At 45.4% G+C, this 49,389-nt stretch carries 45 protein-coding genes (1 of these 45 cut by a window edge); 42 read left to right on the top strand and 3 right to left on the bottom strand.

Translation table 11 applies throughout. From position 1 onward, the window contains the following. Window positions 1-174 precede the first annotated feature (174 nt). From GPK81_RS11555 to GPK81_RS11485, 15 genes are all read left to right on the top strand, one after another. Window positions 175-642, top strand: a complete 468-nt coding sequence (locus GPK81_RS11555) for a DUF3990 domain-containing protein (protein ID WP_215707058.1) — start codon at window positions 175-177, stop codon at window positions 640-642. After that, a complete protein-coding gene (locus GPK81_RS11550; RefSeq protein ID WP_215707057.1) occupies window positions 626-1,066 on the top strand; it encodes a hypothetical protein in 441 nt (146 codons plus the stop codon). Before GPK81_RS11555 ends, GPK81_RS11550 begins: the two co-directional genes overlap by 17 nt. Window positions 1,067-1,237: 171 nt before the next feature. Continuing rightward, on the top strand, window positions 1,238-1,702 hold the full coding sequence (gene rimP / locus GPK81_RS11545; RefSeq protein WP_118062602.1) for a ribosome maturation factor RimP: 465 nt from the start codon (window positions 1,238-1,240) through the stop codon (window positions 1,700-1,702). Between the two features lie 43 nt (window positions 1,703-1,745). After that, window positions 1,746-2,939: a transcription termination factor NusA gene (gene nusA / locus GPK81_RS11540; RefSeq protein ID WP_118062601.1), complete on the top strand. Its 1,194-nt coding sequence runs from the start codon at window positions 1,746-1,748 to the stop codon at window positions 2,937-2,939. Continuing rightward, window positions 2,939-3,217: an RNase P modulator RnpM gene (gene rnpM, locus GPK81_RS11535; RefSeq protein ID WP_021977122.1), complete on the top strand. Its 279-nt coding sequence runs from the start codon at window positions 2,939-2,941 to the stop codon at window positions 3,215-3,217. Before nusA ends, rnpM begins: the two co-directional genes overlap by 1 nt. Then, window positions 3,204-3,521, top strand: coding sequence for a L7Ae/L30e/S12e/Gadd45 family ribosomal protein (locus tag GPK81_RS11530; RefSeq protein WP_021977121.1), 318 nt, complete (start codon window positions 3,204-3,206; stop codon window positions 3,519-3,521). Before rnpM ends, GPK81_RS11530 begins: the two co-directional genes overlap by 14 nt. A gap of 42 nt (window positions 3,522-3,563) precedes the next feature. Further along, window positions 3,564-6,248 (top strand): translation initiation factor IF-2, encoded by a 2,685-nt coding sequence (infB, locus tag GPK81_RS11525; protein WP_174087989.1) that lies wholly within the window; start codon window positions 3,564-3,566, stop codon window positions 6,246-6,248. A 12-nt stretch (window positions 6,249-6,260) separates the two neighbouring features. Then, the gene (gene rbfA, locus GPK81_RS11520; protein WP_021977119.1) at window positions 6,261-6,629 is read left to right on the top strand and encodes a 30S ribosome-binding factor RbfA; all 369 of its coding nucleotides are present in this window, start codon (window positions 6,261-6,263) and stop codon (window positions 6,627-6,629) included. Between the two features lie 9 nt (window positions 6,630-6,638). Beyond that, window positions 6,639-7,595, top strand: coding sequence for a DHH family phosphoesterase (locus tag GPK81_RS11515; RefSeq protein ID WP_161208999.1), 957 nt, complete (start codon window positions 6,639-6,641; stop codon window positions 7,593-7,595). A gap of 6 nt (window positions 7,596-7,601) precedes the next feature. Then, window positions 7,602-8,492 carry a tRNA pseudouridine(55) synthase TruB gene (truB, locus tag GPK81_RS11510; protein ID WP_417028713.1) on the top strand — a complete coding sequence of 297 codons (891 nt, stop codon included), beginning with the start codon at window positions 7,602-7,604 and terminating at the stop codon, window positions 8,490-8,492. A 29-nt stretch (window positions 8,493-8,521) separates the two neighbouring features. Then, window positions 8,522-9,421 (top strand): bifunctional riboflavin kinase/FAD synthetase, encoded by a 900-nt coding sequence (locus tag GPK81_RS11505; protein WP_118062596.1) that lies wholly within the window; start codon window positions 8,522-8,524, stop codon window positions 9,419-9,421. Between the two features lie 155 nt (window positions 9,422-9,576). Then, window positions 9,577-9,843, top strand: coding sequence for a 30S ribosomal protein S15 (rpsO, locus tag GPK81_RS11500; RefSeq protein ID WP_015525801.1), 267 nt, complete (start codon window positions 9,577-9,579; stop codon window positions 9,841-9,843). A 197-nt stretch (window positions 9,844-10,040) separates the two neighbouring features. Continuing rightward, the gene (locus tag GPK81_RS11495; RefSeq protein ID WP_114001447.1) at window positions 10,041-12,134 is read left to right on the top strand and encodes a polyribonucleotide nucleotidyltransferase; all 2,094 of its coding nucleotides are present in this window, start codon (window positions 10,041-10,043) and stop codon (window positions 12,132-12,134) included. Window positions 12,135-12,137: 3 nt separating this feature from the next. Further along, window positions 12,138-12,629 carry an anaerobic ribonucleoside-triphosphate reductase activating protein gene (nrdG, locus tag GPK81_RS11490; protein WP_044961222.1) on the top strand — a complete coding sequence of 164 codons (492 nt, stop codon included), beginning with the start codon at window positions 12,138-12,140 and terminating at the stop codon, window positions 12,627-12,629. Window positions 12,630-12,672: 43 nt separating this feature from the next. Continuing rightward, window positions 12,673-13,185 (top strand): deoxyuridine 5'-triphosphate nucleotidohydrolase, encoded by a 513-nt coding sequence (locus tag GPK81_RS11485; protein ID WP_215707056.1) that lies wholly within the window; start codon window positions 12,673-12,675, stop codon window positions 13,183-13,185. A 94-nt stretch (window positions 13,186-13,279) separates the two neighbouring features. On the opposite strand, the gene GPK81_RS11480 is transcribed toward GPK81_RS11485, so the two are convergent. Then, a complete protein-coding gene (locus tag GPK81_RS11480) occupies window positions 13,280-13,654 on the bottom strand; it encodes a DUF1292 domain-containing protein (RefSeq protein WP_015525805.1) in 375 nt (124 codons plus the stop codon). A 200-nt stretch (window positions 13,655-13,854) separates the two neighbouring features. Here GPK81_RS11480 and GPK81_RS11475 point away from each other — a divergent pair, with 200 nt between their 5' ends. The 8 genes from GPK81_RS11475 to GPK81_RS11440 all read left to right on the top strand — a co-directional run bounded on the left by GPK81_RS11475 (window position 13,855) and on the right by GPK81_RS11440 (window position 24,167). Further along, window positions 13,855-14,610, top strand: coding sequence for an exodeoxyribonuclease III (locus tag GPK81_RS11475; RefSeq protein ID WP_021977111.1), 756 nt, complete (start codon window positions 13,855-13,857; stop codon window positions 14,608-14,610). A 62-nt stretch (window positions 14,611-14,672) separates the two neighbouring features. Further along, entirely contained in the window at window positions 14,673-16,598 is a 1,926-nt protein-coding gene (locus GPK81_RS11470; RefSeq protein ID WP_252196645.1) for a Type II secretory pathway, pullulanase PulA and related glycosidase, read from the top strand. Beyond that, window positions 16,549-17,142, top strand: a complete 594-nt coding sequence (locus GPK81_RS11465) for a DUF5662 family protein (protein WP_021977109.1) — start codon at window positions 16,549-16,551, stop codon at window positions 17,140-17,142. Before GPK81_RS11470 ends, GPK81_RS11465 begins: the two co-directional genes overlap by 50 nt. Before the next feature lie 57 nt (window positions 17,143-17,199). After that, a complete protein-coding gene (locus tag GPK81_RS11460) occupies window positions 17,200-17,778 on the top strand; it encodes a DUF6553 family protein (RefSeq protein WP_215707055.1) in 579 nt (192 codons plus the stop codon). 141 nt (window positions 17,779-17,919) lie between these two features. Next, complete coding sequence (locus GPK81_RS11455) at window positions 17,920-20,841, top strand: insulinase family protein (RefSeq protein WP_215707054.1); 2,922 nt, start codon at window positions 17,920-17,922, stop codon at window positions 20,839-20,841. A gap of 68 nt (window positions 20,842-20,909) precedes the next feature. Continuing rightward, window positions 20,910-21,818, top strand: coding sequence for a GTPase Era (gene era / locus GPK81_RS11450; protein ID WP_015525809.1), 909 nt, complete (start codon window positions 20,910-20,912; stop codon window positions 21,816-21,818). Between the two features lie 2 nt (window positions 21,819-21,820). Next, window positions 21,821-22,579, top strand: coding sequence for a DNA repair protein RecO (gene recO, locus GPK81_RS11445; protein ID WP_118071146.1), 759 nt, complete (start codon window positions 21,821-21,823; stop codon window positions 22,577-22,579). Window positions 22,580-22,772: 193 nt separating this feature from the next. Beyond that, window positions 22,773-24,167 (top strand): glycine--tRNA ligase, encoded by a 1,395-nt coding sequence (locus tag GPK81_RS11440; RefSeq protein WP_092069375.1) that lies wholly within the window; start codon window positions 22,773-22,775, stop codon window positions 24,165-24,167. Window positions 24,168-24,198: 31 nt separating this feature from the next. Here the strand turns inward: GPK81_RS11440 and GPK81_RS11435 are convergent, their stop codons facing one another. Next, window positions 24,199-25,071 carry an AraC family transcriptional regulator gene (locus tag GPK81_RS11435; RefSeq protein WP_022426301.1) on the bottom strand — a complete coding sequence of 291 codons (873 nt, stop codon included), beginning with the start codon at window positions 25,069-25,071 and terminating at the stop codon, window positions 24,199-24,201. Window positions 25,072-25,534: 463 nt separating this feature from the next. Between GPK81_RS11435 and GPK81_RS11430 the strand changes: the two genes are divergently transcribed. The 4 genes from GPK81_RS11430 to GPK81_RS11415 are packed head-to-tail and all read left to right on the top strand — an operon-like array spanning window position 25,535 to window position 30,761. Next, entirely contained in the window at window positions 25,535-26,830 is a 1,296-nt protein-coding gene (locus GPK81_RS11430; RefSeq protein ID WP_174087985.1) for an ABC transporter substrate-binding protein, read from the top strand. Window positions 26,831-26,832: 2 nt separating this feature from the next. After that, window positions 26,833-27,711 carry a carbohydrate ABC transporter permease gene (locus GPK81_RS11425; protein WP_092069381.1) on the top strand — a complete coding sequence of 293 codons (879 nt, stop codon included), beginning with the start codon at window positions 26,833-26,835 and terminating at the stop codon, window positions 27,709-27,711. Continuing rightward, window positions 27,711-28,553, top strand: coding sequence for a carbohydrate ABC transporter permease (locus GPK81_RS11420; protein WP_021977263.1), 843 nt, complete (start codon window positions 27,711-27,713; stop codon window positions 28,551-28,553). Before GPK81_RS11425 ends, GPK81_RS11420 begins: the two co-directional genes overlap by 1 nt. A gap of 27 nt (window positions 28,554-28,580) precedes the next feature. After that, complete coding sequence (locus tag GPK81_RS11415; RefSeq protein ID WP_021977262.1) at window positions 28,581-30,761, top strand: alpha-galactosidase; 2,181 nt, start codon at window positions 28,581-28,583, stop codon at window positions 30,759-30,761. Window positions 30,762-30,850: 89 nt separating this feature from the next. On the opposite strand, the gene GPK81_RS11410 is transcribed toward GPK81_RS11415, so the two are convergent. Beyond that, window positions 30,851-31,729 (bottom strand): aldose 1-epimerase family protein, encoded by an 879-nt coding sequence (locus GPK81_RS11410; protein ID WP_015525818.1) that lies wholly within the window; start codon window positions 31,727-31,729, stop codon window positions 30,851-30,853. A gap of 271 nt (window positions 31,730-32,000) precedes the next feature. Here GPK81_RS11410 and ppdK point away from each other — a divergent pair, with 271 nt between their 5' ends. From ppdK to GPK81_RS11335, 15 genes are all read left to right on the top strand, one after another. Next, window positions 32,001-34,631, top strand: a complete 2,631-nt coding sequence (gene ppdK / locus GPK81_RS11405) for a pyruvate, phosphate dikinase (RefSeq protein ID WP_110101998.1) — start codon at window positions 32,001-32,003, stop codon at window positions 34,629-34,631. Between the two features lie 116 nt (window positions 34,632-34,747). Next, window positions 34,748-35,938 carry a hypothetical protein gene (locus GPK81_RS11400; RefSeq protein WP_215707053.1) on the top strand — a complete coding sequence of 397 codons (1,191 nt, stop codon included), beginning with the start codon at window positions 34,748-34,750 and terminating at the stop codon, window positions 35,936-35,938. A 105-nt stretch (window positions 35,939-36,043) separates the two neighbouring features. Next, window positions 36,044-37,096, top strand: a complete 1,053-nt coding sequence (gene rsmH / locus GPK81_RS11395; RefSeq protein WP_215707052.1) for a 16S rRNA (cytosine(1402)-N(4))-methyltransferase RsmH — start codon at window positions 36,044-36,046, stop codon at window positions 37,094-37,096. A 203-nt stretch (window positions 37,097-37,299) separates the two neighbouring features. Beyond that, window positions 37,300-38,331, top strand: coding sequence for a hypothetical protein (locus tag GPK81_RS11390; RefSeq protein ID WP_021977541.1), 1,032 nt, complete (start codon window positions 37,300-37,302; stop codon window positions 38,329-38,331). A 5-nt stretch (window positions 38,332-38,336) separates the two neighbouring features. Beyond that, the gene (locus tag GPK81_RS11385) at window positions 38,337-39,494 is read left to right on the top strand and encodes a PucR family transcriptional regulator (protein ID WP_021977542.1); all 1,158 of its coding nucleotides are present in this window, start codon (window positions 38,337-38,339) and stop codon (window positions 39,492-39,494) included. Between the two features lie 2 nt (window positions 39,495-39,496). Beyond that, window positions 39,497-40,762, top strand: a complete 1,266-nt coding sequence (locus tag GPK81_RS11380; protein ID WP_059085206.1) for a cytosine permease — start codon at window positions 39,497-39,499, stop codon at window positions 40,760-40,762. Next, window positions 40,763-42,154 (top strand): dipeptidase PepV, encoded by a 1,392-nt coding sequence (gene pepV / locus GPK81_RS11375; protein WP_021977544.1) that lies wholly within the window; start codon window positions 40,763-40,765, stop codon window positions 42,152-42,154. Window positions 42,155-42,263: 109 nt separating this feature from the next. Continuing rightward, window positions 42,264-42,722, top strand: a complete 459-nt coding sequence (locus tag GPK81_RS11370; RefSeq protein ID WP_021977545.1) for a GtrA family protein — start codon at window positions 42,264-42,266, stop codon at window positions 42,720-42,722. A gap of 39 nt (window positions 42,723-42,761) precedes the next feature. Further along, window positions 42,762-44,123, top strand: a complete 1,362-nt coding sequence (locus tag GPK81_RS11365; protein WP_021977546.1) for an MATE family efflux transporter — start codon at window positions 42,762-42,764, stop codon at window positions 44,121-44,123. 152 nt (window positions 44,124-44,275) lie between these two features. Further along, complete coding sequence (locus GPK81_RS11360; RefSeq protein WP_021977547.1) at window positions 44,276-44,485, top strand: DUF1858 domain-containing protein; 210 nt, start codon at window positions 44,276-44,278, stop codon at window positions 44,483-44,485. Between the two features lie 123 nt (window positions 44,486-44,608). Next, window positions 44,609-45,226: an anthranilate synthase component II gene (locus GPK81_RS11355; RefSeq protein ID WP_215707051.1), complete on the top strand. Its 618-nt coding sequence runs from the start codon at window positions 44,609-44,611 to the stop codon at window positions 45,224-45,226. Between the two features lie 116 nt (window positions 45,227-45,342). Beyond that, entirely contained in the window at window positions 45,343-46,746 is a 1,404-nt protein-coding gene (gene pabB, locus GPK81_RS11350; protein WP_215707050.1) for an aminodeoxychorismate synthase component I, read from the top strand. A 78-nt stretch (window positions 46,747-46,824) separates the two neighbouring features. After that, complete coding sequence (locus tag GPK81_RS11345) at window positions 46,825-47,616, top strand: aminotransferase class IV (RefSeq protein ID WP_118064368.1); 792 nt, start codon at window positions 46,825-46,827, stop codon at window positions 47,614-47,616. A 267-nt stretch (window positions 47,617-47,883) separates the two neighbouring features. Further along, window positions 47,884-48,795 (top strand): 1-phosphofructokinase, encoded by a 912-nt coding sequence (gene pfkB / locus GPK81_RS11340; RefSeq protein WP_118071153.1) that lies wholly within the window; start codon window positions 47,884-47,886, stop codon window positions 48,793-48,795. A 20-nt stretch (window positions 48,796-48,815) separates the two neighbouring features. Next, window positions 48,816-49,389: the start of a PTS fructose transporter subunit IIABC gene (locus tag GPK81_RS11335; protein ID WP_215707049.1), read on the top strand. The gene runs 1,340 nt beyond the window's last position; only the first 574 of its 1,914 coding nucleotides appear in the window; its start codon is at window positions 48,816-48,818; the stop codon falls past the right edge of the window.

Below are 49,389 nucleotides of genomic sequence, written 5' to 3'. Positions count from 1 at the left end.
ATTTAGAAGAGCTTTTAGAAGCTTAAAAAGTAGAAAAAAATAGAATTTGCAGTTGCTAACCATTCATGCGTTTGTCGTGTTGTGAGAGTAAAATATATTGCGATTTTCGATACACATTTGTTATAATAGCTCCAGGAAACTATTGTGTTAAGTCCAATCTGAAAAGGAGTGCATATGACTTTATATCATGGAAGTAAAGATATAGTAGAGTATCCGGAAATCAGAAAAGCCCGATTTAACAAAGATTTCTACTTTGGCTTCTATTGTACGAACATCGAAAAACAGGCAGAACGGTGGGCGACAAGGTATGGAGAAAAGGGATACATTAACAGGTACGAGTATACAGAAAATACAGAATTAAAAATTCTTAGATTTGAGAAAATGACAGAAGAATGGCTGGACTTTATTATTTCCTGTCGAAGTGGACAAGCACATCAGTATGATATTGTGGAAGGACCGATGGCGGATGATACGATCTACAATTACCTGCAAAACTATCTGGATGGTAAGATCTCAAGATCTGCTTTCTGGGAACTGGTAAAATTAAAGTACCCCACACATCAGATCAGTTTTCATACAGTTTCGGCATTGGATACCTTGGAATTTGCAGGAAGTGAGGTCGTATATGGCGAAAAAAAATAATAACAATTTATTTTTTACCTGTAGCCTGATTGAGTATATAGGACGAAACAGAAAACAACATCGGCGGGAAATCACAGATTATCTTGGCAGAGAAAATATAAAGAGAATATACGATTATGCGGATGTATTTCACTGTGAGCCAATACAAAAAGTTGCAGCAGAGTTTATGGAGCAATGCAATATTCCAGAAGGAAAATTTGACAATGTATCCATGTGCAGATATACGGTTCCGGATTACTGGGATATTGGAGAAGTATATGAGCGATTAATAGAAGACATATATGATGATACGGAAATCGAAAAAGGAATATGGGATATTTATCATTCCTGGATTGATGCACATATTTCGGACTATAATACAGATTTTTATTATCAGCCGAGAGATTATATAGCAGCATGCTATAAAGCGGGAGAAATCCTGTAAAAGATAAACAGAAATTCAAATCGCAATTAATACTTGCATTTAAAAGACATTGGTGTTACAATGAACGAAACTAAGAACTTGTTGGCATAGGAGTGGGCGAGAGCCCGCTCCTATTTGCTGAGAAGGAATTTGTTCAGAAACAGGCAGAAATAAGAAAGGCAGGTGGGAAGCATGAGCAGACGGGAAGAATATGAACAGAAAGCAGAGGCGATCCTTACACCGATCGTAGAGTCCAAGGGCTTTGAACTGGTAGATGTGGAGTATGTCAAGGAAGCTGGAACCTGGTATCTCAGAGGTTATATCGACAAGCCGGGCGGAATCACAGTCAATGACTGCGAGGACGTAAGCCGTGCATTCAGCGATATCCTGGATGAGCAGGATTTCATCGAAGACAGCTACATTATGGAGATCAGTTCTCCGGGACTTGACCGGCCTCTTAAGAAAGAGAAAGACTTTAAGAGAAGCCTTGGCAAGCTGGTGGAGATCCGTACCTACCGGCCGATCGAGAAGCAGAAAGAATTCTGCGGTATTTTAAATGCATATGATAGTAACAGTGTGACAATCGATGAAGACGGCACAGAACGCACTTTTGATAAAAAAGATATCGCCCTGATTCGTCTTGCGATCGAATTCTAAAAGAGAATCGAATCTGTAAAAATTCAGGAGGAAAAAAAGGAAAATGAGCAGAGATTTAAGAGACGCGCTGGACGTTCTCGAAAAAGAGAAAAACATCAGTAAGGATACACTGCTGGAGGCAATTGAGCAGTCACTGATCCAGGCATGTAAGAATCATTTCGGAAAGGCAGATAACGTTCACGTTATGATCGATCCGGAGACCTGTGATTTCAGTGTTTACGCTGACAGAACTGTTGTAGAGCATGTGGAGGACCCGGCCCTTGAGATTTCTCTGGTGGATGCACAGAAAACAAACACCAACGCAGAGATCGGTGATGTTATGAAAGTTGAGATCCAGTCCAAGGAATTCGGACGTATCGCAACCCAGAACGCAAAGAACGTCATTCTTCAGAAAATCCGTGAGGAAGAGCGTAAAGTTCTCTACGATCAGTACTACGGAATCGAAAAAGAAGTGGTAACCGGTATTGTTCAGAGAGTAATGGGCAAGAATGTCAGCATCAACCTCGGTAAGGCAGACGCAGTCCTTACAGAGAACGAGCAGGTAAAAGGCGAGACATTCCAGCCAACTGAGCGAGTAAAGGTTTACATCCTTGAGGTAAAGGATACACCGAAGGGACCACGTATCCTTGTTTCCAGAACACATCCTGGCCTTGTAAAGAGACTTTTCGAGTCCGAGGTTGCAGAGGTAAGAGATGGTACCGTTGAGATCAAGAGCATTGCCCGTGAGGCAGGTTCCCGTACCAAGATCGCTGTATGGAGTAACGATCCGGATGTAGATGCTGTGGGAGCATGTGTCGGTATGAACGGCGCACGTGTAGGTGCGGTTGTCAACGAACTTCACGGTGAGAAGATCGATATCATCAACTGGGATGAGAACCCGGCAATCCTTATCGAGAACGCATTAAGCCCTGCAAAAGTTATCGCAGTTATGGCAGATCCGGATGAGAAGACTGCACTGGTTGTAGTTCCGGATTATCAGCTTTCCCTTGCCATCGGTAAAGAGGGACAGAACGCACGTCTTGCTGCAAGACTTACAGGATTCAAGATCGACATCAAGAGCGAGACACAGGCAAGAGAGTCCGGTGACTTCTACGATGATTACGATGAGGAACACGAAGAAGCAGAGGACGAAATGACAGAAGAGGCTGTTTCCGAAGAAATTCCGGAAACAGAGGAAGATACAGAAGAGACAGAAACAGAAGCTGAAGAAACAGCAGATGGAGATGCCGAAGAATAATGAAAACGAGAACCAAGATTCCCATGCGTCAGTGTACCGGCTGCAGGGAAATGAAAAGCAAAAAGGAAATGATACGAGTTCTCAAAACATCAGAGAATGAGATCATCCTGGACGCTACAGGTAAGAAAAACGGACGCGGCGCATACCTTTGTTTCTCAGAGGAATGCCTGGAAAAGGCCATCAAAAACCACGGCCTGGAGCGTTCCTTGAAAATGGCAGTTCCGGATGAAGTGTATCAGAACCTCAAGAAGGAGTTTGAGTCAATTGAAAAACAGTAAGGTTTTATCACTCATCGGACTTGCGACAAAAGCAGGAAAAACAGTGAGCGGAGAATTTTCCACAGAGAAATCCGTAAAAACAGGAAAAGGTTTCCTGGCACTGGTGGCAGATGATGCCTCCGAAAACACAAAAAAGAAATTTCGGAATATGTGTACCTATTACGAAGTTCCGTTATATTTCCTTTCAGACAAAGAGAGCCTGGGCAGAGCAATGGGCAAAGAATTCCGTGCCAGCCTTGCCGTGCAGGACGAAAATTTTGCAAAGGCGATCATGAAGGAGCTGGAAAAAGAATCCGGCAGATAACCTGCATGATACAGGCGTCTGTAAGGAGGTTTGACGATAATAATGATAAAAGATAAATTCAGCAGATCGGGAAAGGAGCAATATAGACAATTGGATACTCCAAAAACAGAAGAAAAGACAACAACGGTGAACGCAGAGGGTAACAAGTCTGAGGCACCGAAAAAGAAAAAAAATATCATCCGTGTATTCCATGCACAGAATGCCAGCGACGGCGGTAAAGGAAGAAGAAAACCGGCAGCAGGCGAGAAAAAAGGCCCGGCACGTTCCCAGAACGGCGGACAGCGTCCGGCAGGCCAGGGTACAAGAAATAACGAATCCGGCGAGCAGAGAAACTCTCAGGGCGGAGCAAACCGTACTCAGGGCGGAAGACCGCAGGGTAATCGTCCGGAAGGAAGAAGAGACGGCAACCGTGACGGAAGAAGCTTCGAGGGAAGAAGAGACGGTGGAAACCGTTTTGGTGGAAACCGTTCCCAGAATGGTGAGGGACGTCCGGCAAGACAGGGTGAAGGAAACAGAGGACCACGTCAGAATGACGGAAGAGGCGGAAACCGTTTCGGCGGTGGAGCAAACCGTGGCCAGGGCGGTCAGGGCGGACGCTTCGAAGGCAGAGATGGCGGAAACCGTTTCGGCGGCGGAGCAAACCGTGGCCAGGGCGGCCAGGGTGGACGTTCTGAAGGCGGAAGAGGCGGAGATAACCGTTTCGGCGGTCAGAACCGCGGCGGCCAGGGCGGAGCACGTCCGGGACAGAAAAGAAGCAGTTCTTCCGATTCCGTATTTACTCCGGAGCTGACCAAGACATCCAAGGACAGCAAGCGTGAGCGTGACAGAGAGAACAAGAACAAGAAGAAAGATTTCGAGAAAGGCGGCCAGGGCGGACGCAGACCAAATCAGGGTGGACGCAGACCGAATTCCAGAATCCCGAAAGCGCTTCAGAAACCGAATCCACAGCCGAAGCAGGAAGAGAAGAAACCTGAGATCAAGGAGATCACCATTCCTGAGAAGCTTACCATCCGTGAGCTTGCGGACGCTATGAAGATGCAGCCATCTGTGATCGTTAAGAAACTTTTCATGGAAGGTGTCATGGTAACCGTAAACCAGGAGATCGACTTTGACAAGGCAGAGGAGATCGCACTTGGCTTTGATATCATTGCCGAGAAAGAAGAAAAAGTAGACGTGATCGCAGAACTCCTCAAAGAGGATGAAGAGGATGAGGACGATATGGTTCCAAGACCTCCGGTAGTCTGCGTCATGGGTCACGTTGACCATGGTAAAACATCTCTTCTGGATGCCATCCGTAATACAAACGTAACCAGAGGCGAGGCCGGCGGAATCACACAGCACATCGGTGCTTACGTGGTAAACATCAAAGGCCAGAAGATCACATTCCTGGATACACCGGGACATGAGGCGTTCACAGCTATGCGTATGCGTGGTGCCAACGCTACGGATATCGCAGTTCTGGTCGTTGCCGCAGACGATGGCGTCATGCCGCAGACTGTAGAGGCCATCAGCCATGCAAAAGCAGCAGGCGTTGAGATCATCGTTGCCATCAACAAAATCGATAAACCAAGCGCAAATGTAGAGCGTGTAAAACAGGAACTTTCCGAGTATGAACTGATCCCTGAGGACTGGGGCGGAAGCACCATCTTTGTTCCGGTATCCGCACATACAGGAGAGGGAATCGAGAACCTTCTTGAGATGATCCTTCTTACTGCTGAGGTTTCCGAGCTGAAAGCAAACCCGAACCGTGAGGCAAGAGGTCTTGTTATCGAGGCTCAGCTTGATAAAGGTAAAGGACCGGTTGCTACCATCCTTGTTCAGAAGGGTACTCTCCATGTAGGAGATTTCATTGCAGCAGGTGCATGCAACGGTAAAGTCCGTGCAATGATGGATGACAAGGGACGCCGTGTTAAAGAAGCAGGCCCGTCCACTCCGGTTGAGATCCTTGGACTTGGAGATGTTCCAAATGCAGGTGAGATCCTGATGTCCTTCGAGAGCGACAAAGAAGCCAAGAACTTTGCAGGCGCATTCGTTACAGAGAACAAGAGCCGTCTTCTTGAGGAGACCAAGGGCAAACTTTCTCTGGATAACCTGTTTGATCAGATCCAGGCAAGCGACCTTAAAGAGCTTCCGATCATTGTCAAAGCCGATGTACAGGGATCTGTTGAGGCTGTAAAACAGAGCCTTACCAAACTTTCCAACGAGGAAGTTATCGTTAAGGTGATCCATGGAGGTGTAGGTGCCATCAATGAGTCTGATGTCAGCCTTGCCGCAACATCCAATGCCATCATCATCGGATTTAACGTACGTCCGGATACCACAGCAAAACAGCTTGCTGAGCAGGAGGGCGTTGACCTTCGACTTTACAAGGTTATCTACCAGGCAATCGAGGATGTGGAGGCAGCCATGAAAGGTATGCTGGATCCGGTATTCGAGGAGAAAGTTATCGGCCACGCAGAAGTACGTCAGCTGTTCAAGGCATCCGGTGTGGGAACCATCGCAGGAAGCTATGTACTGGATGGTACATTCCAGCGTAACTGCAAGGTTCGTATCACAAGAGGTGAGGACCAGATCTTTGAGGGTGAGCTTGCATCCCTGAAGAGATTTAAAGATGACGTTAAGGAAGTCCGTGCAGGATATGAGTGTGGTCTTGTATTCAACGACTTCAACGATGTTAAAGAAGAAGATAAAGTCGAAGCATATATCATGGTAGAGGTACCAAGATAGGAGTGACTTGTAATGAGAAAAAACAGCATTAAAAATACACGTGTGAATGGTGCAGTTCTTAAAGAACTCAGCACCATCATACACAGCGAAATCAAGGACCCCAGAATTCATCCGATGACTTCTGTGACAGCCGTGGAGGTGGCACCGGATCTTAAAACCTGCAAAGCCTACATCAGTGTACTTGGCGAAAAGCAGGCCAAAGATTCCACCATCCGTGGATTAAAGAACGCAGAGGGTTATATCCGGAGAGAGCTGGCCAGAAGACTGAACCTCCGCAATACGCCGGAGATCCGTTTCGTTCTGGATGAGTCCATCGAATATGGCGTAAATATGTCAAAGAAGATCAATGACGTAATGAGTGGGATGGAAACAGAGGAATAGGTGGAAAAAATGAAAAACATTTCAGAAATACTGGAAAATGTAAAAACCGTAGGCATTGGCGGCCACATCCGTCCGGATGGAGACTGTATCGGTTCCTGTATGGCTCTGTACCTTTATATCCGGGAATATTTTCCGGATATTGAGGCAGATGTCTATCTGGAACAGCCGAAGCCTATATTTGATTACATCGACAGAATGGATGAGGTTAAGACAGAAGCAGAAGAAGAGAAAGAGTATGATCTTTTTATCACCTGTGATGTCAGCGCACTGGATCGCCTTGCTGTTGCCGGAAAGTATTTTGACACAGCAAAAAAGACCGCATGCATTGACCATCATGTAAGCAATAAGGGGTTTGCGGATGTCAATCATGTAAGGGGCGACGTCGGTTCCGCATGTGAGGTTCTTTACGGGCTTCTGGATGCAGATAAGATTGACCGTTCCATTGCGGTTCCAATTTATACGGGAATGGCACATGACACCGGCGTATTCCAGTATTCTTCCACAACACCGGAAACCATGAGGATTGCCGGTGAGCTGATGAAAACAGGATTTGATTTCAGCAGGATCATCGATGAGTCCTTTTACCAGAAAACATATCTTCAGAATCAGGTTATGGGCCGTGTGCTGGCAGAGAGCATTCTGCTTCAGGATGGCAAATGCGTAGTCGGATATCTGAAAAGACGAGAGATGGATTTCTACGGTGTGGAAGGAAAGGATCTGGAGGGAATCGTAAGCCAGCTCCGTCTGACCGCAGGCGTGGAGGTTGCGATCTTTATCTATGAGATGGAGACGCAGCTCTTTAAAGTATCTCTCCGTTCCAACGGAAAGGTGGATGTGAGCAAAATTGCCGTATTCTTCGGAGGCGGCGGACATATGCGTGCAGCCGGCTGCGACATGCAGGGTTCCATGTACGATGTGATCAACAACCTTACCGCTGAGATCGAAAAACAGCTTGCAGAGGAGTAGAAACAGATCATGGACGGAATACTTGTGATCCGAAAGGAAAAAGGTTATACCTCTCATGATGTAGTTGCAAAGCTGCGTGGAATTCTCCACATGAAAAAGATTGGCCATACGGGAACGCTGGATCCGGCAGCAGAGGGAGTGCTCCCTGTTGCTCTTGGAAGAGGAACCCGTCTGGTAGAGCTTCTTACAGAGAAAGAAAAAACATACGAGGCAGTTTTAAGGCTGGGCGTTTCCACAGACACCCAGGACATGACAGGAACCATTCTTTCCGAGAAACCGGTAACGGTTACAGAAGAGGAAGTCCGGGAAACGGTTGCTTCTTTTGTGGGAGAACAAATGCAGGTTCCGCCGATGTATTCCGCTCTGAAAGTGGGCGGAAAGAAGCTTTACGAGCTGGCCAGAGAAGGAAAAACCATAGAGCGCAAACCGCGCCCTGTGGTTTTTTATGAGATAAGGATACTGGATATGGACCTCCCGCTGGTACGTATCAGCGTTACCTGCAGCAAGGGAACTTATATCCGTACACTTTGCAATGATATCGGAGAAAAATTAGGCTGTGGCGGTGCCATGGAAGAGCTTCTTCGGACCCAGTCCGGGAATTTCACACTGGAAGAGAGCATGACACTTTCCCAGGTGGAAGAAGCGGTTGCCAACGGAACCATCGGCGAAAAAATCGTTTCTATTGAAGATGTACTTTCCATGTATCCGGCGCTTATCTGTACACCGGAAGGAGACAGGCTTCTTGGTAATGGAAATCCAGTTCCGGAAGAACTGGTACAGGGCGGCAGCAGGGAAGAAAAAGTCCGGATGTATAAAAGCAGCGGAAACTTCACAGGAATATACGGCTGGGATGAAAGAAAACAGAAATATGTTCCCGTCCGCATGTTCTTTGTATAAATTTTTTACAAAAACTTGCAGGAGCAGATATGGAATACTTGAAGATTGACGGAGAATTTCCGCGCCTGTCAGGGAGTGCGGTAACACTTGGAAAATTTGACGGCATACACCGTGGACACCGGAAACTGGTGGAAAGAATTCTGGAGCAAAAAGAAAAGGGACTTCAGACAGTTCTCTTTTCCCTGGGAATCGGAAGCCAGATGATCTTTACAAAAGAAGAACGATGCAGGATTCTTGAGGATGCAGGTGTGGATGTTCTGATCGAATGCCCGCTGGATGCCAGGATCCGCCACATGAAAGCAGACACTTTTATTAAAGAGATTCTGGTGGGGGATCTTCAGGCAGAACACGTTGCCGTAGGAGAAGATTTCCGGTTTGGATATGAACGCAAGGGAAATCCGGAACTTCTCCGGGAGATGGGAAAGAAGCTTGGCTTTTCGGTGGATGTGATTCCAAAAGAAATGGAAGGAAAACGAAAGATCAGCAGTACCTTTATCCGTGAGGAACTGAAAAGAGGTAATATGGAAAAGGTCAATGATCTTCTGGGCTTTCCGTTTTTTGTGGATGGAGTGATCGAACATGGAAGAGGAATGGGACATAAATTTCTTCTTCCGACAACCAATATTATTCCGGCGAAAGAAAAGCTGATGCCTCCAAACGGGGTCTACGATACAGTGTCCCATTTTAAGGACAGAAGCCTTAAAGGAATCACCAATGTAGGATACAAGCCTACGGTGGGGGAGAAATTCCTGGGTGTTGAGACTTATCTCTTTGATTGTGAGGAAGACCTGTACGGAGAGTCCTGCAGAGTGGAATTTTTTCATTATTCCAGACCGGAGAAACGTTTTTCTTCCATAGAAGCTCTGAAAGAACAGCTTATGAAAGACGCGGAAAAAGGCAAGGCTTATTTTCAAAGCTTCGAAAAGTAAAAATTTCCGGTAAAAACTTTTCAAAAAAACAGTTTACAGGTCAGGAACCGTGTGCTATACTGTTCGAGGTGAAAAAAGCCAGTATTCAGAAGCCGGAGACTCCGACCACTTCTTAATACCCGGCGTTTAATTAAAATTTCAAGGAGGAAACAACAATGATTTCTAAAGAGAAGAAAACAGCGATCATGAAAGAGTATGCAAGAACAGAGGGTGACACAGGTTCACCGGAGGTTCAGGTTGCAGTTCTTACAGCAAGAATCCAGGAGCTCACAGAGCACCTTAAAACACACCACAAAGATCATCATTCCAGAAGAGGTCTTCTGAAAATGGTAGGTCAGAGACGTGGCCTTCTTGCTTATCTTAAGAAAACAGACATCGAAAGATACCGTGCACTGATTGAGAAATTAGGTTTAAGAAAATAATTGCTACGGGAGGGGCGGATGATTCCATCCGCCCCATTTTAACATGTGTGATAAACACAGACGGAATTACCGCAGGAGTGATTTCCGAGACTACTGAAAAGCCCATTTCCGGTCGAGATCTTTTTCAAAGGAAGTGGTCTTTTCAGTTGTTTCGGGCTCCTGTCAGATATTAATATAATAAGAAAAGGAGAACGAATATGTACAAAAGTTATTCCATGGAACTTGCAGGAAGAACACTGACTGTAGATATCGGACGTGTAGCGAAACAGGCCAATGGTGCTGCTCTTATGCACTACGGTGATACTACGGTCCTTGCTACTGCTACCGCATCCAAAGAGCCAAGAGAAGGGATCGATTTCTTCCCGTTAAGCGTTGAGTATGAGGAGAAAATGTACGCAGTAGGAAAGATCCCGGGAGGATTCAACAAGAGAGAGGGTAAGGCAAGCGAACATGCGATCCTTACATCCCGTGTTATCGACCGCCCAATGCGTCCACTGTTCCCGAAGGATTACAGAAATGACGTAACACTGGTAGACATGGTTATGTCTGTTGATCCGGAGTGCAATCCGGAGATCCCGGCTATGCTTGGTTCTTCCATTGCAACCTGTATTTCTGATATCCCATTTGACGGCCCATGTGCAACCACACAGGTTGGCATGATCGACGGCGAGTTCATCATCAACCCGACACTTGCACAGAAGGCAGTTTCTGACCTTCAGCTTACCGTAGCTTCCACAAGAGAGAAAGTTATCATGATCGAGGCCGGAGCCAACGAGATTCCGGAAGACAAGATGATCGAAGCCATCTACAAGGCTCACGAAGTAAACCAGGAGATCATTAAATTCATCGACCAGATCGTAGCTGAGTGCGGAAAAGAGAAACATTCCTACGAGTCCTGTGCAGTACCGCAGGAACTCTTTGATGAGATCAAGAAGATCGTTCCTCCGGAAGAGATGGAGGTTGCCGTATTCTCCGATGACAAACAGACACGTGAGAATAATATCAGCGAGATCACAGACAAGCTGAAAGAAGCTTTTGCAGATAACGAAGAGTGGCTTGCCGTTCTCGGTGAGGCTGTATATCAGTACCAGAAGAAGACTGTCCGCAAGATGATCCTCAAAGATCACAAACGTCCGGACGGCCGTGAGATCAGACAGATCCGTCCGCTGGCTGCGGAGACAGACATCATCCCGAGAGTTCACGGTTCTGCCATGTTCACAAGAGGACAGACTCAGATCTGTACCGTTACCACACTGGCTCCTCTTACAGAGGCACAGCGTCTTGACGGACTGGATGAGTTTGAGACATCCAAGAGATATATGCATCACTACAACTTCCCGTCCTACTCCGTAGGTGAGACAAAACCTTCCAGAGGACCGGGACGCCGTGAGATCGGCCACGGAGCACTTGCTGAGAGAGCACTGGTACCGGTACTTCCTACAGAAGAGGAGTTCCCGTATGCAATCCGTACCGTATCTGAGACATTTGAGTCCAACGGTTCCACATCCCAGGCAAGTATCTGTGCATCTACCATGTCACTGATGGCTGCCGGTGTACCGATCAAGAAACCGGTTGCAGGTATTTCCTGTGGACTTGTTACAGGTGAAACAGACGATGATTACATCGTTCTTACAGATATCCAGGGCCTTGAGGACTTCTTCGGAGATATGGATTTCAAGGTAGCCGGAACACATGACGGAATCACAGCGATCCAGATGGATATCAAGATCCATGGTCTTACAAGACCGATCGTTGAGGAGGCGATCCGCAGGACAAAAGAGGCAAGAGAATATATCCTGACAGAAGTTATGGAGAAATGTATCGACAAGCCTCGTACAAGCGTTGGTGAGTTTGCTCCGAAGATCATTCAGATCCAGATCGACCCGCAGAAGATCGGTGATGTAGTCGGACAGAGAGGAAAGACCATCAACACGATCATCGAGCGTACAGGTGTGAAGATCGACATCACAGATGACGGCGCAGTTTCCATTTGCGGAACAGACCAGAAGGGTATGGATGAAGCAAAACGTATGATCGAGATCATCACTACCGAGTTTGAGGCAGGACAGATCTTTACAGGACGCGTAGTCAGCATCAAAGAGTTTGGCGCATTCCTTGAGTTTGCACCAGGCAAGGAGGGAATGGTACACATTTCCAAGATCTCCAAACAGAGGATCAACCGTGTTGAGGATGTTCTCACACTTGGCGACAAAGTTAAGGTTATCTGCCTTGGCAAGGACAAGATGGGAAGAATCAGCTTCAGCATGAAGGATGTACCGGAAGAAGCATAAATGATGAGATATCACAATATTACCAAGGACGATATGTTAAACGGAGACGGACTTCGTGTAGTACTCTGGGTGGCCGGCTGTTCACACGGCTGCCGGGAGTGCCAGAATCCAATTACCTGGGATCCAAACGGAGGTCTCCCATTTACGGACAGCGAGCGAGCTGAGATATTTGCAGAGCTGGACAAGGATTATATCAGCGGGATCACATTCTCAGGAGGAGATCCTCTGCATCCTTCCAATATCGCTGAGGTAACAGCTCTTGCACGAGAGATCAGAGAGAAGTATCCGGATAAGACGATCTGGCTGTATACGGGTTCTCTCTGGGAAGAAATCCAGCAGTACGAGATCATCCATTATCTGGATGTATGCGTGGACGGGGAATTTCAGGTGGACAAGAAAGAGGTTCGTCTGAAATGGAAAGGCTCCTCAAATCAGAGGGTGATCGATGTACAGGCGTCACTTCGTGAGAACCGTGTGGTTCTGTACACGGAGTGATCAGAGGTTTTTTTGAAATTACCTATTGGGAGTGGAACGAAAAATGAAAAGAATTGCGAAATTTCACAAGGTAAGTTTTGAACAGTTTGCAAAGGACTGGAAGGATACCTTTGAACAGTATTCAGAAGAGGAGATCCGGAATATCTATGACAGTCTGAAGCTTCCGAAGAGAGCTACGACCGGAAGTGCAGGATATGATTTTTATGCACCGGTGGATGTGACCATGAAACCGGGTGAGATCGTAAAGATACCAACCGGTATCCGCGTAGAGATGAAAGAGGGCTGGGTCCTGAAATGTTATCCGAGAAGCGGACTGGGATTTAAATTCCGGTTGCAGCTCAATAACACAGTGGGAATCATTGACAGCGATTATTTCTTTTCCGACAACGAAGGTCATATCTTTGCCAAGCTGACTAACGATACAAGAGAAGATAAAACGATCCAGATCCCGGCAGGAACCGGTTTTATGCAGGGGATCTTTGTGGAATACGGAATCACCGTGGATGACGATGCAGATGCAGTAAGAAACGGCGGCTTCGGAAGTACCACAAAATAAAACAAAAGCCCGGAAGGCGGAGGTGTGAAGACCACATACATCCGATTTTCCGGGCTTGTTTTGTGTAGTTACTGCTTTCCGATAAATGCACTGTTTAGCTGAGAGGTGCGTCTGCCTCCTCGTCTGCACGTGCTTTTTCCACGACTGCGTTAAAGGCATTTGCGGCAGCGTCGTACTCTTCATCATCTTCAATGTTTGCCAGCATCGGATCGCCGTCTGCTGTGCGGGAGAAGCTGTAGAGATAAACCTCACCGGTCTCATTCTGGCCGTTCTCATCCAGTGGGAGAAGTGCGATATATTCTTTGTTTTCTACAGGGAAAATAGTAAGGATGGCACATTCTACCTCAGTATCATCATCCATAGTCAGGGTGATGGTATGATGTGCTTCATCTACCTTGCTTTCACAGTTAGCTGTGCAGGAAGCGCAGTCGCTTGGTGCACATCCGCTTTTGTTAAATTCATCACTCATAAAAAAATCCTCCGTTCTGCTGCTGCCTGTAAATAAGAGGGCAGCTCTGCATGATATAGAGAACATTTTAACAGATATGACGTAGAACAGCAACAAAATATTTGAGAGCCTGAGAAAACTTTCAAAATATTTTTTGCTTAATCCGACAATGTGAGATATAATAAAAATATGACGAAAAAATGAGGAGAAAATATAAAAATATGAAATTTATTTCCTGGAATGTAAATGGGATCCGGGCCTGTATCACCAAGGGCTTTGAGGAACGCTTTCATGAGCTGGATGCGGATATTTTCTGTCTGCAGGAGACGAAATGCCAGCAGGGACAGGTGAAGCTGGAACTTCCCGGATATCATCAGTACTGGAACTACGCAAACCGCAGAGGCTATTCAGGTACAGCCATTTTTACAAAGAGGGAGCCATTGTCTGCAGTTTACGGGATTGGGATAGAGGAGCATGATAAAGAAGGACGTGTCATCACACTGGAATTCGAAGAGTATTATTTTGTGACTGTATATACTCCCAACTCCCAGAGCGAGCTCCGCCGTTTGGAATACCGTATGAAATGGGAAGAGGATTTTTTAGCTTATCTTCTGAAACTGCAGGAGAAGAAACCGGTGATCTGTTGTGGCGACCTTAATGTGGCACATCAGGAGATCGATCTTAAGAATCCGAAGACCAACCGCAAAAATGCAGGCTTTACTGATGAAGAGAGAGCCTGCTTTACCAGAGCCCTTGAGAGTGGCTTTATTGATACATTCCGCTATTTTTATCCGGATAAAGAGGGCGTTTACTCCTGGTGGTCCTACCGTTTCCGTGCACGAGAGAAGAACGCCGGCTGGCGTATCGACTATTTCCTTGTTTCCCCTTCCCTGAAAGAAAAGCTTCAGGATGCGAAGATCCACGGAGAGATCATGGGATCCGATCATTGCCCGGTTGAGCTGGATATTGATCTGTGACGGATCCGGCGAAAAGGATTTCTATGGATTTGAATAATAAAAAGAGAAAAGGAGGAGTTGCCTTGGCAAGCCGCAGATTAGGTCGAGTGGAGAAAGGTCAGCCGCTGATACTTGGAGCCAACAAAATGGAGGGCGGTTATAATTTTGCAGTGGAGGCATCGGAGGATTCTGAAGTATCCCTGTTTTTATATAAAAAAAGAGGAACTGCCGCACCGGTGGAGATCGTTTTTCCGAAGGATTTCCATACAGGACGTGTGTGGGCGCTGAAGCTGTGCAGTGCTTCTCTGAAGGAGTTTGAATATAATTATAAAATAGACGGTGAGATCGTGCAGGATCCGTATGCATACGGACTTCACGGGAGAGAGCATTTCGGAGTACCTTACGATCCGGAAAAGGAGGTCCGCTGTCGCTTCCTTAATGAGAATGTTTCCGGCTGGGAAAATGAAACTGCACCGGCAGTAGAATATGAAAATATGATCCTGTACAAGCTTCATGTCCGTGGTTATACGAAGCTTGCCAGAAAGATGGTTTCCCATAAGGGGACTTTTCTTGGCCTGACAGAGATGATCCCTTACTGGAAAGAACTGGGGATCAATGCCATTGAACTGATGCCTGCCTATGAATTCTGTGAGGTTCCGATCAATAAACCGAAGGAAGACAGTGAACACATCAAGACCCGTCGAAAGGAAAATGTAGTGAATTACTGGGGCTATGCATCCGGCTTTTATTTCAGCCCGAAGAGTGCTTACTGCAGCACCAGAGAACCGGAGCAGGAATTTCGGTATCTGATCCGGGAACTGCACAAGAACGGCATTGCCTGTATCATGGAATTCTATTTTCCGGAGGAAACAGACAGCCTGATGGCTCTTCGAGCTTTGCAGTTCTGGAGAGATTTTTACCATGTAGATGGATTTCATGTACTGGGAGAGGGCTTTAACCGGGAGATGCTTCTTCGGGACGGAATCCTTTCCGGAGCAAAACTGATCTTCCAGGGCTTTGATTTTGATCATTTTTACAGAGGAAAGCTTCCGGCCAGACGCTGCGGAGCGGAGAGCAATATGAATTTTCTCCAGGATATGCGCCGTTTCCTGAAAAGCGATGAAGGGATGGTGGAGGCTGCAGCATGGCATATCCGTCATAACAGCGAGAATCATGGAGTGATCAATTACATGGTGTGCCAGGACGGATTTACCATGAATGACCTGGTGAGCTACAATTATAAACATAACGAGGCCAATGGAGAGGGCAATCAGGACGGAAGCAGCTATAATTATTCCTGGAACTGCGGTGTGGAAGGCCCTACCCGTAAGGTTTCCGTCCGTCAGATGAGGGAACGCCAGATCAAAAATGCCTTTCTGATGATGCTGCTGAGTCAGGGTGTTCCCATGATCTATCACGGTGATGAATTCGGCAATTCCCAGAGCGGAAACAATAATGCCTACTGTCAGGATAATGCTACCGGCTGGACAGACTGGAAGGGCCTTTCCAGAAACCAGGGACTGAGGGAATTTGTAAAGGATGCCATTGCTTTTCGTAAGGCCCATCCCGTTCTTCATATGCCGGTGGAACTGAAAGGGGTAGATTATCTGACCAAGGGGTTCCCGGATGTGTCTCTTCACGGGGAACGTGCCTGGTATCTGAGCTATGAGAATACCAGCAGGCTTCTCGGTATGATGTACTACGGAGCCTATGCAAGGGAAAAAGAGGATCTGGAGGCTGCAGAGGATGATTTTATTTACATCGGCTATAATTTCCACTGGGAAAACCGGAGCCTTGCTCTGCCCAATCTCCCGGAAGGCATGTGCTGGAAAAAAATCGCAGATACCTCTCTTCACGGAACAGGATTCTGTCTGGAGGAGGAAGAAGAATATAAAAAATCAATCGAAATTGGCCCCCGCGCCATTGTGGTATTGCTGGGCAGACAGGAGGCGGAGAAAGATGCGATCATGGCACCCGTGGCTGCACTTCAGGACCATCACGAGGCATAAGCTTCTGGTGATGAAATATTGTTTTCGTATCGGGTTATATAAGCAGGGGTTGCTTCATGACCTGTCCAAATATTCCCCGACGGAATTTCTGGTAGGCTGTAAATATTATCAGGGGACAAGAAGCCCCAACAACGCAGAACGTGAGGCAACCGGCGTATCCATGTCCTGGCTGCACCATAAGGGAAGAAACAGACACCATTTTGAACATTGGGTAGACTATTCCCTTGACGGTGAGCATGTGATCATGGGAGCCAGAATGCCCAGAAAATATGTGGCGGAAATGGTCATGGACCGGATCAGTGCATCCAGAAACTATCTGGGAGAGGAATATACCTATCATGAACCATTGCAGTATTTTCTGAAAAGCAAGGAGAAGCTGTGGTTTATCCACCCACAGACAAAGAAAGAGCTGGAGGGACTTCTCCGGATCCTGGATAAATACGGAGAGGATAAGACCCTGTGGTATATCCGCAATGTATATCTATGTGATAACCGCGGAAAAAAAGTGAAAAGCCCTGGGAAAAAGCTTCGAAATCACAGATAGGGGTGTATTTTTGGCAGGTTGTCTGATATAATATTCAGATATCAGGAGGAAGAATGAATGGATACACCAACAATTGCGAAATACTATAGAGAGAAAGATCCCATGGAGCGTCTGAAACTTCTGGAGCAGTCCATTGCAGCAGGAGAAGAACCGGAAGAAAACAGGATCCGCAAGGAACTCTGGGAGATCCGTTACAGCGATAAAGCTGAGACTGGTGATACCAGGGCAGACGGTTATCTCGGTCTCTGGATGACCATGGAGTTTAACCGGAATTCCGCTACTAGATTCTTTGGTGAAAGAGCCGCGAAGAAAGAGATCGGCAAGTATCTTAAGAAGCTGAAATTCCAGGAGATCCAGGAAAAGGGCGGTCTTTATGAGGAGCTTCTTTATCGGGAATGCTGTCATCTGGTTCTGGTTTACATGGATCTCTGTCAGACAGATAAATCCTATAACACAACGATTTTCGGCTTGATCCACATCAAGGAGGACAGTGCGAAGGCCAAAGTCCAGAGAGACATCAGGGAAACAGCTGTGGAGCTTCCGGTTAATCTTGGAATGGAAGCTGAGCTTGGAATCATCACAAGAGCTGCCAGAGAGATCTACAGGCAGTATTATCCCAATGAAGGAAGCATTTAGGAAGCAATAAGTTTTCCGTTTCAGGCTGTCTGAATACTCAGACAGCCTTTTGTTGCCATGCATCCGGCAAAAGATCCCGGGATTTTTTGAAAAGGGATTTTTACCGGGTGTGAAAAGAAACATTCAGGAGGTTACTAATTTATGAATCCCAATCATCTGAACGCATATGAAGTCCTGAAGGAAGAAGATATTCAGGATATTCATTCCAAAGGATGGCTTCTCAAACACAAAAAAACAGGAGCCAGAGTCATGCTCATCGAGAACAGCGATGAGAATAAAGTTTTTAACATTGCATTCCGTACACCGCCAAAGAACAGCACCGGTGTTGCCCACATCCTGGAACACAGTGTACTGTGCGGCTCCAGGGAATTTCCGCTGAAGGATCCTTTTGTGGAACTGGTAAAAGGATCTCTCAATACCTTCCTCAATGCCATGACCTACCCGGACAAAACCTGCTACCCTGTAGCCAGCTGTAATGACCGGGATTTCCAGAATCTGATGCATGTGTATCTGGATGCGGTGTTCTATCCGAACATTTACAAAAAAGAGGAGATTTTCCGCCAGGAGGGCTGGAACTATCATCTGGAACAGAAAGAAGGACCGCTGAAGTACAATGGTGTTGTTTACAACGAAATGAAAGGTGCTTTTTCCTCACCGGACGATGTTCTGGAGCGTGAGATCATGAATTCCCTGTTCCCGGATACCACCTATGGCTGTGAGTCCGGCGGAGATCCTGTAAATATCCCGGATCTCAGTTACGAGGAATTCCTGGATTTCCACAGACAGTACTATCATCCGTCCAACAGCTTTATCTATCTCTATGGAAACATGGATATGGAGGAGAAACTGGAGTTTATTGACAGCCATTATCTGTCTGCCTTTGATTCCCTTGCCATTGATTCCCAGATCCGGGATCAGGAAGCTTTTGCCCAGGTAAAAGATATCCAGAAAAATTATCCGGTGTCAGAGGACGAAGGAGAAGAGGATAACACTTATCTTTCCTACAATATGGTTGTGGGCGAGGCAGCAGATATCAACTTAAGTCTTGCTTTCGAAGTCCTGGATTACGCACTTTTAAGCGCACCGGGTGCACCGCTGAAACAGGCACTTCTGGATGCAAAGATCGGCAAGGATATCTATGGCTCCTTTGAGGATGGAATCAAACAGACCTATTTCTCCATCGTGGCAAAGGGAGCCAACTTAAGCCAGAAAGAGGAATTTGTCAAAGTGATCCGTGACACCCTCACAAAGATCATGGAGAAAGGTATCGACAAGAAGGCAGTAACAGCCGGAATCAACTACTACGAATTCCGTTTCCGTGAGGCAGATTTCTCTTCCTATCCGAAGGGACTGATGTATGGCCTGGATATTTTAAGCAGCTGGCTTTATGACGATACAAAGCCGTTCTGTGAAGTACAGCTTCTTGAGGGATTTGAGTTCCTCAAAAAAGCTCTGGAAGAGGGATATTTTGAGGATCTGATCCGTAAATATCTTCTGGATAATACCCATGGCGCGATCCTTTCCCTGGTACCGGAGAAAGGCCTTGCTGCTAAGAGAGACAAAGAACTGGAAGAAAAACTGGAGAATTACAGAAAGAGCCTTTCTGATGAAGAGCTTACCCGGATGGTAGAGAATACAAAGGCCCTGGAAGCTTATCAGGAATCCGAGGAAGATCCGGAAGCACTGACCTGTATCCCGATGCTTTCCAGAGAAGATATCAAAAAAGAGATCACAGGACTGACAAATGAGGAACATTACGTAGATGACAGCCTGTTTCTGTATCATGATGTATGCACCAATGGAATCGGTTATGCAGATCTTCTTTTTGAGATCCATGACTTTGATGTAAATACTGTCCATTATCTGGGACTTTTAAAATCTGTGCTTGGAGCAGTGGATACAGAAAACTACAGTTATGGTGAACTGTTCAATGAGGTGAATGCAAGAACCGGCGGCATTTCCTATGGAATCGAGGTTTTTGATGATGCCCAGGATACCGATGCATTCCGTGCCATGTTTGCTGTAAGAGGCAAAGCTTTGTATCCGGAGATGGATTTCATGTTCTCCATGATCCGTGAAGTTCTTACAACTTCCAAACTTACAGACACCAAACGTCTCTATGAGATCATTGCCAGAGTGAAATCCAGAGCCCAGGCCAGCCTTGCAAGTGCAGGCCATTCCACCGCCGTTCTCCGCGGTGCTTCCTATGCATCCCCGATGGCTGCCTTCCAGGATGAGATGGCAGGGATCGGATATTATCAGTTTATCGAAAAACTGGAAAAAGATTTTGACAGCTGCAAGGACGAGATCGTAAAAAATCTCCGCAAAGTGATGGAGGAGGTTCTTCGTCCGGAGAATTTCTGTGTAAGCTACACCGGAGAGAGAGAGTCCCTGGATACAGTGAAAACACAGGCTGCCGAAATTAAGAAAGTCCTGTTTAATGGACAGAAACCGGAGCCCGTGAAACAGGCCCCGTGCGTAAAGAAAAACGAAGCCTTCAAGACCTCCGGCCAGGTCCAGTATGTGGCACAGAACGGAAACTTCCGCAAAAAAGGCCTGGAGTATACCGGTGCACTGGAGATCCTGAAAGTGATCTTAAGCTACGATTATCTCTGGATCAACCTTCGTGTAAAGGGTGGAGCGTATGGTTGCATGAGCGGCTTTAAGAGAAACGGAGAGAGCTTCCTGGTATCCTACCGTGATCCCCATCTAAAGAGAACCCTGGAAGTATACCAGGGAGTGCCGGATTATATCCGTGCCTTTGAGGCAGACGAGCGTGAGATGACAAAATATATCATCGGAACGATCAGCAACAAGGATGTGCCGAGAACTCCGCAGATGCAGGGAAGTATCTCAAAAACCGCATATTTCTCCAATGTTACAGAGGATATGCTCCAGAAGGAAAGAAATCAGATCCTCGGAGCGCAGAAGGAGGATATCCAGAAATTGGCAGCTCTTGTAGAAGCAGTACTTTCTGATGAGCAGATCTGCGTAGTAGGAAGTGAGACTGCAATAGAGAAGGCGGAAGATGTATTCATGGAAGTGAAGCCACTGATCGGCTGATGAGAAACAAAGCCTGCTGTCCGTTAAATGGGATAGCAGGCTGTGAAAGGATTATGAGAGGATAAAGAATGGATAATAATTTTAGATCAGGCTTTGTTGCGATCATCGGAAGACCGAATGTTGGAAAATCCACGCTGATGAACCATCTTATCGGACAGAAGATCGCCATCACATCAAACAAGCCACAGACAACCAGAAACAAGATACAGACCGTATATACCTGTGATGAGGGACAGATCGTATTTTTGGACACACCAGGTATCCACAAGGCAAAAAACAAGCTTGGAGAATACATGGTGCAGGTTGCGGAGAGAACGCTGAAGGAAGTAGATGCTATTATGTGGCTGGTGGAGCCGTCCACATTTGTAGGTGCAGGAGAGCGCCACATTGCCGAGCAGCTGCAGAAAGTGGGAGTTCCTGTGATCCTTATCATCAACAAGATTGATACCGTAAAGAAAGAAGAACTTCTTCCTGCCATCGATACCTACCGTAAGATCTGTGATTTTGCAGAGATCATTCCCTGCTCTGCCCTCCGCGGAAAAAACACACAGGATATCATTCCAAGTATTTTCAAATATCTTCCGTACGGACCGATGTTCTATGATGAGGATACAGTTACCGACCAGCCTCAGCGCCAGATCGCCGCAGAGATCATCCGTGAGAAGGCTCTGCATGCACTGGATGAGGAGATCCCTCACGGAATCGCCGTTGCCATCGACCGGATGAAGAAACGTCCGGGAAGAAGCAACATCATAGATATTGATGCGACCATCATCTGCGAGCGTAATTCCCACAAAGGCATCATCATCGGAAAACAGGGTGCCATGCTGAAAAAGATCGGAAGCAATGCCCGCTATGAGCTGGAGCGTATGCTGGAAGCAAAGGTAAACCTGAAGCTCTGGGTCAAGGTGACTAAGAACTGGAGAGACAGTGATTTCCTGATCAAGAACTTTGGATATGATAAGAAAGAAATCTGAAAATGAGTGATCTGATTACCGTACAGGGAGTGGTGCTTTCTGCCATGCCGGTAGGCGACTATGACAAGCGGATCGTCCTTCTCACAAGAGAGAGGGGAAAGATTTCCGCCTTTGCCAAGGGAGCAAGGCGGCAGAACAGTCCGTTTATGGCAGCAGCCAATCCGTTTGTATTCGGAAGTTTTACCCTTTATGAGGGAAGGACAAGTTATAATCTCAACCAGGTCAGCGTACAGCATCATTTTGTGGAACTGGCCACCCAGCAGCCGGGAGTTTACTACGGATATTATTTTCTGGAGCTGGCAGACTATTTTGGCAAAGAGGGAGCGGATGAGAAGGAAATGATGAATCTTCTCTATGTGACCATCAAAGCCATTTTGAATCCTCATATAGAAGACCGGCTGGTGCGCTGTATCTATGAACTGCGGACTATGGTGATCCAGGGCGTGATGCCGCAGCTGTTCCAGTGTGCGGGCTGCGGGAGAGAGCTTACGGAGGAAGAAACCGGAGAACTTTTTTTCTCCCAGGACGAGCATGGGATCCTGTGTGCAGACTGCAGCAGGATGGCCATGGACAGGAAACGGATCTCAGCGGCTGCCCTGTATGCCATGCGTTACATAGCCGTGTCCCCCCTGGCAAAGCTGTATACGTTTACAGTGCGGGATGATGTGCTGCGGGAACTGGAACGCCACATTTACCGGTATACGGAGCTGAATACAGACAAGCGGTTTAAAAGTCTGGAGATCCTGGAAATGATGAGATAGATCCCTGCCAGCTGCGGAATAACTGTAACGATTTATTTTTCAAAAGCAGGACAGGATGCAATGCAAATGGAAATATCCTTGAAAAATCATGAGGATACTAGTATAATAAGACCAAAAATGTAAAAAAGCAGCTTTTTCCGGAGCTTTCCGGACGCATTTGGCGGAACAGCTGCAAGTCAAGAGGAGAGAAATCATGGAAAAGACAATGGAAAAGATCGTAGCTCTTGCAAAAGCCAGAGGATTTGTTTACCCGGGTTCCGAGATCTACGGCGGCCTGGCAAACACATGGGATTATGGAAATCTCGGTGTAGAGCTTAAAAATAACGTAAAACGTGCATGGTGGCAGAAATTCATTCAGGAGTCTCCGTACAATGTAGGTGTTGACTGTGCGATCCTTATGAACCCGCAGACATGGATCGCTTCCGGACATCTTGGCGGATTTTCTGATCCTCTTATGGACTGTAAAGAGTGCCACGAGCGTTTCCGTGCAGATAAGCTCATTGAGGACTTTTGTGCAGAGCATGACATTGCCATTGAGGGAAGCGTAGATGCATGGTCCCAGGAGAAGATGATGGACTTCATCAAAGAACACGAGGTAGGATGTCCGAGCTGTGGTAAACACAACTTCACAGATATCCGTCAGTTCAACCTGATGTTCAAGACATTCCAGGGTGTTACCGAAGATGCCAAGAATACTGTATATTTAAGACCGGAGACTGCACAGGGTATTTTCGTAAACTTCAAGAACGTACAGAGAACATCTCGTAAAAAGATTCCGTTTGGTATCGGCCAGATCGGTAAATCCTTCCGTAACGAGATCACACCGGGTAACTTCACATTCCGTACCCGTGAGTTCGAGCAGATGGAGCTTGAGTTCTTCTGCGAGCCGGATACAGATCTTGAGTGGTTTGCATACTGGAAGAAGTTCTGCCTTGACTGGCTGAGTGCTCTCGGACTTAAGGATGATGAGGTTCGTTACCGTGACCATGATAAGGAAGAGCTGAGCTTCTACAGCAAGGCTACCACAGATGTGGAATTCCTTTTCCCATTCGGATGGGGTGAGCTCTGGGGAATCGCTGACAGAACAGATTATGATCTGACACAGCATCAGAATGTATCCGGCCAGGATCTCACATACTTTGATGATGAGAAGAAACAGAAATATATCCCATACGTTATCGAGCCATCACTTGGAGCAGACCGTATGGTACTTGCTTTCCTCTGCAGCGCTTACGATGAGGAAGTTCTGGATGAAGAGAAGAACGATGTCCGTACAGTCCTTCATTTCCATCCGGTGCTTGCACCGGTTAAGATCGGTGTGCTTCCGCTTTCCAAGAAGCTTAACGAGGGTGCTGAGAAGATCTACCAGCAGCTTTCCAAGAAGTACAACTGTGAGTACGATGATCGTGGAAATATCGGTAAACGTTACCGCAGACAGGATGAGATCGGTACTCCGTTCTGTATCACTTATGACTTCGAGTCTGAGAATGACGGTGCAGTTACAGTCCGTGACCGTGACACTATGGAGCAGGTACGTGTGAAGATCGATGAGCTTGATGCATACTTTGCTGATAAATTTACATTTTAAGTAAATACATTTTTTAATAAAAAACCTCCGGCTATTTTCTGGCCGGAGGCTTTTTTTCAATAAGTCTGTTTTTCATTCGCCAGTTTCTTGGCGACATTCCGTATACATTTTTGAAAGCCCGGGAAAAATGCAGCTGATTGGGATATCCGACTGCATTTCCGATATCTGCGATAGACAGGGCTGTGATCTTAAGAAGTTCTGCAGCTTTGGTCATGCGATAGCTGATCAGGAATTCCTGGGGAGAACGTCCGATGGTGTCGTGGAAGATCTTACCGAAGTAGCTTCGGTTCAGGCCGCAGCAGGCTGCGATATCCTCAATGGAAATATCATTCTGGAAATTCTGTTCAATAAAAGAGAGCGCCTCCTTGATATAAAAATCACGGATACTTCCATCCTGTTTCATGCGGACAGTTTCAGTAGAGCGCATAAAGTAATCCAGAAAAAGCCAGGTATGTCCGATAAGATGAAAGGGTGATTCCTGGGAATTATGGCTGATATAAAGCATTTCCTCCATCATTTTCTGGCGGAGATCTGCAGAGTGGCTGTGATAGACCGGATGGTCCGGACTTAAACCTGCAGTTTCCACGATCTCTTTTGCCCGGAGCCCGTCAAATTCCACCCAGGTGTACTCCCATGGAAAGTCGGTATCTGCAATGTAGGTGTTGATCTGACCGGGAAAAAGCATGAAACCCTGGCCGCTTTTTACCTGATAGGTGATGGTCTCTCCTGCGGAATTGTCTGCCATCAGAGTTCCTGTACCGGAGATCACATAATGAAAAATATAATGGTTTCGTGCTGCCGGGCCGAATGAATGTGCCGGAGCGCAGTGCTCCCAGCCATATTGGTATAGTCCGATATCAACAAAGTTTTCATTTGGAAAAACGGAGAAGAGAAGGTCATTCATATTTTTATCCTTTAGGCGTATGATTTTGTCTGGTTTCAGTAACATTATATATTAAAACATCAGGGAACATCAATATATGTATAAAAATGCAATTACAAAAACAGCCTGTAAAATATACAAAAAAGAGAAAAATAATCGAGAAAACTTTGTGAGAAAATTAAGTTTCGCGAGAAACCTATTGATTTTCGATGAATCAGGAATATACTAATTTTAGATAAAAGTAGTGATATAGGTATAGAATATATCAAAATGCTAGATGACTTTAATGAAGACAGAGAAAAATTGCATTTTGATATAAAACAAGAAAAACGCTGCTATTTATGCAAGCATAAAGCTATGTTAAAATAGCTTTCAGAAAAAAGAAACCAGAGAATAAGTATTGGAGAACCCGAAATAACCATTTTAGCTAAAACGGGTGATATCCGACTTATCAAATAAAGGGAAAAGGAAGGAGAATAACAAGATGCGCAACAGAAGTAAATGGATCCTCTGTATGGGACTTGCCTTTACCACGGCAGCTTCCGTTACATTGAGCGGATGCGGCACAGGTAAAAAGGACAGCGGAAAGACAGAGATCGAACTTGTGCAGTATAAACCGGAAGCGGTTAAGGCATTTGAAAAACTGGAAGAAAAATTCAATGCCACTCATGATGATATCCATCTTACCATCGAATCACCAAACGATGCTATGACTGTATTGAAGACAAGATTTATCCGTGAGGATAATCCGGATATCATTGGAATCGGAGGCGATGTTAACTTTTCCAATTTTATTGATTCTGATATGCTGATGGATATTTCCGATTATCAGGGACTGGATTCGATCAAAGATGCTTATAAAGAAATTGATAAAGCGCTGGAATTCGTTCCGGAAGACGGAGTCTATGCGGTTCCTTACGTGGCCAATGCCGCCGGAATCCTTTACAATCGTGAGCTTTTCAAGGAGCATGGCTGGCAGATCCCGACTACATGGGATGAATTTATGAGCCTTTGCCAGGAAATTCAGGATGCAGGTATCCAGCCGCTTTATTTCGGATTTAAAGATACCTGGACCTGTCTTGCACCGTGGAATTCCATTGCGGTAGACCTTGCACCATCTGATGTATGCCGTCAGGTAAACCAGGGAAACACTACTTTTGAAAAAGAGTATCAGGAAGTAGCAGACCGTATGCTGGAGCTTATCCAGTATGGACCGGATGATCCCTTTGCCTATGATTACAATGGTGCCTGCACCGCTTTTGCAAAAGGGGAAGCTGCCATGTATCCCATCGGAAGCTATGCGATCCCGCAGATCCAGAGTGTAAATCCGGATATGGATATTGATTCCTTTGTGACACCTGCAAGCAATGATCCGTCAGAAAACAAACTGAATTCCGGAGTTGACCTTCAGTTCTGTGTGATGGATGACTGTGAGAATAAGGAAGCTGCATATGAAGTGCTGGATTTCCTTCTTGAGGATGAGAATATACAGACATATCTGGATGACCAGAAGGCAGTTCCCTGTAAAGAGGGTGATTTCACACTTCCCTCTACTCTGGATGGTATGAAGGAATATATAGAAGAGGGAAGGATGGCCGACTACCAGGATCATTATTATCCTACAGAGATGGCTGTGGATGCACAGATCCAGACCTTCCTGATGAAAAAGGATAAAGATGCATTCCTGAAAAAATTTGATACAGACTGGACAAGATATAACCGTGACATTATCCGTAAAGTACAGGACTATGAGGAGAAGAACGGGGAAGGAGAGAACTGATCATGGGAAAAAAATCTATGAGTGGAAGAAAGCTGACCTTTCTTCTGATCACCATTCCGATCGTGGCATTATTTTTCTGCTTTAACACACTGCCTCTGATCAAGGGTGTGATCTACAGCTTTACGAACTTTAAAGGCTATGGAAGCTATGACTGGGTAGGACTTCGAAACTATAAGGATCTTTTTACAGACAGCCGTGTTGGCGGTTCCTATCTGTTTACCTTTAAGCTGGCCATCGTGGCAACTATCGTAACGAATGTACTCAGCCTGATCCTGGCACTTGGACTGAACAGCAAGATCCGTTTCAAGAGTGCAATGCGTGGAGCTTATTTTATTCCTAATGTACTTGGCGCACTGGTCGTAGGATATATTTTCAATTATTTCTTTACATATATCCTGCCTGCATTCGGAAAGATGATCGGAAATAAAACATTGTCTTCCAGCATGCTTTCCAGTACGAGCCTTGCATGGGTAGCCATCGTGATCGTTTGTGCATGGCAGTCCATCGCAATGAATACCATTATCTATATTTCGGGCCTCCAGACAGTGCCGGAGGATGTATACGAGGCAGGCGCTATTGATGGTGCTACCGGATTCAGTAAGTTCCGTTACCTGACATTCCCGCTGATCGTTCCGTTTTTCAGCATCAACATGGTTCTCTGTGTGAAAAACTTCCTGATGGTATTTGATCAGATCATGGCTTTGACAAAGGGTGGTCCTGCACAGAGTACAGAATCCATTTCCTATCTGATCTATAACAATGGTATGAGTGGAGGACAGTTTGGATTCCAGAGTGCCAATGCAGTGATATTCTTTATTGTGATCGTGATCATTTCTGCAGTGCAGTTGACTATCACAGGGAAAAAGGAGGAGCAGCTGTAATGAAAACGAAAATAAGAGAAAAAGCGAACTGGCCGGTAACGATCCTTCTGATCCTTGGCCTTATCACAGTGGTATTTCCGCTTTATATGACAATTGTGATCGCATTCAAGCAGCCGACAGAGATGACCAACAGTGTAGCCGGGATCCTGTCTCTGCCAGAGAAATTCAGTCTTGCCAATTTCAGGGAAGCTATGGAGGTAACAGACTTCTGGCATTCTCTTGGAAACAGTGTATTGATCACTGTGATCACAGTGGTTCTTGCTATTGTAATTCATTCACTTTTAGGTTATGCTATAGCCAGAAACAAGAGAAGTAAATTTTATAAATTTATCTATCTCTATGTAGTGAGCGGTATGTTTGTTCCGTTTGCTATCCTGATGATGCCGCTTGTAAAGCAGACTGCTGAGATGGGCCTTGATAACAAAGTCGGTGTGATCATTCTTTATACGGTATTTTATATGCCTATGAACGTGCTTCTTTATTCCGGATATCTGACAAACATTCCAATGGCCCTTGAGGAGGCTGCCTGTGTGGATGGAGCCAGCACCTGGAAAACATATTGGAAGATCATCTTTCCGATCATGAAGCCGATGCATGCCACAGTGGCAGTTCTGACAGCACTTGGAACCTGGAATGATGTTATGACTCCATTGGTTATCATGTCCGGATCTACGGGTGGAACCACATTGCCTCTGGCACAGCTGAATTTCCAGACTCAGTTCGGAACAAACTATAACCTTGCGTTTGCCTCTTATCTGCTGGCACTGCTTCCGATCCTTCTGTTTTATCTGATCTGCCAGAAGCACATTTTAAATGGTGTTGTAAACGGTGCCGTAAAATAAAAACACAAGAAAAAGGAGGATTCACATATGGGAATCATCTACTGCGAGAAAGACAGAACGTTTACCCTGCAGACAAAAGAAACTACATATCAGATGCAGGTGGATCAGTACGGATTTCTTCTTCATCTCTATTATGGTAAAAAGGCAGAAGGCTGCATGGATTATCTTCTGACTTACTATGACAGAGGATTTTCCGGAAATCCCTATGATGCGGGAACAGACAGAACCTATTCCATGGACTCTCTTCCACAGGAGCTTTCCTGCTACGGAAACGGAGATTTCCGCAGTGCATCACTGATGCTGGAAAACGGTGACGGAAGCATGAGCTGTGATATGCGTTACAAGAACTATACTATCCGTGACGGTAAATACAGCCTTCCGGGGCTTCCGGCGGTTTATGCGGATAATGAGGAGGCACAGACACTGGAGATCGTTCTGGAGGATCCGGCTACCGGCGTGGAGGCCATGCTTCTTTACGGTGTACTTCCGGAACTGGATATCATTACAAGAAGCGTCTATGTCCGCAATCAGAGCAGTGAGAAGATCTATGTGAACAAGGTGATGTCCGCAGAACTGGATTTTCTTTACGGAGATTATGACCTGCTTACTTTTTACGGAAGACATGCCATGGAGCGGAATCTGCAGAGAGTACCGGTGGCTCATGGAAGTCAGATGATCGGCAGTGTCCGTGGCACATCCAGCCATCAGTATAATCCGATGATGATCCTGGCAGAGAAGGACACAACAGAGGATCATGGAGGCTGCTATGCTATGTCCTTTGTATACAGTGGGAATTTCCAGGGTGAGGTTCTTAAAGATCAGTACAATCAGACAAGAATGCTCCTTGGTGTACAGGAGGAGTGCTTCCGGTATCCGCTGGAAGCTGGGGAGACCTTCTATGCACCTGAGGTGATCTTAAGCTACACAGATCAGGGAATGAACCGTCTTTCCCAGAATCTGCATAGCTGCATCCGTCATCATATCTGCCGTGGTAAATATAAGACAGAGGTTCGTCCGGTGCTGGTAAACAGCTGGGAGGCAGCATATTTTGATTTTACAGGGGAGACTTTATATAATCTGGCAAAAGAGGCAAGGAGCCTTGGTATCGATATGCTGGTTCTGGATGACGGCTGGTTTGGAAAACGTGACGATGACAACAGTGGTCTTGGGGACTGGTATGTCAATGAGAAGAAGCTTGGAGAGACTCTCGGCGGACTGGTAAAAAGAGTCAATGATCTCGGAGTGAAATTCGGTATCTGGATTGAGCCGGAGATGATCTCTGAGGACAGTGATCTTTACCGCGAGCATCCGGACTGGGCACTTATGATTCCGGGAAGAAATCCAGTGAGATCCAGAAATCAGCTGGTACTTGATTTTTCCAGAAAAGAAGTTGTAGACGGAATTTTTGGACAGATCAGTGCGGTATTGGATAATGCCAATATTGAGTACGTTAAATGGGACATGAATCGAAGCCTGATGGATGTATTTTCCGTAATGACAAAGGATCAGGGACGTGTAATGTATGATTATGTCCTGGGATTGTACGATTTTCTGGACCGTATGGTGAACCGTTATCCGGATCTTCTGATCGAGGGCTGCAGCGGCGGTGGTGGAAGATTTGACGCAGGCATGCTGTATTACACACCGCAGATCTGGTGCAGCGACAACTCTGATGCTATTGACAGGCTTCGGATCCAGTATGGCACTTCCTTCGGATATCCGGTATCGGCCATGGGAGCACATGTGTCTGCAGTGCCGAACCATCAGACAGGAAGGATCACCCCGTTACATACCAGAGGTGTGGTTGCCATGTCCGGAACCTTCGGCTACGAGCTGGATCTTCTGAAGTTGACTGAGGAAGAAAAAGACGAGGTCCGCAGCCAGATCGGGGAATTCCGTAAATATGCGCCACTGATCCAGAACGGACGGTACTATCGCCTGACAGATCCGTTTAAGAGTGAGGTCTGTGCATGGGAGATCGTTGGAAATTCTCAGGAAGAAGTTCTGCTCAATGTTGTCATGGAGGAGATCCATGGAAATATGACTGTGAATTATGTGCAGCTTCGCGGCCTTGATGAGAGTGCACTTTATAAGGAACAGACTACCGGCAGGATCTATTCCGGAGCTGCTCTGATGCATGGTGGAATGCCGCTTCCTGCAGAGTTTGGGGAGTACAGAGCTTATCAGTATCATTTTGTGAGAGAATAAGAGCGTATTGAGACAGTAAGATAAATAAAAGGATCCGTCATACAGACAGCTGAAAAAGCCGATGTATGGCGGATCTTTTTTATCATAGCTCAGTGTACGGTGATCTGATAGCTCTTGATAAATTCCTCATCCGGTTTCAGCACATTGATATTTGCTTTTTCGGAAAGAGGCTTTTCAAAACCACAGTCATCACAGCGTCCCATCCACGGCTCCAGGCATACGAAGGGAGCACCGGGTACGGACCAGATACCGAAATTCGGGAAGCCCTCACTGGTAAGTGTCAGATATGGAGTTCCGTCCGGGAAGAGGATACCGGCCTTTTGGATCTGGCCGTTATCAAAAACAAGAGCGTCTTTATCAAACATGTGAGGAGCAATGGAACAGGTTCCGTTTTCAAGGGAAAGTGTATGTGGCTCGTCAGCAAGGACTGTTCCTACAGACGTATCGATAAGGAGATAGGTAAGAGTGTCCAGGCCTTCAAAAGCAAGACGGTAATCACTCTGGGATTCGCCTTCACGTACCGGAACACGGAATGCCGGATGGCCGCCGATGGTAAAATACATAGTTTCAGAATCATTATTAACTACTTCCCAGCATACTTCCAGGTCGTGCTTCTTCAGAGTGTAGGTGATCTTCAGAGCGAAAGCAAACGGATAAACATTCAGGGTTTCTTCAGAGGACTTAAGGACAAAGGAAAGGGAAGTATCGGTGATATCCGTGCAGATAAAATCGCTGTCTCTTGCAAAGCCGTGCTGGCTGGAAGGATATTCCTTTCCGTTCAGACGCCAGATATCTTTGTAGTTACGTCCCACGTTGGGAAAAAGTACAGGCGCATGGCGTTTCCAGTAAGCCGGATCTGCCTGCCAGAGGATCTCCCTGTCATTAGTCTTGTCATAGATGCCGGTGAGTTCAGCACCGTGATCGGAAACGGAAATCTTAAGAAAGCTATTTTCAATCGTTCGTGTCATGATAAACCTCCTGTATGACAGCATTCGGGTAATATTACCTCGGAATTGCTGCATGTTTTTTTCTATTTTAGCACATTTTTCAGATGATAACGAGAAAAATACAATCTGTGAAAAATATAACTGGAAAATCTGTCATATTTCACAAGAGAAATTGCTGTTTTTTGGAAGAATAACCTTGACTAATGAAGGATAAATCTATAAAATAATTATGTGCGTAGAAAACATACATTTTTTATGTTTTAAAGAACAATAATTAGGAGGAAAATGTAAAATGGCAAAATGGGTTTACATGTTTACAGAAGGTAATGCTACTATGAGAAATCTTCTGGGCGGCAAAGGTGCCAACCTTGCTGAGATGACAAACCTCGGTCTTCCTGTACCGCAGGGCTTCACAATCACAACAGAGGCCTGCACACAGTACTACGAGGATGGCAGATCCATCAACGATGAGATCATGGCTCAGATCATGGAAGCAATTACCAAGATGGAAGGAGTTACCGGTAAGAAATTCGGTGACAAAGAAAATCCTCTGCTTGTATCCGTTCGTTCTGGTGCGAGAGCATCTATGCCTGGTATGATGGACACAATCCTCAACCTTGGTTTAAATGAAGAAGTTGTTAACACTCTTGCTGAGAAATCAGGCAATGAGCGTTGGGCTTGGGACTGCTACAGAAGATTCATCCAGATGTACTCTGATGTAGTTATGGAAGTTGGTAAGAAATACTTCGAGGAGCTCATCGATGAGATGAAAGCTAAGAGAGGTGTTAAGCAGGACGTTGAGCTTACAGCTGCTGACCTGCATGAGCTTGCTGACCAGTTCAAAGCTGAGTATAAATCTAAAATCGGTGCTGATTTCCCAACTGATCCGAAGGAGCAGCTTGTAGGTGCGATCAAAGCCGTATTCCGTTCCTGGGACAACCCACGTGCGAACGTATATCGTCGTGACAACGATATCCCATATTCTTGGGGTACAGCTGTTAACGTACAGATGATGGCATTCGGTAACATGGGTGATGACTGTGGTACAGGTGTTGCCTTCACACGTGACCCTGCTACAGGTGCTAACGGTCTGTTCGGTGAGTTCCTTACCAATGCACAGGGCGAGGACGTAGTTGCTGGTGTTCGTACACCTATGCACATCTCCGAGATGGAGCAGAAGTTCCCGGAAGCATTCGTACAGTTCAAACAGGTTTGCGAGACTCTTGAGAAACATTACAGAGACATGCAGGATATGGAGTTTACTGTAGAGCATGGTAAACTGTATATGCTTCAGACACGTAATGGTAAGAGAACTGCACAGGCTGCTCTTAAGATCGCTTGTGACCTCGTTGATGAGGGAATGAGAACTGAGGAAGAGGCTGTTGCAATGATCGATCCTCGTAACCTTGATACACTTCTTCATCCGCAGTTCGATGCAGCTGCTCTTAAAGCTGCTACACCGATGGGTAAAGGTCTTGGTGCTTCTCCAGGAGCTGCTTGCGGTAAGATCGTATTCTCTGCAGAGGACGCTGTTGAGTGGGCTGCAAGAGGAGAGAAAGTTGTTCTTGTTCGTCTTGAGACATCCCCAGAGGATATCACAGGTATGAAAGCTGCTCAGGGTATCCTGACAGTTCGTGGTGGTATGACATCTCACGCAGCCGTAGTTGCTCGTGGTATGGGATCCTGCTGTGTATCCGGATGTGGCGACATCGCTATGGATGAGGAGAACAAGAAATTTACACTTGCTGGTAAAGAGTTCCATGAGGGAGATGCAATCTCCATCGATGGTACAACAGGTAACATCTATGACGGACTTATCCCGACTGTAGATGCTAAGATCGCTGGTGAGTTCGGACGTATCATGGGATGGGCTGACAAGTACAGAACAATGAAAGTTCGTACAAACGCTGATACTCCTGCTGATGCTAAGAAAGCTCGTGAGCTTGGTGCAGAGGGAATCGGTCTTTGCCGTACAGAGCATATGTTCTTCGAGGGCAACAGAATCGATGCATTCCGTGAGATGATCTGCTCTGAGACAGTAGAGGAGAGAGAAGCAGCACTTGCTAAGATCCTTCCGGAGCAGCAGGGAGACTTCGAGAAACTCTATGAGGCACTTGAAGGAAATCCTGTAACAATCCGTTTCCTTGATCCGCCACTTCATGAGTTCGTTCCTACAGAGGAAGAGGACATCAAGAAACTGGCTGACGCTCAGGGCAAGACTGTTGAGCAGATCAAGACAATCATCGCTTCCCTTCACGAGTTCAACCCGATGATGGGACATCGTGGATGCCGTCTTGCTGTTACTTACCCAGAGATCGCTAAGATGCAGACAAGCGCTGTTATCCGTGCAGCTATCAACGTTAAGAAGAATCATCCGGATTGGAACATCAAACCGGAGATCATGATTCCGCTTGTTGGTGACATCAAAGAGCTTAAATATGTTAAGAAATTCGTTGTAGAGACAGCAGATGCTGAGATCAAAGCAGCTGGTTCTGACCTTGAGTACGAGGTTGGTACTATGATCGAGATCCCGAGAGCAGCTCTTACAGCTGATGATATCGCTAAAGAGGCTGACTTCTTCTGCTTCGGTACAAACGACCTTACACAGATGACATACGGATTCTCCCGTGATGATGCTGGTAAGTTCCTTAACGCATACTATGATGCTAAGATCTTCGAGAACGATCCATTCGCTAAACTTGATCAGGTTGGCGTTGGTAAACTTATGAAGATGGCAATCCAGCTTGGAAAACCGGTTAACCCGAAACTTCACGTAGGTATCTGCGGTGAGCACGGCGGAGATCCGTCTTCCGTAGAGTTCTGCAACGAGATCGGACTTGACTATGTATCCTGCTCACCGTTCCGTGTACCGATCGCTCGTCTTGCAGCAGCACAGGCAGCAATCGCTAAGAAGAACGCCTAAGCAGAACTTCACATTGCTTCAAGGCTGAAACTTCAGCCTGATCAAGCATAGAAAGCTTCTGGCAGTCTGTAGAAATACAGATTGTCAGGAGCTTTTTTTATACAGGGGAAAGAACTATGAAAAAGAAAATTTTTATTATTACTGGAGTGCTTCTGTGTATTCTGGCAGGAATAGTTATCGTGCCTTCTGTGATCAGAACCAGACAGGCAGCAAAAGAATTTGAAAAAGATTTTCATGCATCCGCCAATTCCGGGGCAGATTCTGCGGGGATAGATTCTGAAGATGAGCCAGCTGCGGAGAACGAAGAAGTTTCAGAGGAAGAAGAGAAGAAAGCGTTTGAGCTGGATACGTATTTGGATCACAGAGATATGACTCACCGGTTGTATATTTACGACATGGATTATATTGAAAAGGCTATTTCCTTTGAGAAAAAAAGCCTTCAGGATTTTGAGGAGGTGATCCGGCAGAATCCGAAAATCCCGGATAACTTTAAACCACTTATGGAAGAATACTGCAAACGTATGTTCGAAAAATATCCGGATGTGGAACTTCGCCCTTTTTATCAGAATCTTCAGAGCCTGGAAGTTGTGGAATGTACCGAGGATGAACTGTTGAAAGTCAGCTGGGATGTTTATTCCTGTGGATGCTACGTGAAATCAGAGAACAAGATTTATGTGCTGAAAGATAAAGAATACGAAGAAGGAACCTGGGATTATCAGGTGATCTTTCATGAACTGAGCCATTGTCTGCGGGACAGCCATTATACAGATGAAGATGGAAACAAAGTATACATTCAGTTTGCGGGACTGAATTATTATGATGTTCCCAATGCGGAGGCAATCAATTCCCTGTTTGCGGTAAGCCTTTTTGATTATGAGGAAAAGGATATTGCCTATCAGATGCAGAGCAATGCTCATAAAATAATGATCGAATGCATGGACAATTATTCTCTGGATGATTATGTGAATCACAGTCTGGGATATTATGCAAAACAGCTGGATGAATATAATCAGGATGACAACTATGCAACAACGATCCTGACGCTGATGGATGAGCAGTACCACGATTACTACGATGAAAAGACATCGGAGAACCCGGAAAAATATTACCCGATCTATGATTATATTTCCAACATGTATCTGGGAAAACATCTGAACGCAGGGATGAGCCTGGAAGAAGCCAGAGGGATTATGGATGAGATGCTGGAAAAACTCCTCTTTGACGTCCCGGAGGAATATCATATAGATAGAGATCATTTTTATGAGTATCTGAAGAAGTATTATACAGAGAGATTTTCTGCCGCATAGCTGGAAGTTTTCCGTTTGCGATGATTCCGACAGTTTACGAAAAAAGGGATTCATGGTATCATGAAAGAAACAGGGCAGATCATGCCAGAGGATAAGGAGAATTTTATGAACCAGGAATCACAGACACCGCATAAGAGGCGTGTACGATATAAAGGAAAATATCCGAAGAAATTTGAGGAGAAATATAAAGAGCTTCAGCCTGAGAAATATAAAGATACCATTGAACATGTGATCAGCAAGGGGAATACACCGGCTGGAATGCATATTTCCATTATGGTGAAAGAGATCATTGATTTTCTGGAGATCAAGCCGGGGCAGGTTGGATTTGATGCCACACTTGGATACGGTGGACATACCAGAGCTATGCTGGAATGTCTGAAAGGCCAGGGCCATATGTATGCCACAGATGTGGACCCGGAAGAGTCTGCCAAGACCAGAAAACGTCTGGCAGAGCAGGGCTTCGGGGAAGATATCCTGACAATTAAGCTCCAGAATTTCTGCACCATTGATGAGATCGCGAAAGAAGTCGGGGGCTTTGATTTTATCCTGGCGGATCTTGGGGTATCTTCCATGCAGATCGACAATCCAAAGAGAGGTTTTTCTTTTAAAGTGGACGGACCTCTGGATCTAAGACTGAACCAGGAGTCCGGGATCAGTGCGGCGGAGCGTCTGGATACCATTTCCAGAGAAGAACTTGCCGGAATGCTGGATGAGAATTCCGATGAGCCGTACTGTGAGGAAATCGCCAAAGCCATCACCGATGAGATTCGTAAGGGCAACCGCATAGATACCACCACGAAACTTCGGGAAGTGATCGAAAAGACTCTGGATTTCCTTCCGGAAAAAGAGAAAAAAGACACGGTCAAAAAAACATGCCAGAGAGTCTTCCAGGCACTGCGTATTGATGTGAACCGGGAATTCGAAGTTCTCTATGATTTTATGGAAAAACTCCCCGGAGCTTTGAAACCAGGCGGACGTGTGGCAATCCTTACCTTCCATTCCGGAGAAGACAAACTGGTAAAGAAAGCACTGAAACAGGGATACAAAGAAGGAATTTATTCTGATTATTCCAAAGATGTGATCCGACCGTCTGCTCAGGAATGCGCTCAGAATGGACGTGCCAGATCAACGAAGATGCGCTGGGCGATAAAAGCATAAATGATGATCTCCATAAGCCATGGCAAAAAATAAGCCATGGCTTATTTTTTGAAAAAATTACAAATTTTTGTTCTGTATTTTGGAATAATTCCATACAAATTAAAAAATCACTGTGCTATCATGTTAAACAATTACAGTGACCTGGAAAAGTTAAAGATCAGATAAATATTTTTCGGGACACCACGAATTGGAAAGGAAAAAACATGGATATCACACTTGAAACAGCAGCAGATAAGCTGGTAAAAGAAATTTTTGGCGTGAAGCCTGAAGAAACTGTGATCATCACAGCAGATGATGATTCGGATGCATCGGTTGTAGAAGCAGTAAAAAACAGTGCAAAAAATGCAGGAGCACATGCAATGGTAATTTCAGTTCCCACACCAGGGGGAGTAGGAAAAGCAGCAGATCCGGATCTTCCGGTCGATGCGTTAAGTGCAGCACTTCTCTGTGCAGATGTATGGATCGAATTTAATCATCAGTGGCTTCTTTATTCCACACCATTTGAGCGTGCAGAAGCAGAGAACAAAAAAATGCGTTACATGTGTCTGGTAGATTTTAACCCTGACCTCATGATCCGTACCATCGGCAATGTGGAGACAGAGCAGCTCAAAAAATTTATGCTTGCGATCACTGAAAAAACAAAAAATGCAAAGAACATGCGTGTCACAACTCCGGCTGGATGTGATATATCATTTGAAATCGATCCTGGCCATTATACAGCATGTGACTGCGGAAACGCAACAGTACCAGGAATCCATATGCTTACAGGACAGATCAATGTTGTGCCGCGATTTGGAAGCATCAATGGCGTGATCGTTTTTGACGGATCTGTAACCCCACCTTTTGGAACCACACCGGATGCGCCGATCCGTCTTACAATTGAAAACAGTAAAATCGTAAAAATTGAAGGAGGCCGTGATGCAGCCATTTTTGAAGAGCATTTGAAAAGCTTTGAAGATGAGGGAATGTTCAAGCTTGCACATATTGCGTATGGGTTTAATCCAGGAGCGGTTCTTACCGGCAATATTGTGGAGGATGAGCGTGTATGGGGATCCACAGAGTGGGGAATTGGTTATGTCAGCCCATTTGACGCTCCGCCGCACGGACAGGATGCAAAATCCCACTGTGATGGCATTTGCCTGAATTCTTCTGTATGGCTTGATGGTGTACAGATCATGGATGAAGGGAGAATAACAGATCCATATCTGAAAGAGCTGGCTGCATTCAGAGAATAAATAATATGAACATATCTTTATTGCAGGTTTTAAATGCACCTTTGTTTGAGAATGTAAAAATTTTGTCAGGACGGGCCGGACTTGGCCGGATCGTAAAGCGGGCATCTGTTTTTGATGCGCCATTTAAAGAGGATGTGCTGGAGAAAGATATTCTGGCACCTGGAGATTTTTTTATCACATCTCTTTTGCAGTTTCAGCCGAAATCAGAAGAACTGATGCAGGTTCTGGCGCTTCTTGTAAAAGGAAACTGCAGTGGGCTCTGTGTGATGATGGAGGAGAGAGCAGAGCTTTTTTCGAAAGAAATGCTTGCTTTCTGTGAAGAGAAGCAGTTTCCTGTGATCTGTATGAGGGAAGATATTTCTTATGCAGAGGTCCTTGGAGTTATTAATCAATGTATCCTGGAAGAACAGACAAATGTGCTTAATCAGCTGAAACTGGATAAGATCCTAGCATCGAGGACTCTGCCCCAGGAGCGAATGAAGATCCTTTTTAGCATTAATCCGGGGATCAGGGAGTACGTACAGGCTGTTTATATCCGGGATGAACGGCGGAAGATCACACAAAGAAAAAAAACAGGAGAAGTCTGTTCATCTTTTGATATATTTATTCCGGCGGATAACTATGATATCTGTATTTTGAGTGCAGATTCCAGGAAGGAACTGGAACAGCATAAAAATGTAGTGTGTGAACAGCTTTTGAGAAGCTATCATAACCGCAGACTTGGAATTGGCAGACCTTATGCCAGATACAGAGTAGAACGAACACTTCTTGAAGCAGGAGACGCCCTGGACATGGCACAGGCATCGGACCGGAGGCAGCAGGTCTATGATCCATTGTCTCCGCAGCAGCTTCTTTTGCCTATCAGGGGAAGTCGGGAAATGCAGGAATTTTATGACGAATTTTGTCGAGAGATTGCGGCGAAAACAACGGAAGAAGGCATGGAGGACATGCTTCTTACAACAAGGGCGTATGTACAGTGCAATGGAGATTTTAAAAAAACTGCCAAAAAACTGAAACAGCACGAGAATACGATCCGTTATCGTATTAACCGTCTGAGAAATTATCTTGATGTGGAAGAACAGCCGTTGCTTTTTCATGAGATCATTTCTCTGGCTGTGCGGATCGAATCTATGCTGGAGATAAAAAAGAATAAAGAGGTATGAGAGTGGAACAGGAAAAGAAAACAGGAAATGTGGAATCTGTCACATTGGAACAGGTTCCGATGGAAGAGAGAAAAAGCTGGGCAGATGTTGCCATGATCCAGGCGGGAATTATGATCTGTGTGCCCAGTCTGATGCTGGGAGGAATCCTGGCAGAGTCTATGCCGATGTCTCAGGCCATCTGGTCAGGGGTAATCGGATATGCAGTGATCGTGGCGTTGATGATATTTTGTGGAATCATGGGAAGTGATCTTGGTGTACCGACATGTGTTGTTGCATCTGGCGTTTTTGGAAAACAGGGATCATCAAAGCTGATCTCTGCATTATTTATGATCTCCATGATCGGTTGGTTTGCAGTGCAGAACGGTGTCTGTGGCTCTGCATTTTCCAATCTGATCGAAGCAAGCACAGGAGTAAAAATCCCGATTCCGGTATCAACGGTTGTGTGGGGAATAATCATGCTGGTTACAGCTGTATATGGAATCAATGCTCTGGATAAACTGAATAAGATTGCCATTCCTGCACTTGTGATCGTAACTGTGATCGGGTGTGTGGTAGCAATCCAGCGTTTCGGAACCGGAAATTTAAGTATGACTATCGAAGATCCGGCCATGAGCTTTGCAGATGGAGTTGTACTTACTATCAGTTTTATGGCCACCGGCGCCTTGAATGCACCTGATTTTACCAGATATCAGAGAACAAGAAAAGATACAGTCCTTTCTTCTGCTATCGGTGTGATGCCGGCAGGAATGGCTATGCTTATTCTCGGAGCGGTAATGACGAGAATTGCCCAGCAGTATGACATTTCACTTGTATTTTCTAATATTGGCCTTCCGTTCCTTGGAATGGTCGTACTGATCCTAGCAACCTGGACAACGAATACTACCAATGCCTACAGTGCAGGCTTAAATGCAGTTATGGTATTCAATCTGAAAGAAAGCGGCCGTTCTATGGCAACGGTTATACTTGGAGCTGTGGGAACAGTTCTGGCAGCTGTTGGTGTAGCCGGAAATTTTGAGGGATTTCTTACACTTCTTGGAAATGCGTTTATGCCGATCATTGCTCTGTTTATTGTGGAATACTGGAGCCTTGGGAAAGGAAAAGCAGAGAACTTTACATTACGTGAAGGATGGTCAGTGGCTGGAATCGTGACCTGGGCTCTTGGTTTTGCAGCTACGTTTTTGACTGTGGGAATTTCTTTTATCAATGGAATGCTGGTTTCCGGAATCCTGTATCTGGTGTGGAGACTGGTAAAAAAAGGTGATAAATAAATGGCTAGAGAATATGTAGAAAAAAATACAGCGGAAATGGTCAGATGTCTAAAAGAACTGGTAGCTATTCCCGGGATTTTTGAGGATGCACCATCTAAAGGAGCACCTTTTGGAAAAAATATCCAAAAATCTCTGGAGTACGTCCTTAGAATGGGACAGCAAATGGGATTTCAGGTAAAAAATTATGATGGTTATGCCGGAGAGATCACTGCCGGAGAGGGAAACAGGATGATCGGAATCCTCTGCCATACAGATGTGGTCAGTGCAGGAGAGGGATGGAACACAGATCCGTTTGATCCTGTGGAAAAAGATGGAAAGCTTTATGGAAGAGGAACTTCAGATGATAAAGGCCCTCTGGTGTCTTCACTTTTTGCTATGAAATATCTTGCAGATAATCAGTTGATTCCAAAAGATACCTGTCTTCGCATGATTGTGGGAACCGATGAGGAAGAGAGCTGGCAATGTATTCGTTATTATCTGGATCATGCAGAAATACTTCCACAGGTATCTATCGTACCAGATGCTAATTTTCCACTTTTATACTGCGAAAAAGGACTTCTTGACTTTGATCTTTCTTCTGTGGAATCTGTGGATGAAAGAGCAGAGATACAAATTGTGGAATTAAAAGGTGGACGTAGCAGAAATATTGTTCCGGACGAGGCGTCCTGTCTTCTGAAATGTGAAGATCCGAAGGCGGCAGTAAAAAGCATTGCGCTTCCGGAACAGGTTACAGCAAAGATCACAGATGGATTTTTGAAATTGTCAGTCAGAGGGATCAGTACACATTGTATGAGTCCGGAAAAAGGGTTTAATGCAGTTTCCTGTCTTCTGGAAACGCTGGGACAATTTGGCGAAAAACTTTCTCATGCTTCTTATATGAAATGTTTTCATCAGGCCATAGGAATGGATTATGACGGAGAGCGTCTGGGCTGTGCCATGGAGGATTCCGCAGGGGCACTGACGTTTAATGTGGGAACTGTGAATATGGATGAAAATGGAAGGATTTTTCTGCAGTGTAATATTCGTTATCCTGCATCTGTGGAGTATAATGATATTCGGGAGCTGCTGGAGAGACAGCTGAAAAAATATGGCTTCTTTTATAATGAAGTAGATTATCTGGCTCCGGTGTACCATAAAAAGGACTCAGCACTGATCCGGTGTCTGATGGAGGCCTATCAGGAAGTGACAGGGGATATGGATACAGAGCCAATGGCTATTGGCGGAGCTACCTATGCAAGGGCACTTCCTAATGCTGTGGCATTTGGGCCGCTGTTTCCGTATGAGGAAGAACTGGCTCATGAAGCAAATGAATTTTTAAGCATTGAGAGTCTGCAGAAAATGACCGAAATTTTTGTAAAAGGTCTTTACAAACTGATGACAGAATATAGATAAAAACATTAAAGAAACAAACTATAGAAATATCCTGGAATGCGTTGACATCCAGGATATTTTTTGCTATAGTATACAAGTTTACATATGACAAAGAAGAAAGGATATGGATATGGAGGAAAAAAGAGACATTTTTGACAGACTGATGCATCTTCCTGTATTGAACATATTTGAACCTTTTTATAAAAAACATAAGGAAGTTCTGATGTATCTGTTCTTTGGCGGGATCACATTTTTTCTGAATATAGCACTGTATGCATGGCTGGACGGCATGCTCGGAATAAATGCGCTGATCGCCAATGTGATCTGCTGGGTAGTCTGCGTACTGTTTCAGTATTTTACAAACAGGACCTGGGTATTCGACGGTCAGGTAGATTCGGCAGCCGGATTTTTAAAGCAGATGGCTTCGTTTTTCGGAGGAAGACTCTTTACTCTGGTTGTGGAAGAAGCGATCCTTGCAGTATTCATTACCTGGCTTGGATTTAACAGCATGGCAGTGAAGCTGATCGCTCAGGTGGTTGTGATCGTATTGAATTATATAATCAGTAAATTAATTGTTTTTAAAAAATAAAAAATGTTTATATTTACGAGAAAGGAGTTGAGTTAAAAAATGGCAAAAGATAAGACCAATGATATGACTGTGGGAAATCCGGTGAGCCTGATCATCCGGTTTATGATTCCCATGTGTCTTGGAAATATTTTTCAGCAGTTTTATAACATTGCGGATTCCATTGTTGCGGGTCAGTTCCTGGGAGTAGATGCGCTGGCTGCAATCGGAAGCACCGGTTCACTGATGTTTTTTGTTACCGGATGGCTTAACGGACTGAGCAGTGGCTTTGCCATTCTGGTATCCCAGTGGTTCGGGGCGAAGCAATATGATAAGATGCGTCATTACGTAGCTATGTCCATTTATCTGGCAGCAGCCTTTGCCATTGTGATGACCATTGGCTTTGAGGCTTTGAATGAACCGATTCTGCGGCTGATGAATTCACCGGAGGATCTGATGGGATCTGTGAAGGGATATATGGGAATTATTTATGCAGGCCTGATCGTAACAGCGGCATATAATTCACTGGCAGCGTTTCTCCGTGCACTTGGAGATTCAAAATCTCCGCTGTATTTTCTGATCATTTCGGCAGTGATCAATGTGTTCCTGGATATTCTGTTTATTGTAAAAATCGGGATGGGAGTGGAAGGCTGTGCCTATGCTACGGTTATCGCGCAGGCAATTTCCGCAGTCTGCTGCCTGATCTATATTATCAAAAAGTTCCCGATCCTGCATCTGAAGAAAGAAAACTTTGAAGTTTCTTTTACCAGCTTCCGTTATCTGCTGGCCCTTGGTATTCCCATGGGACTTCAGTTTTCCATCACAGCGATCGGAACCATTATTGTGCAGGGTGCGGTAAATATTTACGGTTCTGTATATATGGCAGGATTTTCCGCTGCGGGAAAAATACAGAATATCATTGCAACTGTATTTGTAGCTTTTGGTGCGACGATGGCAACCTATGTAGGACAGAACCGGGGCGCCGGAAAGATGGACCGTGTAAAAGCAGGAATGAAATATACCCAGATCATGCTCCTGATCTGGAGTGTGATCACTATGATCATTATGTTCTTTTTCGGAAAGTACATGACCTGGTTATTTATTGACAAATCCCAGACGGATGTTATTAATGTTTCTGTTACTTATTTTCATACGGTATTCTGGGCATATCCGTTCCTTGGAAGTATCTTCCTCTACAGAAACGGACTTCAGGGACTGGGATATGGCTTGGTTCCCATGCTGGGCGGTGTGTTTGAACTGGCGGCAAGAAGTGCAATCGTTATGTTTGTTGCAGGAAAAACAAGTTTTGCAGGTGTATGTCTGGCAGATCCTGCCGCATGGATCGCAGCGCTGATCCCTCTGATCCCGTATTATATTTATGTGATGAAAAAGTGGAGCAGGGGAAAAAAGGAAACTGCTGCCTGAGTGGGTATAATACAGAAAATGAAAAGAATAAATTTAGGCTTGCAATTATGGAAGATACAGTTATAATGATATTATAACTGCGGAAAAAACCAGGAAACCAGGAAACCGGGATTCCGGGTAAGATTACAGATCCAGAAGGGAGAATATAGATCATGGAAATCACAAAGGAAACAACAATGGGCGAGATGCTTGCATACGATGAGAAGATCGCATACATCCTTATGCAGGAAGGAATGCACTGCATCGGCTGTCCGTCTTCTATCGGTGAGTCTCTTGAGGAGGCATGTATGGTACACGGACTTGACGTAAACGTAGTACTGGCAGACATCCATCACTATGAGGAAACCAAGAAACAGAAATAATCAGTACTATCACTGATCTTATAACGTTATAACGTACAGATTACGGACCGTAAGGGATAACGACTGTGCATGCCTTTTTGGCATGCCGGCGTTATCCCTTTTTTTATATATGGAGGAAAAAACATGTATGTCATGATCGACAATTTTGATTCATTTGTATATAATCTGAAGGCATATTTTCAGGAACTGGGAAGAGAGATACTGGTTAAACGCTGTGATGAGATCACTCTTAAGGAGCTGGAAGCGATGAATCCGGAAGGGATTATTCTTTCGCCGGGACCGAAACGTCCCTGGGATGCGAAGCTTTGTGTAGATACGGTAAAAAAATTTCAGGGAAGGATTCCGATCCTGGGTGTCTGTCTGGGCCATCAGGTTATCGGCCACTGCGCGGGAGCAGTAGTGGAAAAGGGAGCACGTCCCATGCACGGAAAAGTAACAGAGATCCACAATTACGGAACCGGTGTGTTTGCAGGCCTGCCGGAGAAATATAAGGTGACAAGATATCATTCCCTGATCGTCCGGGAAGACAGCATCCCGGAGGAATATCAGGTGGATGCAGTTTCGGATGACGGAGCTGTTATGGGAATTTCCCACAGGGCACTGCCGTTATACGGCGTACAGTTCCATCCGGAAGCTGTTCTTACGGAATATGGCCATGAGCTTCTTGAGAATTTCTGTAAGATTGCAGAAGAATTTCAGCAGGAAAAGGACGGAGAACTGTCAGAGGAGAAAACTGCATAAATAAAAATAACCCGGAATAGAATGCGGTGCTTTGTATTCATGAAAATATGACAGAGTGCGGTACGGATATCAGATCTGCTGCACAGATAAAACCGGGAACATACAGGAGTAAAAATATGTACAAAAATCAGCGAATCATAAAAGAACTGACCCCATATATCCCGGCAGTTGACATCTTCCGGATCTACGAGAAAGAACCGGGATCTGCATTCCTGGATTCCTCTCTTGTGAATGAACTGGGACATTATTCTGTGATCGGAAGATGCCCCTATCTGAAGCTGGTAAAAGACGGAGAGATTTTTACCATCAATGGAAAAACGGAGACAGAAACAACCTTTGAAGATTATATGCGGGAATATTTGGATACCCATGAGGATAAAAATGACAGTGGACTTCCCATTGTATCCGGAGCCGTAGGATATTTTTCCTATGATTACGGAAGAAAACAGATGGGAGTACCATCCGGGGAAAAAGATCTCGTAACTATTCCGGAAGCGGTTCTGACGTTTTATGACTGTTTTGTTGTGGAAGACTGTCAGGAAAAAAGAACGTATCTTGTGGCAAATGGGATCAGCGGGGATGCCGCAGCGCAGATCGGTGCGATGGAAAAAGCAATCCTGGAATCTATAAAAAACAGGAAACAGGAAGAATCGGAAACTGGGGAAAATATAAATGCCTGGAATTCTCACCGTGAGAAATTCAAGATCCAGATCCATCCAAACTTTGAGAAAGAAGAATACAAGCAGGCAGTGGACCGGATGATCCGGTATATTATAGAAGGTGATATCTACATTGCCAATATGACACAGCAGCTGACCATTGAAAGCGAAAAACAGCCGCTGGATGTTTTTTATGATCTCCGGAAAAATAATCCCTCTCCTTTTGGCGGATATCTGGATTTCGGAGAGTATCAGATTATCTGTGCCTCTCCGGAGCGGTTCCTGAAAATGAAAGACCGTCATGTGAACACCCGTCCCATAAAAGGGACACGAAAACGTGGCGAAACGCCTGAGGAAGATGAAATGCTCCGCCAGGAACTTGCAGATTCCGGAAAAGATAAAAGTGAGCTTCTGATGATCGTAGATCTGGAACGAAATGATCTGAACCGGGTATGTACACCGGGAAGCGTGAAAGTAACTGAACTTTTTACAGTGGAAGCATATGCCACAGTATTTCATCTGGTGTCGGATATTGAGGGAACACTGGAAGATGGAAAAAATGTGATGGACCTTCTGGAAGCTACGTTCCCCGGTGGTTCTATTACCGGTGCACCGAAATACCGCGCTATGGAGATCATTGATGAACTGGAGCATGGAAAAAGAAATCTCTATACCGGTTCCATCGGCTATCTGACACTAGATGGCAGCTGCGATTTTAACATCGTGATCCGTACAGCCCTTCATAAAAACGGGAAATATCATCTTGGTGTCGGTGGCGGGATCACGGCAGAGTCAGATCTGGAATTTGAGTATGAGGAAACACTGCAGAAAGCGAAAGCAATCCTGGATGCACTGCAGTAGGGGACATACGGAATAACGGAAGACTAAGAAAGATTCTGCAGACGGGCCGGGAGACCTGATGCAAAAGGGAGGATGGAGATGAACGTAACATTAGATGAATGTTTTCAGTTTGGCCTGGGAGCATTTGAAACCATAGGGATCGAACAGGGAATTCCCATACTGCTGGATAAACACCTGAAAAGACTGGAACGTGCCGCAGATTTCCTGAAACTGGGAAGCTTGTCAGAACGGGGGATCACTGCACGGAAGATTGAAAAATATCTGGAAGAACAGAAAATGCGCACAGAAGTACAAAAGGAATTTGGAAACCTGGAGCACTGTGCATTAAAGATCATGCTTACCAAGGAAAACATGGTTTATTCTCTTCGTGCCAATCACTATACACCGGAAAAATATGAGAAAGGTTTTTTCATAGATATCAGTGCGGTAAAACGAAATGAAACCTCACCGCTGGTATATCACAAAACCATGAATTACGGAGACTGTATCCTGGAAAAAAGAAACGCCACGGCAGCAGGAATGGATGAGCGGCTGTTTCTCAATACAAAAGAACAGGTTTCTGAAGGTACGGTAAGTAATGTATTTTTTGTGAGAAACGGCGTGATCTGTACGCCACAAGTCAGTTGCGGCCTTCTTCCGGGGATCCTTCGGGAGTATCTCTGTGAAACAGAAGATGTGGAAGAGACAGACATCTATGTTCAGGACCTGAAGCGGTATCAGGAATGTTTTGTTACCAATTCCCTGATGGGAATCATGCCAGTGCGTCAGATCGGGGGAATTCGGTTTGAGGAAGACCGAGTGACAAAGGAGCTGATGAGAAAATATCAGGACATGGTACAGGAGACGATAAATAAGAAGAAAGACAGATGAAACGATATGGAGTGCCAGATTCTGTGAATGACCATGACTGAAATGAATGAAAATGACTGAGATAATCAGGGATAAAAGTGTATCAACCTGGAAAAACTAGGATTGATGCACTTTTTTTGTGCAAACTCAACCAAAAACAGTCATAAATTTTGTGAAGTAGTTTGATTGACTTTGAATGAATTTGGAAGTATACTAAGTTCAACAAATGAGAAACAACAAAAAGCGGTCAGAAACCCGCAGAATAAAAGATATGGGGAGGAGAAAGAAATGATCTGCACAGTTACTTTTAATCCATCTCTGGACTATATCGTTTCCGTAGAGGACTTCAAGCTTGGACTTACCAACCGTACCAGTTCTGAGCTGATGCTTCCGGGCGGAAAAGGAATCAACGTTTCCACCGTGCTGATGAACCTTGGAATTGAGAATACAGCACTTGGTTTCATGGCAGGATTCGTAGGAGATGAGATTGTAAGAAAGCTTGAGGAGATGGGAGTGAAATCCGATTTTATCAAGATCCCGGAAGGCGTTTCCAGAATCAACCTGAAGCTGAAATCCATTGACGGAACCGAGATCAACGGAATGGGACCTAAAATCAGCGCAGAAAAAGTTCAGGAGCTGATGGAGAAACTTGACACACTGAAAGAAGGAGATGTGCTTTTCCTGGCAGGAAGCATTCCATCATCCATGCCGGATGACATGTACGAGAAGATCATGGCGAGACTGGACGGAAGAGGCGTGATGATCGTTGTGGATGCAACAAGAGATCTTCTTGTAAACGTTTTGAAATATCATCCGTTCCTTGTGAAACCCAACAACCATGAACTGGGAGAAATCTTCGGAGTCGAGCTTAAGACCCGTCAGGATGTGATCCCTTACGGAAAGAAACTCCAGGAAAAAGGTGCCAGAAATGTACTGATTTCCATGGCCGGTGAAGGAGCTGTCCTGGTAGCAGAAGACGGACAGGTATTTGAGAAACCGGCACCGAAGGGAACACTGGTAAACGGCGTAGGAGCCGGAGATTCCATGGTAGCAGGCTTTATGGCAGGCTGGATGGAAAAACAGGATTACGAATACGCTTTCCACATGGGGATTTCCGCAGGAAGCGCAAGTGCATTTTCTGAAAATCTTGCCACGAAGGAAGAGATTCAGGCGGTATATAAACAGGTAACAGAGGGGTAAATAAGAAAGGAGAAGGGAAGATGAGAATCACAGATCTGCTTGACAAACGAAGCATATCGCTGGATGCAGCACCGAAGACAAAATCCGAAGCGCTGGACATGGCCGTAGATCTTATGGTAAAAAGCGAAAAGATCAGCGACCGGGAAGCTTATCGGAAACAGGTGTATTTAAGAGAGGAAGAAAGTACAACAGGAATCGGTGAGGGAATCGCCATTCCTCATGGAAAATGTGACGCGGTAAAGAAACCGGGACTTGCTGCCATGGTAGTAAAAAACGGCGTGGAATTTGAGGCACTGGACGATGAACCGGTCACCCTTCTTTTCCTGATCGCGGCACCGAATACAGAAGACAACATTCATCTGGATGTACTCAGCAAACTTTCCGTGATGCTGATGGATGATAATTTTACAGAGTCCTTACGTAACGCGAAATCTGTAGATGAATTTATGGAGATCATCGACAAGGCAGATGATGAGAAAAAAGATATCGACGAGAGACTGGCAGATACAGGAAGTTCCGAAGGAGCCAGAGCCAAACTGCTGGCAGTTACTTCATGCCCCACAGGTATTGCCCACACCTACATGGCAGCAGAAG

Source organism: Blautia sp. MCC283, assembly GCF_018785565.1.
Lineage (GTDB): Bacteria > Bacillota > Clostridia > Lachnospirales > Lachnospiraceae > Blautia_A.
Note: the sequence above shows the minus strand (reverse complement) of the source record. Positions and strands in the feature narration are given on the sequence as shown.

Excerpts from the sequence above, each read along its gene's own strand:
- GPK81_RS11365 (WP_021977546.1), top strand. The coding sequence starts at position 42,762 with ATGGCAAAAGATAAGACCAATGATATGACTGTGGGAAATCCGGTGAGC.
- pepV (WP_021977544.1), top strand. The coding sequence starts at position 40,763 with ATGGCTAGAGAATATGTAGAAAAAAATACAGCGGAAATGGTCAGATGT.
- rimP (WP_118062602.1), top strand. The coding sequence starts at position 1,238 with ATGAGCAGACGGGAAGAATATGAACAGAAAGCAGAGGCGATCCTTACA.
- GPK81_RS11370 (WP_021977545.1), top strand. The coding sequence starts at position 42,264 with ATGGAGGAAAAAAGAGACATTTTTGACAGACTGATGCATCTTCCTGTA.
- GPK81_RS11515 (WP_161208999.1), top strand. The coding sequence starts at position 6,639 with ATGAAAAACATTTCAGAAATACTGGAAAATGTAAAAACCGTAGGCATT.
- GPK81_RS11475 (WP_021977111.1), top strand. The coding sequence starts at position 13,855 with ATGAAATTTATTTCCTGGAATGTAAATGGGATCCGGGCCTGTATCACC.
- rbfA (WP_021977119.1), top strand. The coding sequence starts at position 6,261 with ATGAGAAAAAACAGCATTAAAAATACACGTGTGAATGGTGCAGTTCTT.
- recO (WP_118071146.1), top strand. The coding sequence starts at position 21,821 with ATGAGTGATCTGATTACCGTACAGGGAGTGGTGCTTTCTGCCATGCCG.
- GPK81_RS11485 (WP_215707056.1), top strand. The coding sequence starts at position 12,673 with ATGAAAAGAATTGCGAAATTTCACAAGGTAAGTTTTGAACAGTTTGCA.
- nrdG (WP_044961222.1), top strand. The coding sequence starts at position 12,138 with ATGAGATATCACAATATTACCAAGGACGATATGTTAAACGGAGACGGA.
- GPK81_RS11400 (WP_215707053.1), top strand. The coding sequence starts at position 34,748 with ATGAAAAAGAAAATTTTTATTATTACTGGAGTGCTTCTGTGTATTCTG.
- GPK81_RS11550 (WP_215707057.1), top strand. The coding sequence starts at position 626 with ATGGCGAAAAAAAATAATAACAATTTATTTTTTACCTGTAGCCTGATT.
- nusA (WP_118062601.1), top strand. The coding sequence starts at position 1,746 with ATGAGCAGAGATTTAAGAGACGCGCTGGACGTTCTCGAAAAAGAGAAA.
- ppdK (WP_110101998.1), top strand. The coding sequence starts at position 32,001 with ATGGCAAAATGGGTTTACATGTTTACAGAAGGTAATGCTACTATGAGA.
- GPK81_RS11430 (WP_174087985.1), top strand. The coding sequence starts at position 25,535 with ATGCGCAACAGAAGTAAATGGATCCTCTGTATGGGACTTGCCTTTACC.
- rnpM (WP_021977122.1), top strand. The coding sequence starts at position 2,939 with ATGAAAACGAGAACCAAGATTCCCATGCGTCAGTGTACCGGCTGCAGG.
- rsmH (WP_215707052.1), top strand. The coding sequence starts at position 36,044 with ATGAACCAGGAATCACAGACACCGCATAAGAGGCGTGTACGATATAAA.
- GPK81_RS11435 (WP_022426301.1), bottom strand. The coding sequence starts at position 25,071 with ATGAATGACCTTCTCTTCTCCGTTTTTCCAAATGAAAACTTTGTTGAT.
- GPK81_RS11410 (WP_015525818.1), bottom strand. The coding sequence starts at position 31,729 with ATGACACGAACGATTGAAAATAGCTTTCTTAAGATTTCCGTTTCCGAT.
- GPK81_RS11385 (WP_021977542.1), top strand. The coding sequence starts at position 38,337 with ATGAACATATCTTTATTGCAGGTTTTAAATGCACCTTTGTTTGAGAAT.
- pabB (WP_215707050.1), top strand. The coding sequence starts at position 45,343 with ATGTACAAAAATCAGCGAATCATAAAAGAACTGACCCCATATATCCCG.
- GPK81_RS11440 (WP_092069375.1), top strand. The coding sequence starts at position 22,773 with ATGGAAAAGACAATGGAAAAGATCGTAGCTCTTGCAAAAGCCAGAGGA.
- infB (WP_174087989.1), top strand. The coding sequence starts at position 3,564 with ATGATAAAAGATAAATTCAGCAGATCGGGAAAGGAGCAATATAGACAA.
- GPK81_RS11425 (WP_092069381.1), top strand. The coding sequence starts at position 26,833 with ATGGGAAAAAAATCTATGAGTGGAAGAAAGCTGACCTTTCTTCTGATC.
- rpsO (WP_015525801.1), top strand. The coding sequence starts at position 9,577 with ATGATTTCTAAAGAGAAGAAAACAGCGATCATGAAAGAGTATGCAAGA.
- GPK81_RS11355 (WP_215707051.1), top strand. The coding sequence starts at position 44,609 with ATGTATGTCATGATCGACAATTTTGATTCATTTGTATATAATCTGAAG.
- GPK81_RS11390 (WP_021977541.1), top strand. The coding sequence starts at position 37,300 with ATGGATATCACACTTGAAACAGCAGCAGATAAGCTGGTAAAAGAAATT.
- GPK81_RS11480 (WP_015525805.1), bottom strand. The coding sequence starts at position 13,654 with ATGAGTGATGAATTTAACAAAAGCGGATGTGCACCAAGCGACTGCGCT.
- era (WP_015525809.1), top strand. The coding sequence starts at position 20,910 with ATGGATAATAATTTTAGATCAGGCTTTGTTGCGATCATCGGAAGACCG.
- GPK81_RS11360 (WP_021977547.1), top strand. The coding sequence starts at position 44,276 with ATGGAAATCACAAAGGAAACAACAATGGGCGAGATGCTTGCATACGAT.
- GPK81_RS11505 (WP_118062596.1), top strand. The coding sequence starts at position 8,522 with ATGGAATACTTGAAGATTGACGGAGAATTTCCGCGCCTGTCAGGGAGT.
- GPK81_RS11415 (WP_021977262.1), top strand. The coding sequence starts at position 28,581 with ATGGGAATCATCTACTGCGAGAAAGACAGAACGTTTACCCTGCAGACA.
- GPK81_RS11420 (WP_021977263.1), top strand. The coding sequence starts at position 27,711 with ATGAAAACGAAAATAAGAGAAAAAGCGAACTGGCCGGTAACGATCCTT.
- GPK81_RS11555 (WP_215707058.1), top strand. The coding sequence starts at position 175 with ATGACTTTATATCATGGAAGTAAAGATATAGTAGAGTATCCGGAAATC.
- GPK81_RS11345 (WP_118064368.1), top strand. The coding sequence starts at position 46,825 with ATGAACGTAACATTAGATGAATGTTTTCAGTTTGGCCTGGGAGCATTT.
- GPK81_RS11465 (WP_021977109.1), top strand. The coding sequence starts at position 16,549 with ATGCGATCATGGCACCCGTGGCTGCACTTCAGGACCATCACGAGGCAT.
- pfkB (WP_118071153.1), top strand. The coding sequence starts at position 47,884 with ATGATCTGCACAGTTACTTTTAATCCATCTCTGGACTATATCGTTTCC.
- GPK81_RS11460 (WP_215707055.1), top strand. The coding sequence starts at position 17,200 with ATGGATACACCAACAATTGCGAAATACTATAGAGAGAAAGATCCCATG.
- GPK81_RS11455 (WP_215707054.1), top strand. The coding sequence starts at position 17,920 with ATGAATCCCAATCATCTGAACGCATATGAAGTCCTGAAGGAAGAAGAT.
- GPK81_RS11495 (WP_114001447.1), top strand. The coding sequence starts at position 10,041 with ATGTACAAAAGTTATTCCATGGAACTTGCAGGAAGAACACTGACTGTA.